This is a genomic window from Ruegeria intermedia (genome assembly GCF_900129345.1).
Classification (GTDB): Bacteria; Pseudomonadota; Alphaproteobacteria; order Rhodobacterales; family Rhodobacteraceae; genus Ruegeria; species Ruegeria intermedia.
Window position 1 is genome coordinate 1 of sequence record NZ_FQVK01000018.1, and the last position, 56,793, is coordinate 56,793.

A 56,793-nucleotide genomic window follows, 5' to 3' on the forward strand; every position below is an offset into this window, starting at 1 on the left:
CAGATGTCGATCGTGTCGTTCATCCGGTTCAGGCAGCGCAGGAACGTGGACTTGCCGCAGCCCGACGGCCCGATGAAGGCCGTGACCGTCTTGTCGAGGATATCCAACGAGACATCCTTGATCGCCTGGGTTTCGCCATAGAAGACCTGGACGCCCTGCGCCTTCATCTTGACGGCATCGATGGCGACACCCGGTTCGATCTTGCTCATGTCGTTCATCATTGTGATTCCTCTGCGCTTACCAGCTGCGCTCGAATTTGTTGCGAAGATAGATCGCGATGGCGTTCATCGTGACCAGGAAGCCCAGCAGCACCAGGATCGCGGCCGAGGTCCGGCTGACGAAGCCGCGCTCGGGGCTGTCGGCCCAGATGAAGATCTGGGTGGGCAGGGCGGTGGCGCTGTCGAACGGGCCGTCCGGGGCCGAGGTGATGAACGCATTCATCCCGATCAGCAGCAGCGGGGCCGTTTCCCCCAGGGCCTGCGCCAGTCCGATGATCGTACCGGTCAGGATGCCGGGCATGGCCAGTGGCAGCACATGGCCGAACACCACCTGATGCTTGGATGCACCGATGCCCAGGGCCGCCTCGCGGATCGACGGCGGCACCGCCTTGAGCGCCGCGCGGGTGGCGATGATGATCGTGGGCATGGTCATCAGCGCCAGCGTCATGCCGCCCACGAAGGGGGCCGAGCGCGGCAGGCCGAACCAGCCGATGAACACCGCCAGTGCCAGCAGGCCGAACACGACCGACGGGACCGCGGCCAGGTTGTTGATGTTGACCTCGATGAAGTCGCTGATCTTGTTCTTGGGCGCGAATTCCTCAAGGTAGATCGCCGCGCCGATGCCCAGCGGGAAGGAAATCGCGAAACACACGAACAGCGCCCAGAACGACCCGATCAGCGCGCCCTTCAGGCCCGCCAGTTCGGGGAACCGGCTGTCGGCATTGGTGATCAGGCCGGTGTTCAGCGGCTTGCTGATTACGCCTTGCGCCTTCAGCTGATCGAACCAGGCGATCTCGCGATCCTTCAGGCGGCGGTTCTGTTCGGGCGTGTCGCGGTCGATGGTGCCCTTGTTCAGCTGATCATACGGATCCGATACCGGCACCGTCAGCGTGATGGTCTGCCCGATCAGAGAAGGGTCGGCCACCACCCTGTCGCGCAGTTGAAACTGCGCACCGTTGGACAGGATACCCGCCAAAGCCTTGCGGGTGGCCCGGTCGCTGGTGTCCGCCTCGGGCAGCAATTCGGACAACGAGGCTTGCAGCACGTCCTTGAAGCCACCGCGCGGAAGTTTCTCGGGCTTGATTTCCTCGGGGTCCACATAGACCTCGAGCGTGATCTTGGTCTGGGTGAATGCCTGATACCCCGACGATACCAGCGAAGCCACCAGGATGAACAGCATCAGAAAGGCAAAGCCGATGGCGCCCAGGCCAAGGCCCTGCAGCAGCTTCTGCTTGCGGTTGCGGCGAGCCAGGCTGGCGCGCACGGCGTCGGCGGTGTTGCCCTGAGGGGGCGTCTTTTCGGGTCCTGCGGTCAGGTCAGCCATGATATTTGGCCTCAGTCATAGGCTTCGCGGTACTTGCGCACGATGCGCAGCGCGAAGACGTTGATGATCAGGGTGACGACGAACAGCATCATGCCCAGGGCAAAGGCCGCCAGCGTCTTGGGGTTGTCGAACGAGGTGTCGCCGATCAGAAGCGTGACGATCTGCACGGTCACCGTGGTCACGCTGTCCAGCGGGTTGATGGTCAGCGAGGCGATCAGGCCGGCGGCCATCACCACGATCATGGTTTCCCCGATCGCGCGGCTGACGGCCAGCAGGATGCCACCGACGATGCCGGGAATGGCGGCGGGGAACAACACGTTCAGAACCGTCTCGGCCCGTGTCGCCCCCAGCGCCAGCGCCCCGTCGCGCAACGAGCGCGGAACCGCCGACAGGGCGTCATCGGTGAAGGACGAGATGAACGGGATCAGCATGATGCCCATCACGCTGCCTGCGGCCAGCGCCGTGTTGGGCGACACCGGAATGCCCAGCGAGGCGCCGAAACTGCGCATCGCCGGGGCCACCACCAGGATCGCAAAGAAGCCGTAGACCACGGTTGGCACGCCGGCCAGGATCTCCAGAACCGGCTTGGCCACCGCCCGCAGGCGGTCGGGTGCGAATTCGTTCAGGTAGATGGCCGACAACAGGCCCACCGGAACCGCCAGGAACAGAGCGACCACGGTGATGACGATGGTGCCGAGGATGACCGGAAGCCAGCCGAAGGCACCTTCGGCGGCGATCTGGTCCTCGCGCAGGGGAATCTGGGGTTCCCAGTTGAGGCCGAAGAAGAACTCGGTGATCGGCACCATCTGGAAAAAGCGGATGGATTCGAACAACAGCGAGGCGATGATGCCGATGGTGGTAAAGATCGCCACGGTCGAGCAGAAGATCATCAGGCCCGACACGATGCGCTCGACCCCGTGGCGGGCGCGGAACGCGGCGCCGACGCGCGAGCGGGCAAGGGCCACGATGGTCAGCGACAGGATCACCACGATCGCCAGCAGCACCCAGCCCGAGATCCGTTGCAACTGCAGGTACCGCTGCGCCGCATCCAGTTTCCACTGTTCGGGCTCGCCGAAGATCTGTCCGCGTGCGATCGATTTGATTTCGGCCAGTATCAGTTGACGGCTGCCTGCGTCCAAATCGTCAAGGCTGCCGGCAGGCAGGCCCGACATGACCACATGATCGATCACCGGACCCTGCAGAACCAGCCACAGCAGGATCAGCACCAGTACAGGCACCAGTGTGGACAGAAAGGAAAACAGCCCGTGGTAACCGGGCAGAGAGTGCAGACGCGCCCCATCCGCGCGCAGACCGGCCGCAGCCCGCCGGTTCAGCAAATATCCAAGGATACTGACGCCCAACAGCGCCGCAAACACGAAAGTCGTCATCTGCCCCCCAGGCAAAAAAATGGGCTGCCCGGTTTCGCGCCCGGACAGCCCCGTGAATTGCAAGTCTTACGACTTGGGTTCCATGTTCTGGCCGTTCAGGATTGCGTCCTGCAGCTCTTCACGGCGTTCGTCGGACAGGGCGACCAGGCCACGTTCGGCCAGATAGCCGTCAGCGGCCAGCGCGTCATCCGACATGTATTCTTCCAGGAACTCGTCCAGGTTCGGGATCACGCCGCGATGCGCGTTCTTGACGTAGAAGAACAGCGGGCGGGACACCGGATAGGATTTGTCGGCGATGGTGTCGGCATTCGGCTCGACGCCTTCGATCTTGACCGGCTTCAGCTTGTCCAGGTTTTCGTACAGGAACGAGTAGCCGAAGATGCCCACGGCGTTCGGGTCCGCCTCGAGGCGCTGAACGATCAGGTTGTCATTCTCGCCCGCTTCGACGAAGGGTCCGTCGGTGCGCATGCGCGAGCAGTTTTCCTTGACCCATTTCTTGTCGAAATCACCGTTCTTGACGAAGTCCAGCTCTTTGCAGCCTTCGTGCATGGCCAGTTCGACGAACGCGTCGCGGGTACCCGAGGTCGGCGGCGGGCCATAGGCCAGGATTTCCACGGCCGGCAGGTCGGGGTTGATTTCGTTCCACATCTTGTAAGGGTTGTCCTTCCACTCGCCATCCACCGGCACCTGGGCGCCCAGGGCCATGTAGATCTCACCCAGGGTCAGGTCCCAGTCCTGATCATTGGCGCGCGAGATGGCGAGCGACAGGCCGTCGAACCCGATCAGGGCTTCCGAGATGTCGGTCACGCCGTTCTTTTGGCACAGTTCGTATTCCGAGGCCTTCATGGCGCGCGATGCGCCGGTGATGTCTGCGGTGTTTTCACCGATGCCTTCGCAGAAGATTTTCATGCCGCCGCCGGTGCCGGTCGATTCGACGATGGGCGAGGGCGCCCCGGTGTTGTTGGCGAACTGCTCGGCGACGGCCTGGGTGTACGGGAACACGGTCGACGATCCGACGATGCGGATGGCGTCGCGCGCCGAAGCAGCCGTGGCGGCGATCGCGGTGATTGCCAGAACCGAAGCGGTCAGTTTGATGGTGGTCATGGTCACTCCTGAAACTCAGCTTTGGCCGCCCCCTGCGGCCTTGGCGACTGCTCTAAGCGGGACGTGCGACGCTTATGTAACGGCAGTGTAACAGTTTCATGACAAAGCGCGCAGGGTTCGGTCTTTTTGCGGGATCTCCTGCGCCGAATCCTGCTGAAATTGGGATGAGGCGGCCCTGAAAACACCGGGCGGGCCGGGAACATCGCCCGATACACACAAGTGAATGGACACGGCGCCCCGATTCGAGGATCTTGGTGATCCAGTTTCGAATCATGCCCATGGCCGGGTGACAGGAGCGTTGATATGCTGACCAGACGACACTTTGTTGCCACATCGCTTGCCTTGTTCTCGCAACCGATTCTGGGGGCTGTGCCGGCCTCGGCCGCGACCGCGTCGCAATGGGCGGCATGGGATGCGCAGGTCACGCCGGCCAACTACGATCCGGCCACGTCGAACCCCTGGGGTCTGCATCCGCGGTTCCTGCCCCGCCGGGTTCAGACCAACCGGCCGCTGAAACCCGGCGACATCCACGTGGATGCGGTGGCGCGGTATCTGTATTTCATCGAAGAGGGCGGCACCGCCATGCGCTATGGCGTGGCCATCGCGCGCGGCGATCTGTACGAGCCCGGAACCTATACGATCAAACGCAAGGCCAAATGGCCGCGTTGGACTCCCACGGCCGACATGATCCGCCGTGACCCGCAGGATTATGCCCAGTTTGCCGACGGCATGCCGGGCGGGCCGAAAAATCCGCTCGGGGCGCGGGCGTTCTACCTGTACCAGGGCAACCGCGATACCTATCTGCGCATCCACGGCACGCCTTATCCCCGATCCATCGGTGGGCGCGCCAGCTCGGGCTGCGTGCGCATGGTGATGGCGCATATCATCGGTCTGTATGACCGGGTCCAGCCCGGCGCCACCGCGCATCTGTACCCGCCGGAACAGCCGATCACGGCGTCGGCCTGAACCGATCAGGCGCGGGCGCAGATCGGCCGTCCGTCCACGGTTCTGAGCGGCAGATAGGTCGTTTCGACCGGGCCGACGTGGCGATACCAGTAACACCCGTCCTCGGGCATGATTCGAACCGCGCTCAGGTCCTGGCCCGGGGCGGCAATCGCGATCACCCCTTCGGGCACCTTGGCCAGGTCGCGGGGCGCGGACGCGCCGGACATCGACGCGGTTTCCGTGCAGGCGCCAACCGACAGCAAAACCGCCGCAAATTTCAAGCCCGTTCTGGCCGTCATCGTGTACTTTCCTGTGCTGTTTCCCGGTTCGTTCGCGGCACAAGGTTGCATCCAGACGCGCGCAGTTCAATTCGCCTCGTGCAAACGGTGCGACAGCGTGGCTTTTCTGCGCAGGGCATTGCGACCAAATTCGGACTGACCACTCCAAGGTGGCGAAAGAAGCGCGAACCGCCAATGCATCGGCAATCGAACGAAACGAGCCGGTGAACAAACTGACGCTCTTGTTTGGCGGCGTTCAGATCGCAGGCGCTGATGGGCAAGCTTGCCTGTGGCCTCAAACCTGCCGCCTGCCACGGGGCTGGAAGGGCTGGCGCCGTCGCTGCTGCGCAAGACCCATGAGCCCTGTCACCACGGCCACGAGGCCCTTCAGCCGGCGGGCAGTGTGATCGACTGACTGGTTTTGATCCGGGCCGGTCCTGAGAGGAGTCCGAAACAACGGCAGAACGGATGGGTTTTTCGGCTGATTGCTTCTTGACCTTCCACCTGCTGGAACCCTTATGTAGCGGGTCAGCATCGACTCAATGGTGACGACATGACCCAGATTTCACACGCCCGCCTTCAGGTTCAGGGGATGAACTGCGCCTCGTGCGTCGGCCGCGTCGAACGTGCCCTGCAGGCCGTGCCCGGCGTCGAGGACGCCTCGGTCAACCTGGCCAGCGAAAGCGCCCAGGTCGATTTCCACGCGCCCGCTGACCTGACGACCATCCTCGGCGCGCTCGAGGCGGCCGGCTATCCCGCCGCGACCGAGGAGGTCACGCTGGACGTTCAGGGAATGAACTGCGCCTCATGCGTGGGCCGCGTGGAACGGGCGCTGTTGGCGGGGCAGGGGGTCGTGTCGGCCTCGGTCAACCTGGCCGCGGAAACGGCCACGGTCCGTTATGTGGCAGGCAGCACCACGCCCGAGGCCATCGCCGCGCTGGCCACGGCGGCAGGCTACGCCGCCACCCTCCGCGACGCGGCACGGCCCGAGCCCGAGGACCGCAAAGCCGAGGAAATCCGGCACCTGGCTCGGCGCACGAGCTTTGCCGCGATCCTGGCTTTGCCGGTCTTCGTTCTGGAAATGGGCGCGCATGTGGTTCCCGGAATGCACCATCTGATTGCCCAGACGATCGGCCTGCAGACCAGCCACCTGTTGCAATTCGTCCTGACCACGATCGTTCTTTTCGGGCCGGGGCTGCAATTCTATACCAAGGGCTTTCCGGCCCTGTTGCGGGGCGCGCCCGACATGAACTCTCTGGTCGCGCTGGGGACGGCGGCGGCCTATGGGTACTCGCTGGTGGCGACCTTTGCGCCCGGCCTGCTGCCGGCGGGCACCGCAAACGTCTATTACGAGGCGGCGGCGGTCATCGTGGTGCTGATCCTGCTGGGCCGCTTCCTCGAGGCGCGCGCCAAGGGCCGCACCGGCGAGGCGATCCGCAAACTGGTGGGGCTGCAGGCCAGGACCGCGCGGGTCGAGCGTGATGGCCGCGTGATCGAACTGCCCGTCGATCAGATCGTCGTGGGCGACATCGTGCATGTCCGCCCCGGCGAGAAGATCCCGGTGGATGGCGCGGTGCTGACCGGTCGGTCCTATGTGGATGAAAGCATGATCACCGGCGAACCGGTGCCGGTGGAAAAGGCCGAGGGCGCCGCCGTGGTCGGCGGCACCGTGAACGGGTCAGGGGCGCTGACCTTCCGGGCCGAAAAGGTCGGGGCCGACACGATGCTGGCGCAGATCATCCAGATGGTCGAACAGGCGCAGGGGGCCAAGCTGCCCATCCAGGGGCTGGTCGACCGGATCACCCTGTGGTTCGTTCCGGCGGTGATCTCGGTGGCCGTGGTGACGGTTCTGGTCTGGCTGCTGTTCGGACCGGATCCGGCGCTGAGCCTGGCGCTGGTGGCCGGGGTTTCGGTTCTGATCATCGCCTGTCCCTGCGCCATGGGTCTGGCCACGCCGACCTCGATCATGGTGGGCACCGGGCGCGCGGCCGAGATGGGCGTGCTTTTCCGCAAGGGTGACGCGCTGCAGATGCTTCAGGAAGCCACCGTCGTCGCGCTGGACAAGACCGGCACGCTGACCGAGGGCCGACCTGAACTGACCGACCTGATCGTCGCCGACGGCATGACCGAAGACACGGTGCTGCGCCTTGTCGCCGCGGTCGAGGCCACGTCGGAACACCCGATCGCAACCGCGATCACACGGGCCGCCGAGACCCGTGGGCTGACCCTGCCCAGTCCCGAAGGGTTTGACTCGATCACCGGCTACGGGGTGCAGGCGACGGTCGAAGGCCACCGGGTTCTGATCGGCGCCGACCGCCTGATGGCCCGCGAAGGGGTCGAGATCGGCGGGCTGGCAGAGCGCGGTGCCGAATTGGCCGCCGAGGGGAAAACCCCGCTCTATGCCGCGATCGACGGGCGTATCGCGGCGGTGATCGCCGTGACAGATCCGATCAAGCCCGGCACGCCCGCCGCGATCCGGGCCCTGCATGACCTGGGTTTGAAGGTCGCGATGATCACCGGTGACAACGCCGCCACGGCCCGGGTCATCGCCGCGCAACTGGGCATCGACCACGTGGTTGCCGAGGTGCTGCCCGAAGGCAAGGTGACCGCGCTCGAAAGTCTGCGCGAGGGCGGAGGCAAACTGGCCTTCGTGGGCGACGGCATCAACGACGCGCCCGCGCTGGCGGCGGCGGATGTGGGCATCGCCATCGGCACCGGCACCGATATCGCGATCGAGGCGGCCGACGTGGTGCTGATCTCCGGTGATCTGACCGGCGTGGTCAACGCGTTCGATATCAGCAAGCGCACCATGCGCAACATCCGGCAGAACCTGTTCTGGGCCTTCGGGTACAACACGCTGCTGATCCCGGTGGCTGCCGGGGTTCTGTACCCGTTCGGCGGGCCGCTGATGTCGCCGGTTCTGGCGGCGGGCGCGATGGCGCTGTCCAGCGTTTTCGTCTTGTCCAACGCCTTGCGGCTGCGTTGGGTGAAACCGGCCCGAACACTACGGGACGCACCCGAAGAAACCCACGCCCTGACGCTGAGCCCTGCCAACGCCGACTAGACAAGGAGGGAACCATGAATATCGGAGATGTCGCCGAACGCTCGGGCCTTCCGGCCAAAACCATTCGCTACTACGAAGACATCGGCTTTATCAAACCCCGACGCGGCGCCAACGGATACCGGCATTTCGACGAAAAAGAGCTGCACAAACTGGCGTTCATCGGCCGCGCCCGATCGCTGGGCTTTACCATCGAAGACTGCCGGACGCTTTTGGCGCTGTACGAAGACAAACATCGCGCCAGCGCCGATGTGAAGCGCATCGCCAAGCAGAACCTGAAGGAAATCGACGCGAAGATCGCCGATCTCAAGGCCATGCGCGCCACGCTGTCTCACCTGGTTGCGGAATGTGCCGGCGACGACCGCCCGGATTGTCCGATCTTGAATGACCTTGGGCGGGTGTGACGCCAGCAGCCTGCAACGTATCTTTCCCTTGGTTCAATTTTACCATAATCCTCATTATATGCGAATAACCCAGAGCTGCGGGATCGGACAAATTCTGGACAATTGTGAACGAGGGTTGTCGTCTGATGGGTTCTCTCTGAGGTTTCGTCGTGAATGACGCGGCGGAGGGTGTTTCGACAGGAACTATTGCTGAAGACTGGGGCCCGTTCTTTTTTGATCTGACGTTTCCAGTAGCCCAGCCGAAAGATATTCAGATGGAAGTTGCCCTTCAGCTTTCCCTTTTGCCGTGAACAGCGAGATTTTTCGCAGACTGGTCACGTTTGGCAGGAGAAGTCGTTTCCCTTGCGGCCAGTCAGGTCGAGCGGCCTGTGGATATCCCTTCCAATTTTTTGATGATCGCCGGTCGCGGCGGTATCGGGTACGTGTTTCCGAGCACTTGGGGTTCTCGCGGCCCAGGCGAACTGATCTGACAGAGTTTGAGATCTGGTTGGGGTCAGGCCCCATCGATTTCTGCACGCTGACATGATTCTCGGGTCGAAAAAACGAGCGGTGAACTTCTCTGATCATTTCTGACCGACAGATACGCAAATGGCGCGTCTGGAACCCGATTATCCAGAGTCCAACGGCAAGCCGCGCGTCGGTGACAGGTGCGTATTGAGCGGAATTTTCTTCATCAATCGCAATGTCTTGCGCTGATCGGATGCCCGGAAGGAATATGGTCCGTCGAAAACACTTTCTAACCGTTGGAAGCGACGGAGTGACAAAGAAGTTTTTGCTCGGAAAATGGAGAGCCTGGCTGCCGAGCATTCCGATCACACGGCGATCCTGATCGGCGCGATCTGTCTGAAAGCCCACCAAGCGGCATCAAGCCATGCAGTAGAAAGGGGGCGTGGACGCCTGACCGGGCGCACGAAGGGCGGCATGAATACCAAGACGCGGACACAGACGCCATTGGCCGTCCCATTGGTTCTTCTGACCGCCGGTCAGGTCAGCGACTACCCGGGCGCAAGGGCGCTTTCTGAGGAGCCTTCCTGCCGCGGACTGGCGGATTGCCGACCGGGGCTGCGTTGCCGATTGGTTCCGCGGCGCGTTGAAAGACAAGGGGATACGGCCCTGCATCCCAGGCGGACAGTCGCGTGACAAGCCGGTGCGCCACGACATGCGCACGTGCAGCCGACGCAACCGCACAGAGATCATGTTTGGACGGCTCAAGGATTGGCGGCGCGTTGCCACCCGTTACGACAGGTGCCAAAAAGTGTTCATGTCAGCCATCGCTCTGGCCGCGGCAGTCATCTTCTGGCCTTGGAATTTAAGGAGTCTGGCCCCTAGAGCGGCCCGGCCGGTGCCGCGTGCCGCCATTGCCGGGGCGTCTGCCCATAGGCGCGCCTGAACTCGCGGCTGAACTGGGACGCGCTTTGATAGCCCACGTCCCAGGCCGCCTCGGATACGGTTTTCCCTTCGGCGATCTTCATCGCGGCTTGGTTCAGCCGCATCGATTTGACGAACTGGATCGGCGACATGCGCGTCGCGTCCTTGAACCGGCGATGGAAGACGGCGCGGCTCATGCCCGCATGATCGGCCAGGTCGTCGACGGTGAGCGGTTCGTTCAGGCGGGCCGAGACGTAATCGATGGTGCGCGCGATGTCGTTGCCGACGCCGAAAGCCTGCCGGGCGGCGGCCGCGGCCTCGCCCCTCAGCACGGCATAGTACAGCTCGCGCAGGCGCCCGGCTCCCAGCACGGCGGCATCCACCGGGTCGTCGAGCAGGTCCAGAAGCCGCAACAGCGCCTGGGCAAAGCCCCTGTCCCAGGCCGCCAGGGTCAGGGCCGATGCGGCTTTGGCCTGCGGCCGCCCGAACCCACCAGTGGCGGTCTCGATCTCCAGCGCAAGTTCGCGCATCACCCGCGGCTCGAGCGAAATCATCACGCCCAGCAAAGGGTTTTCGGGCGACGCCTGCGGCGCGCCCGCCTGCACCGGCAGGGTCATCGGGCACAGCAGGTATTTCCCGCTGTCATAGACGTGGTGCTGCCCGTCCAGGATGGCCTCCTTGCCGCCGCTGACGATGGCCACGACGGTGGGTTGGTACACGGCGGGCACACAGGGCACGGGCTCGGTCACGCGGAAAAGCTGTACCCCCTTCAGCGCGGTTTCCTCAAGGCCCGCCTCGGGAAGGCGGCGCTCGATCAGGTGTTTGATCTGCTCCTTGCTCATGCCCTCTGGCTGACAGACGATTGTCATCATTGCAACAAGTCCGAGACGAATGGGCAAATATTCGAGACGATATCGCCTGTTTTCGTGCCTGACCCGGTTCTATCTGTGCCTTCAGGCAACGACACCCGGTTCCGGCAGGAGAGCGAGAACATGGCAGACACGACATTCGGGCCATAGGGCTGGACACCCCAGCGGTTGGGAGATCTGGCGGGCAAGACCTACGTCATCACTGGCGCAAACGCAGGCGCGGGTTTTCAGGCGGCCCGGACGCTTTTGCGGAAAAACGCCAGCGTGGTGATGCTGAACCGCTCGGCCGAGAAATCGCAGGCTGCGATCGCCGCGCTGAAGCACGAGTTCGGCCCCCGGGCGGACGTCAGGTTCATCCGCATGGACCTGTCGGTTCTGGCCAGCGTCCGCGCGGCTGCCGGCGCGGTGTTGCAGACCACGCCCCGCATCGACGCGCTGATCTGCAACGCCGCCATCGCCCAGGTGCCGACCCGCAAGCTGACCGTGGACGGGTTCGAGAGCCAGCTGGGCACCAACCATTTCGGCCATTTCCTGCTGGCCGGGCTGCTGTTCGAGCGGATCGAACAGAGCAAGGGCCGCATCGTCGTGGTGGCCAGCCTCGGCTACAACATGGGGCTGAGGACGATCAATTTCGACGACATCAACTGGGACAAGGGCTATGGCCCCAACACGGCCTATTCCCAGAGCAAGCTGGCGCAGATGATGTTCGCCTACGAGCTGCAGGACCGGCTGGCGGCGGCGGGGCGGACCGATGTGCAGGTCTATGTCTGCCATCCCGGCTCGTCTGCCACTTCGCTGATTTCGACGAGCGGCGGGTTGCTGACGCGGTTTCTGTGGTGGTTGATGACCAAGACGCCGCTTGTGCAATCCGCCGAACGGGGATCGTGGCCCGAAGTGATGTGCGCCACCGAGGACGGGCTGGACCAGCGCGCCCTTTACGGCCCTACCGGCCGCGCGCAATTCGTCGGCCCGGTGGGCAAGGGCACGCTGAACCCGCATGCCTGCGACAAGCCGGTGATGCAGCGGCTGTGGGACGTGTCGGAAAAGGCCGTGGGCTTTGAATGGAGTCTCTGACGCCCCGGCGGTCGGGCGTGCCGCTGGATCACGCCCTGCCCCAGCCTGCGCCCCCCGGGCCGCTACTGCTGGGCAGTTTCATCGTGGCCATCTGCAGGATCGGGTTGAGCACCGCCAATCCGGCCGTCATGGGGCTGGAGGTGATTGGACTTCTTGTCGTCGGCTGCGTCCTGTTTTCGGAAACGCTGAGCCTTCAGAAAATCGCCGGCATCGGGTTGGTCATGGCAGGGGTGCTGTCGCAGGTCGATCGGGTCTGACGCCCGTCGGCGTTGCGATAGGCAAAGCTTTGGGCCCATCGCAACCAAGGCGCGATCCATGACGGGAGGGGCTGGGACAATGTTGGGGATCGTCGGATTACAAATGAAATTCAGCCTTGGTCTGGCCGTGGCCGCCCTGTTGTCCGGGTATTCTATTCTGGCCGTGCTCTTGGTTCATATGCTGGCCGGAACTTGCCTTGTCCCGGTTGGCATGGGCGCTATCTGCCTGACCCGCGCGCTTGAGGCCACGCAAACGGATGAAGGCCGCGCCTATTCCGGCTGATCACCCCATTCGGAATCATCTGGGCTGGCGATCCTACGACCAGTTTGCCGGGTCGAGACGAAAAAACTTGCACAATTCCGCATAAAACGCCGGTTCGGCCTGTTTCAAGGCCTCGGGCCGCTCAAAGAACAGCTCGACCGTGACGGCAAAGAACTCTTCGTGCCCGGTGGCACCATAGGGGTCGATCACCGTGCGCCGGCCCGTCTCGACCGCATGAACATGCGCGTCGAAGGCCGCCAGAAAAACGCGCTCCCACTCGGCATAGCTTTGCCCTGTGGCCAGAACGGGCACGCCGTTGGTGCCGCCGGACAGGTCATCCAACTGATGGGCGAACTCGTGGAACACGACGTTGTGCCCGTCGTGATCGTTTGCCGCGCCCTGTCGACTGTGCGCCCAGGACAGGATCACCGGACCCCGATCCCAGCTTTCGCCGGTACGGATGATCTCCTGTTCTGTCACGACATAGCCGCTGTGCCGCTGTTGGCGGGACTTGAAGGCGTTGGGATAGATCAGGACCGTCGTCAGATTGTTGTACCATTGGTCCGAGTTGACGACCAGAAGGCAGGCCTGTGCGGCGATCGACAGACGCATCTCGTCCGTGACCTCCAGCCCGTCGCAACCGATGAAATCGACCTGGTTCAGGAACAGGTTGATCTTGCCCTCCAAAGTGGCGCGCAGCCCGGCAGGCAACCGCTCGAGGATCGGCACCGTCGCGTGGATGGTCCGCCGCTCCTCATCGCTCAGCGGTGTTTGCAGCAGCGCGGCCCTGGCCTTGGCCTTCGACCAGAAATACCACGCCACCAGACCGGCGATTGCCACCACAAGGGTCAAAAAAAGCACCATGTGGCGACGGTAGCTCTATTGCCGCACCTCGGAAAGCCGATTCATTCGGTCGAGGGCTGCGTGAAGTCCGCCAACCACGGCCGTTCGACATCCGTGCCCTGATACAGCGCGTGCAGCAGCAGATGGGCTGTCACCGGATCGGATGCCAGAGGATTCCGCTCGAGGCCGCCCTTCTTGACCGACGCATCAGCGCTGAAGACAACTTCATCCTCTTTGATGGTGGTCAACACGCGAAGCTGGGCCAGCGTTTCAGGATCGACCGCGGTCGGGTCGTCCGAGAGGATCACGAAATCGGCCAGTTTGCCCACTTCGATCGAGCCCTTCCGGTCTTCCTCGAAATGCTGCCATGCCGGCCAGATCGTCATCGCCTTGAGCGCCGTCATCACGTCGACGCGCTGATGCGGGCCCAGGATGTCGCCCGACCGGGTGCGCCGGGTGACCGTTGCGGCCAGTACCCGCATGCTGTCGGGAAACGCCACAGGCGCGTCATGGTGGGTGCCGAATATCATGCCGCGTTCGGTCACCCAGCCGGTGGGCGAGATGTTGTCGGCATTGACCGGCCCGACCGTGTGCTCGCGGTGCCAGTCGCCCCAGTAGAAGGTGTGCATCGGAAACAGCGACGGGAACACGCCCAATCGATTGAGGCTGGCCACCTGATCCTCGCGCAGGAACTGACCGTGCACCAGAACCGGCCGGTTGCCCGGATCGCCATGGGTCAACCGCGCCTCGTCGATGGCGGCGATCAACATATCCGTAGCCCCCTCGCCATTGGAATGGGTCAGGATCTGGTGGCCGTTCTCGAAACACCAGTTCACCGCATCCTGCAACTGTTCGCGCGTGATGGCGGCGTATCCGGCATAGCCGGGCGGGTAATCCCCGACCGGATCGTAATAGGGCCGATCCCGCAACGCGGTAAAACCCTGCGGCGAACCGTCGATTGTCAGCTTGCACCCGCCGACTCGCACCCGGTCGGCATAGGTGCGCGAGGCGTCCGATGCGATGAAATCGCGCGATTCCAGAACGTCGGGAAAGGCCACGACGTCGATCGGAAGGTCGCCGTCCGCGGCCACCCGGCGCAGGGCCTGAACCGCCGCGCCCGAGGAACGCCCCTCTTGCGCGGTGGTGTAGCCAAAGCGCGCCCACATCCGACTGCCGGCGCGCGCGAAAGTCTGCAACCCGTCTTCGCCGACAGCGCCAAGCAGGGGCACCAAGGCACCGAAGAATGCGTATTCCTCCAGCACGCCGTTTGGCTGGCCGGCCTCGTCCTTTCGGATCACGCCACCAGGTGGGTTCTCGGTTTCTGCGGTGATCCCGGCCAGCTCAAGCGCCTTGGAGTTGCCTACCCCCAAATGGCCCGATTGGTGGATGATCATGATCGGAACGTCGCGCGAGACCGCGTCCAGCTCGGTACGCGTGGGGTGGCGCAGTTCGGCCAGTTGCGCGTTGTCATAGCCAAAGCCGATGATCATCCCCATCGCTTCGACCGTGTCACCATTGGCATCGACCCACGCGGACAACGCCGCCTGCAGGCTGGCAATGTCGGTGACCTTGCCATCCGGCGGGGCCAGCAGGTTCGCCGACAAGGCTTGCAAACCGCCCATGACCACGTGGCCGTGGCTGTCGACAAAACCGGGCAGCATTGCGCGCCCGTCCAGATCAAAGATCGTCGTGTCGTCGCCCTGATGGCTGCGCATCTCGGCCAGTTCACCTACTGCGATGATCCGCCCATCCCTGACCGCGACCGCCTGTACCGTCGGTCGGGAGTCATCGATCGTCAGTATTGGACCACCGGTATAGATCGTATCCGCGACCTGTTGGGCCAAAGCCATGGTGCCGAGGGTCAGACCGGCAGCAACGTTCACGGCAGCCAGGGATGAAAGACGCATTCCGAACCTCCAGCAGCATATAGCAATGCGGTGGAGTCTAGCACGAAGTCCGCGTCTGGCCCGTACAATGTTGAATTGCTGATCCGACGTCGGCTTTCACTTGAGCGCGCGCGCCAGGAATTGCCGCGTGGCGTCTTGCCGAGGGTGGTCGAACAGCTGCTCGGGCGGGCCTTCCTCGACGATGCGGCCGTTCTGCAGGAAACACACCTTGTCGGCGGCCTGCCGGGCAAAGCCCATCTCGTGCGTAGCCATCACCATCGTCATGCCCTGCTGCTTGAGCATCAGCAGAACGTCCAGAACCTCGCCCACCAGTTGCGGGTCCAGGGCCGAAGTGATTTCGTCGAACAGCATCACCTCGGGCTGCATGGCCAGTGCGCGAACGATTGCGACGCGCTGCTGCTGTCCGCCCGACAGCTGGTCGGGATAGTTGAGCATCCGGTCGGCCAGCCCGAAACGTTCGAACATCTCCTCGATCTGGGGCAGCAATTCGGCGCGCGTGCGGCCGCGCACCCGGCGCGGCGCCAGCATCACGTTGTCCAGCGCCGTCATGTGCGGGAACAGGTTGAAGCTCTGGAACACGATGCCGATGCGCGCGCGCACCGATTGCGGATCCAGCCCCGGCACCGAGATGTCGACCCCGTCCAGCAGGATCTCGCCATCCTCGATCGGTTCGAGCAGGTTGATGCAGCGCAGAACGGTGGATTTGCCCGCCCCCGAGGCGCCGATCAGGCAGACCATCTGCCCCTCGTCCACGGTCAGGTCGATGCCGTCGCAGACGGTGCGGTCGCCAAAGCGTTTGACGACGTTGCGCAGGTTCAGTTTCGACATCAGCGCCGCTCCCTCATCTGCTTGGCCATAAGGTGGTCGGCATAACGCGTCGCCGGGATGGTCACGATCAGGAAGATGATCGCCGCGCCCACATAGGGCGTGAAATTGGCCAGCAGCGATTTGAACACGCCGGCCTGGCGGAAGATCTCGACCGGGCCGATGAAGCTGAGCAGCGACACGTCCTTTTGCAGCGCGATCAGCATGTTCATCTGCGAGGGCACGACGTTGCGGACGGCCTGCGGCAGCACCACGTCGCGCATCACCTGGCCTTCGGTCAGGCCCAGCGACAGGGCGGCGGCGCGCTGGCTGTGATGCACGCTGTCGATGCCCGAGCGGAAAATCTCGGCCACATAGGCCGAATAGGTCAGGATCAGCGCCAGCGACCCCCAGATATAAGGTGAGTTCCACGGCCGGGTCAGGCCCAGCCCGGGAATGCCGAAGCCGATCAGATAGACGGTCAGGATCACAGGCACGCCGCGGAAGATGTCGGTGAAAGCCGCGCCGAAGATGCGCAACGGGAACAGCGCGGGCGATTTGGTGTCGCGGGCCAGCGCGATCAGCAGCCCCAGCACAGCGATCGCCGGCGCCGACCAGGCAAAGATCATCACGTTGATCTTGAAGGCCTCGAGCAGCTTCGGGAAGGTCTTGACCAGAACCTCGCCGTTGAAAAAGCTCTGCTGGACCTTGGCCCAGCCCGGCGCCAGCGGCACCAGCACGATCAGCGCAACGACGACCAGAACGGTGCTGGTCGCGGCGATCCGGATCGACCGCCACCGCTGCTGCGTCTCAAAAAGTTCGCGGCGGGTCGGGCCCGCCGTTCTGTTTCGTGTCATGTCACTTGATCAGCGGAACGCCCGTCGTGTCCTGCAGCCATTTGGCTTCGATTTCGGCCAGCTTGCCGCTTTCGGTCAGCGCGGCGATGGCCGCATCCACGCAGGATTTCAGCGGGTTGCCCTCCTCCATCAACATGCCGAACTGGTCGGGGTTGTCGCCTTGATCGGCAGGGAACTGGCCGATCACCTTCGACCCTTCGATCATCACCGCGCTCAGGAACAGGGCGGTGGGCAGGTCGAACAGCGCGGCGTCGATCTGGTTGGCGGTCATGGCGGCGTTCACGTCGGCATTGTCGCCATAGAGCAGCGGTTCGGCATCCGGCTGGATCACGTTGGCCAGTTTCGGCACCGCGGTGGTCGACCCGACCGCGCCCCATTGCAGGCCCTTCAGCGCCTCGAGCGTGGGCGGGGTGTCAACGGCGTTTGCGCTGACCAGAACCGCCATCGGCGCGGTGTAGTAGGGGGCCGAAAAATCGACGACCTGATCGCGCTCGGGCGTGATCGAATATTGCTGGATGTTCACGTCGAAGTTCTTGGCGCCGGGCTGGATCGCCTCGTCAAAGGACGACCGGACCCAGACCACGTCATCCGCGGCAAAGCCCATCTCCTCGGCCACGGCATAGGCGACGGCGGCTTCAAAGCCCTGGCCGGATTCGGGCGCGTCATCCATCACCCACGGGTAATAGGCGGGGTTTCCGGTGGCCACGGTGAACTTGCCCTCGGTCAGGGTCTTGCCCGCGGCGCAATGCCCGTCCGCAAGGGCCGAAGTTGCGGTGAACGCAAGGGTGGCGGCCGCGATCGAAAGCATCTTGGACATGGATCTGGGTCTCCTGTTGGGAATGTCGGGCCCACGGTAGTGTTGCCCGCCGACCGTGTCCAGTTGGTCGCGGTCTATGCCAGACACCGCAAGAAGTTCAACCCGTCACGCGGGTGGAATATTGCGGTTCACCCGGAACAGGTTGCCTGGGTCATACCGGCCCTTGACCCCGGACAATTCGGGCGCGTTCGCGCCATGGGCCGATTACAACAAGGCGGCGTCGTCCGCAGGCTTGAATTTGACACGGGCACTTCGGATTGCATGCGGCGCCATCCGGTCATGCTGTGCGCCTGATCACGGGGGGGGCGTTGCATCAATCAAGCAACCGGAGATTGCCGTCGGAAATGTCTCGACACATGGTCCTTGACGGATCAGACTTTCCAGACGCTTCAATTCCCTGATCGGCAGAGACCAGCCATGCAGCACAGCGGGTATATTCAGTTTCGAATGACAGCGATTGGCTTTGCGCTGATCGTGTTGACAGCAATGATCGGTCCGATGGAGGCCCGCGCGCAGAACACTGCCGCGACGGGCATGACGGGCACCGCGCAGGTCCGGGACCTGCTGAACCGGCGATGCGTCGTCTGCCACAGCTGCTACGACGCGCCTTGCCAGCTGAAGCTGACCGCACCCGAAGGCGTGGCGCGTGGCGGGACCAAGCAGGTGGTCTATGACACCGACCGGCTGACCGATGCGCCGCCCACGCGGCTTGGCCTCGACGCCGGGACCGTGCCGGGCTGGCGCGCGCTGGGGTTCCACTCGGTCACCGCAGATCCGGGGCAGCTCAGCCTGCTGGAACGTTTTCTGGATCTGGGCCGCGCCGCGCCGCTGCCCGAGGGAGAGCCGGTTCCGCAGGAACTTGGCCTGTCGATCAACCGCGAACTGGTCTGTCCTTCGCCGCAGGAATTCGATGCGTTTCGGCGCAAACACCCCCTGGCCGGCATGCCCTACGCCGCTGCGCGTCTGTCGGATGCCGAATTCACCCTGCTGCGCGACTGGGCGCGGGCGGGCGCGCCCTTCGATCCGGCAGCCACGGATCTGCCTCCCTCGGTCAAGGCGCAGGTTGACAGGTGGGAGGCCTTTCTGAACGCCGACGATCCCCGCAGCCGGTTGACCAGCCGCTATCTGTTCGAACATCTGTTCCTGGCGCGCCTGCATTTCCCGGATGACGACCCGCGCCGGTTCTTTCAGATGGTGCGGTCCTCGACGCCGCCGGGGCAGCCAATCGCCGTCATCGCGTCGCGCCGGCCGTTCGACGACCCCGGCGCAAGGCCGTTCTACTATCGCCTGCAACGGGTGACCGAAACCATCGTGCACAAGGAACACCTGGTCTATCCGTTCGGCCCCCGGCGCATGGACCGGTATCGCGAGCTGTTTCTTGAGCCCGACTGGTCGCTGGAACAACTGCCGCCCTATGGCGACGCCGAGGGCGGCAACCCGTTCAGCACCTTCGCAGCGATCCCCGCCCGCAGCCGCTATGAGTTTTTGTTGGACGATGCGCTGTTCTTCGTGCGCAGCTTCATCCGGGGTCCGGTCTGTCACGGCCAGACCGCCGTCAATGTGATCGAAGACCGGTTCTGGGTCAGTTTCCTTGACCCCGATGCGGATCTGTCGGTGACCGATCCCAGCTATCTGGCCCGGGGCGCGGCCTATCTCGAACTGCCGGTCGCCAGGGCTGATGAGGGCGTGCTGGGCGATCTTCAGTCGCTCTATCACCGCAACCAGGTGGAATATCTGCAGTTTCGCGATGCGCGCTATCGCAACAGCCCGGCGCACCGGACGGGGTTCGGCTATGATGCGATCTGGGATGGAGGCGGGACGAACCCGCAGGCATTGATCACCGTGTTCCGGCATTTTGACAACGCCTCGGCCATGACCGGGTTTCACGGCGACATCCCTGAAACCGCCTGGGTGATCGACTTTCCGGTGTTCGAGCGGATCTATTACAACCTGGTCGCAGGCTATGACGTGTTCGGCCGGGTCGCGCATCAGCTGGCTACGCGTCTTTACATGGACGAGCTGCGGATGGAGAGCGAAGACAGTTTCCTGACCTTCATGCCCGCCGAAATCCGAACGCGGATGCATGATGGCTGGTATCAGGGGTTTCTGGCCGAGTTGCACACATATTGGCATCAGCGCCGTCTTGATGACGATTTTCCGACCGGGATTGCCTTTGGCACCGACAACCCCAAGGCCGAGTTTCTGCTGGCCCTGCTCAACCGTGGCGACGGGCTGTGGCCGGTCACCGACCCGATCAATCGCTGCGCGGGTCACGCCTGCACCAGCGACCCCAGCGCGGCGCTGCTGCGGCAGTTGTCCAGCCGAACCGGCCCGTGGGTCAGGTATCTGCCCGACCTGTCGGTCTTGCTGATCGAACATGGCCAAGACCGGACCGAGGTCTTTTCCCTGGTCCACGACAAAGCCCATTCGAACGTTGCGTTTCTGTTCCGCGAACACGCACGACGCCTGCCCCGGGACGACACGGTCACGGTGTTGCCCGGGCTTGTCGGAAGCTATCCCAATTTCTTCTTCCGCGTGTCCAGCGACGCGTTGCCCGACTTCGTGGCGGCCGTGAAGGCGATCCGATCGCAAAGCGACTATATGGATGTCATCGCCACCTACGGCATACGCCGGACAAGCCCCGACTTCTGGAGGCTCAGCGACCGCCTGCACGAGATGTTGGCACGACAGGCGCCGGTTCAGGCCGGCGTTCTGGACCTCAACCGCTACAAGGATCCGAAAGCGGGCGATCAGCCCTCATAGAAACCCGAAGGTGATCTGCGCCCGGCTTGCCCGTGGCCGAGCGCGGACCTATCTTGGTTGGGATGAAATCCTTTGCCGAAATCCGCCCGACCTACAGCCGGTCCGAGCGCGTCAGCGACGGGGTGGTGCATATTCTGGGCGTTGGCGCGGCCTTGGTCGCGGTGCCGATCCTGGTCGGCCGGACCGTGCAGGTCAGCCCCGAGCCCGCCGCGGCCTGGGGCGCGCTGATCTATGGCGTGACGCTTGTCTTGATGCTGAGTTTTTCTGCGCTCTACAACATGAGCCGGCGCCCGGAATGGGCCGACGTCCTGCGGCGTCTCGATCACTCGGGGATCTACGTCAAGATCGCGGGAACCTATACGCCGTTCCTGCTGTTGTCCGGCGGGCAGGCGCCGGGCTTGCTGTTTGGTCTGTGGTCGTCGGCCACGCTGGGTTCGGCCCTCAAGATGATCGCTCCGCACAGGTTCCGGTGGTTCGGGCTGGTGCTTTACCTGATGATGGGATGGGCCATCGTGTGGGCGGGTCAGGGCGTTCTGGCCGAGCTGCCCTCGGCGGTCGTGATCCTGATGATCGCGGGTGGGCTGGTCTATACGGCGGGCGTTGCGTTCTATCTGCTGGACTGGATCCCATATCACAACACGATCTGGCACGTGTTCGTTCTGTCGGGCAGCGGCCTGTTCTTTGCTGCTGTCTGCATGCGGGTTCTGCCTGAGCCGGTCCTGGGCCTGTAGACGCCGCGCAATGCGCGTTCCAAGTGGGGTTTTCATTTCGCCGTCGGGTGTCTCGGGGCGAAGGGCAATCGGCCGCCTAACTGCGAACGGGGCTGACCGACCCGCCCTGCGCAATCGCCACAGGCCGCCGAAAACCTGTACCGCCGATCCGCAAGGGGCTTGAACCAAGGGGCCACGACAGTGTCATCTGATCCCCGCGAGGGGAGGGTCTGCATGAAGCCACGGCAAATCTTGGCCAGTCTGGTCTGTCTGGTCGCGTTGCTTGGCTGCGCACCCAAGGAGCGCGTATACGAAAAGACGGTGTCGACCTATCAGCCCGCCCGTGAAGACAGCAAACTGGGTCGCGTCGCGCGTCGGTTGGGCGACCCCGGCGATGGGCGCTCGGGCGTGCGACTTGTCAGCGACGGGGAACAGGCGCTGGTCTCTCGGTTGTTGATGGCGGCCGTCGCCGAACGCACGATCGACGCACAATACTACCTGCTGCATGACGACCCGACAGGGCATCTGTTCGCCGCCAGCCTTCTTCAGGCGGCGGATCGCGGGGTGCGCGTCCGGCTGTTGCTGGATGACATGGACACCGCGGGCTATGACGCGATGACCGCCGCGCTGGACCTGCACGAAAACATCGAAATCAGGCTGTTCAACCCGTTCTGGCGCGATCAAAGCCTGGTCGTGGCCGGTTTGACCGATTTCAAGCGGATCAATCGGCGGATGCACAACAAATCCATGACGGCCGACAATCTGTTTACCATCGTGGGCGGGCGGAACATCGGGGCAGAGTATTTCCTGGCGCGCGAGGACATGAACTATGCCGATCTCGATGTGCTGGCTGCGGGGCCGGTGGTGACCGAGGTTTCCAAAAGCTTCGATGCCTATTGGAACAGCCCGTTCGTGGTGCCCGCCCGTGCGGTTGTCGGGCCGCCGGACTTCAGCCTTGCCGCCGCCCGCGACCGGTTGCGCCAATTGGTCGAAGAGGCCAAGCGAACGCCCTATGGCGCCGCGCTGCGCCGATCGGCGCAGGAAAAATTTGCAGACGGGGCGCTTGCGCTGGATTGGGTGCCGGCCCGGCTCTATGCGGACCCGCCCGCCAAAGCCGCCGGGGCAGACACCGCAGATCCGATCCTTGCCGCGCAACTGCTGCCGTATTTCCAGACAGCGAAATCCGAGGTTACCATCGTTTCAGCCTATTTCGTGCCGCGCAACAGCGGTGTCCGGTGGCTGACCGAGCTCGAGCGCCGGGGCGTCGATGTCCGGGTCGTCACCAACTCGCTGGCATCGAACGACGTGCTTCCCGTCTATGCCCACTACGCCACGAAACGCAGACCGTTGCTGCGCGGCGGCGTCGACCTGTACGAGCTGCGACCGGACAACTATCAACAGCAGCGGCAGGGCATCAACTGGGCGCAGTCTCGGTCGGGGCTGCATTCCAAGGCCTTCGCGATTGATGACCGATACCTGTTCGTGGGGTCGTTCAACTGGGATCCGCGCTCGGTCAACATCAACACTGAAATGGGGATCCTGATCGACTCGCCCGCCCTGACCGAACAGGCCATCGGTGCGCTGGATGACGCGCTGCCGGCCTATACCTACCGCGTCACGCTGGGGCCAGCCGGTCAGCTGACCTGGCGGACCCGATCCGCCGACGGAACGGTGCTGGAATATGATGCCGAGCCAACGGGCAGCGCCTGGGATCATATTGTTGCAGGGTTCCTGAGCCTTCTGCCGATCGGGTCGCAGCTGTGATCAGGGACCACGCCCGATCGTGGCATAAAAGATAGGGGACTATGCGCCGGCGTCGAGTCGTCAGGCACTGACCCGCGCCAGAAACCGCTGCAAACGCGGGTCCTGCGGCGCATCGAAGATCTGTGCCGGAGGGCCCTGTTCCACGATCCGACCGCCCTCCATGAAGATCACCCGGTCGGCGATTTCGCGGGCAAAACGCATCTCATGCGTGACGATCAACATGGTCTGGCCTTGCGCAGCGACCGAGCGCATGAGGTCGAGCACCTCGCCGACCCATTCCGGATCCAGCGCCGAGGTCGGCTCGTCAAACAGCATCAACTGCGCCCCGATCGCCATGGCGCGGCCGATCCCCACGCGTTGCTGCTGTCCGCCCGACAGGCTGGCCGGATAGCTGTCGGCCTTGTCCGCCAGACCGATTTCCTTCAGGATGCGACGGGCCTGCGCCTCGGCCTCGGCGCGGGGGCGTTTCTGCACTGTGATTAGCGCCTCCATGATGTTTTCCTGCGCGGTGCGATGTGCAAAAAGGCCGTAATTCTGGAACACGAAGGCGGTCGCGCGCCGCAGCGCCAGAATATCGGCGCGGCTGGCCCTCGTTGCATCGACCGAAATGTCTCCGACCGTGATGCGCCCCGCGTCGGGCCTGTCCAGAAAGTTGATGCAGCGCAGCAACGTGGATTTCCCGGTGCCCGAGGGGCCGATGACGACGACGCGCTCGCCCTTTGCGATCTCGAGATCGATGGCGTTCAGGACGGCGGTGCCGCCAAACCGTTTGGTCAGTCCTTCGATGCGGATCATCGTGCATATGCCTTGTTCAGTCGGATTTCGAGGGCCTTCTGCGCCTGGCTCAGACCTTCGACCATGATCCAGTAGATGACGGCGACCACCAGGAAGGCCTCGAAATACAGGAAGCTGCCCGCTGCCTCTTTCTGGGCCGCGCCCATCATCTCGGTCACGCCGAGGGTGAAGGCCAGCGAGGTGCCCTTGATCATGTCGATGAAGTAGTTGACCAGCGTCGGAGCCGCCACGCGGGCCGCCTGCGGCAGGATCACCCGCCGCATCATCTGGCCTTGGGTCATGCCGATGGACTGGGCTGCTTCCCACTGGCTGCGATCGACGCCGATGATCGCCGCGCGGATGGTTTCGGCCATGTAGGCGGCAAAATGCAGCGTCAGCCCCATGATCGCGGCGGTCACCCCGTCAATCGCGGTCAGGAACGACAGAACTTGCGGCAAACCGTAATAGAACAGGAACAGTTGCACCAGCAGCGGCGTGCCGCGGAAGAAGCTGATGAACAGCAGCACCAGTTGATCCAGAATCGGCACGCGAAAGACACGTTCCACCGCCAGCGCCACCGCAAGGACCAGCGCCAGCACCATGGCGGCGGAAGCCATCGCCAGCGTCAGCGGCACATAGCCCAAGATGACGGGGACCAGCCCCAGCATGTATTCAAGGTCCAATCCCCGCATGGCTTCAGTTCGCCGTGATGTCGGTACCGAACCACTTGACCGAGATGTCGGCCAGGGTGCCGTCCTGCTTCAGCTCGGTCAGCGCCGCATCGACCCGGTCGCGCAAAGCGCGGCCTTCGGCGTCATCGCGGAACGGCAGGGCGTTTCGGATTTCCGAGAAGGGCGCGCCGGCCAGTTCCAGCGGCAGCGGGCTTTCGGCGATCAGCTGGGCCGAGGACACGCGGTCCATCACGAAGGCATCGACACGGCCCAAGGCGGTGTCCTGCGCGATGTTGGCCTCGTAGGTCTTGATCTCGATCTCGTCGGAATACGGCAACTCTCTCAGAAGCTGCTCGAAATTCGAGCCGAGGTTGACGGCGACGGTGTGGCCTTTCAGATCCTCGACCCCCTTGATGGTGTCGTTGCCCTTGCGTACGACCACCTGCGCGCCGTCGATCACATAGGGCTGGCTGAAGGCAAACCGGGCCTCGCGTTCGGGGGTGATGGTGATCTGGTTGGCGATCGTGTCGATCCGGCCTGCGTCCAGCGCGCCGATCAGGCCCGAGAACGACATGGTCTCGAACGCGATGTCCAACCCCGCCTTTTCGCCAACGGCGTTCATCACGTCGACCTCGAAACCCTGAAGCACGTCCTGCTTCACGAAGGTAAAGGGGAAATACCCGCCCGACATGCCCACGCGCAGGGTTTCGGCGGTTGCGGCAGTGCCCAGGCCCAAGGCCAGAACGGTTGCTAGGATACGGTTCATTTTCGGCAAACCTCTGTTGTGCGTAGGCCGCGGAAGTTGGGTATCGGCAAGGCCAAGTCAACCAGGTGCAAAAAGAAAAGACCCGCTGTTCGGGACCACGGGCCGGGGCGAAACCAGGTCCACTCTTTCCGCAGTTTTTCGAACGGGCGTTCAGCGAACCGACCGCCTCGAAGGAGAGCGTCCCATTCCGGCGCTTCGCGGGACGGATGGGTTGGTTTTTGACCAACCAAAATTTTGCAGCCAAGTCGAAATAACACTTAGTCCGCAAAGTAGAAATGTCCCTGTTGCCGCGGAACGGCGGTGCAGCCGGACCGAGGGGCAAACATCGGGAACCCTGGCCGGCCGCACGCTTATCTTTCGCTGCTTTCGCCAGGCTGACGTTGTGCACCCTGTATTCCCGGCAACACCCAAATATGCACGCTGGGTCCAGTCGGGCCAGATACGTCGACGCCGTTTCGCAAGATTGGCCGGCCGGGTCGATCTGAACCTGCCGCGCGATGAGGGGTTTTGCATAGGCGATGCCGCGCAAAAGCCACGGCACGAAGATGTTCAACGGGTTCTTTTTCAGGATCTGAACGATGGCCTCGACGAAAAAAGATCGACCCTGACGGGCGTTCCATCCAGGTCGACGAAGATTCTCGCGGGCTTGCCACCCATCAACGGGGTCTTCCTTCGATCCGGGCATCCTTGAAAGCGAACCTTGCCGCCCTGCCCGCCTGACAGGGCCATCGCACACGGTCTCAAAGCTTCACCAGGCGGCCACCGGACACCTCGATTCCTTTCTTTGCAAAGACGTTGCGCGTGTCGAATATCATCGCAGCCTCGCGCGCGACCAGCGCATAGTCGGGCGCGCTGTGGTCGGTAATCACCGCCACGGCGCCATATCGGTTCAGGTTTTCCGCCGTCAGAGGTACCGATTCCCGCCCGGCCAACTGCGGGTATTCGCCCACTTCCGACAGCCTGGGGAAGAACGGGTCATGGTAATCGACCCGCGCGCCCAGCTTCTCCAGCTCTTGCAGCAGCACCAGCGCGGGGCTGCGGCGGGTGTCCTCGACATCGCGCTTGTAGGCGATGCCCATCAGCAGGATGCGTTGGCCGGTCAGAGGTTGGTCGGGGTCTGCGTCGTCCGGCGCCAGCCGTTCGGCCATCCGGCGGGCCAACGCGCCTGGCACGGCATCGTTGCTGGACCGGGCCAGGTTGATGATCGGCGTGTCGGCGCCGGCATCGGCCGCGCGCCAGGCCAGATAGGCCGGCGAGACCGGGATGCAGGCGCCTCCGATTCCCGGGCCGGGATAGAAAGGCATGAACCCGAAGGGCTTGGTGGCGGCGGCGTCTATCACCTCCCACACATCCACGCCCATGGCGTCCAATGCGGTCTTGAGTTCATTCACAAGCGCGATGTTCACCGTCCGAAAGCTGTTTTCCACCAGCTTGACCGCCTCGGCGGTGGCGGTCGAACTGACGGGAACCGCGCGTGTGACGATGGTGCGATAGAACTCCTCGATCAGTCGCAGTGACAGCGGATCGTCGGCGCCGACGACCTTGGGAATATTCTGGGTGTCGAACTTGTCGTTGCCGGGGTCTTCGCGTTCGGGCGAGAAGCCCAGGAAGAAATCGACCCCCGCGCGCAGGCCGCGCGCTTCCAGCAGCGGCTGCACCAGCGTCGTGGTGGCGCCCGGCCAGACGCTGCTTTCCAATACCACCAGCTGTCCGGGCCGCAGATGCTGTGCGACGGTCTCGGCGGCGGCTGCGACAAAACGCATGTCTGGGTCCTGGCTGTCGGTCAGCGGCGTGGGCACGCAGATCAGGATGATGTCGGCCTCGGCCAGCGCGGCCGCGTCCTGCGTTGCCCGGAACCGTCCGCTGTCCACCGCGCGGGCGATTCGGTCCGGTGCCAGGTACGAGAGCACCTGCGCGCCCTGGTTGATCCGCGCGACCCGCTGCGGATTCAGGTCGAGTCCGGTGGTGTCAAAGCCCTTGTCATGGGCGGTCAGCGCCAGCGGCAGGCCGACATAGCCCAGCCCGACCACGGCAACCCGCGCGTCGCGCGCCGCAATGCGCTGTCTGAGGGCCTGGTGATGTGAGGTTTCGAGATTCATGATGTAACCTGATCATACAAACTGGAACCGAAATCAATGTTGGTGAAGAAATACTTTTCGAGCCGGGGCAGGTCGAGGATGTCATCCCCCGATCACGCAACGTCCGAACGGGCCGAGATTTCGGCTCCGCTGGTTTCGATTTCGTATTGGCCGCTGCGGCGTCCGATGCCGTCAGGTCGGGATGGCTGATGCTGTGGGCGCCGCACTTGTCGCCCTGCTCGGCCAGCGCCCGCACCTGTTCGGCAAAGACACGCGGCGCGATCGATCCGGCCTGAAACGTTGGTGCAAGCGACGCGCCATCCACCATGGCAAGGGCGTGGTGGGCGTGGCTCAGCCGACGGGTTTCGCTGCGCCGGACCGGAACCGTGACCGGCTGGGCCTGCTGATCCAGCCGCTTGGCGAACTCATGCCCAGGGGCCTCGTCGGACATGCTCCACCATTTCTGGCCCGGGTCGCAGGGCAGCTGTCGTTCGCCGCCTGCGTCGCGGGCCGTCATGCCGCCGACGTGGATTTCCTGTTGCTGAATCGCGCTGACTCCGGTGTTGAACAGAGACTGCGCACCCCTTGCGCGAGCAAAAGAACCGCCCCGCCGGATGCGCCCATGGCGGGGGCGCAGCAGCGGATCGTCGCCCAACGGGGTCTTCACGTCCTGCTGCGCTTTGGGTTCGGTCGCGGGCCGGAACCGGTGCGAGCCGTAGTCGCAGATCACGCCCTCGACCGGAACGAGGCCGAGTTGCCGCGCGCCACCGAGGTCCGTTCGACAACAATCACGCGCACCTTGCCCGCCGTCTTGGCCGGACCTGCGCCCCAATTCCGCCTGCCGAAAACAGAGCCAGCTGCCAGGTCGGTTCGGCTGCAACCACCGCTGGGGCGCTGACGCCAAAGGGCGCGACGAACCCGACCGGTGCTCGATGCCGTCGCGGTCTTGCAGCGCCGCCCACCAGGATTCGGCGCGGACTTCCGCAAAAGCCAGTCTCTGACATTCGACCCGTCGCCATAGATCGGCAAGGGCCTGCCCGCCCGCGCATTCGGGATCACCATCGGACTCGGCTTTTGGAGGAAGTGAAACGGCCCGTAGTTGTTTGAGCAATTCGTCGGCACCACGGGCAACCCGCAGGTTTCGTGCCAGGCGCGCACCGGGTGACCGCTGGGTGCCTTGCTGGCCGAAAAGGGCGAGCGCGGATCATGGGGCGTCCGTTCGGTGAACTGCCCGCGGCACCAAGCGAGCCATGGAGCTCGTCGGTCGAGATATGGTGAAACCGGAACCCTTCCGGCTGACCTTGCCCATCCCAATAGGCCCCGGTGACCTGGGCCCCGTTGCCCAGGCGGCTGCGCAGGTCAACGCGTCCAGGTTGACGACCTCAGCCTCGCAAGGCAGATGCGCCGAAGACCACCGTACTCGAACTGCGAACACCGAGATCTGATGGCGCACAGCGTCCTTTGGGGATGCGGGCGCGTCGCTGTGGTCGACCACAACGCGAACGATGAAATCTGGACCGTCGATTCGCATGTCCGCCAGCCCCGGGGCGACACGATGCGCGAGCATTCGATGAACCATCACTGTTTCTTCAGCATGAAGGCCAAGCTGTCGGCACAGCTGTTCGGGGAAGACCCCTGGGCCTATCGGTTTCCAGCACTGGTATTCGGGGTTGGCACCGTGGTTGCGATCTGGTGGCTGGTCCGCGGGGTCGAAAATACCCGCGTGGCGCATAATTCGGCCCTGCTTGTGGCGCTGTCCCATCACCAGGTCCGGTTTTCACAGAAAGCCCGCGGATACACCGAGCGTGCGTTCTGGAGCGTTCTGGGTCTCATCCTGTCCCTGCGCGGAGTGCGCCGTCCGACATACGGCACCTGGATCGTCTTTGGCCTGACCGTCGCAGCCGCCGTGTTCACGCATCTGACGGGCGCATTCTTTTTCGTGGCGCTCGGGCTGGTATGGCTGGTGTCTCTGGCCACCGGGATCAACCGGGATGCGCTGACCCGTGCCCGGGTTCTGCGCCCGCTGTTCGGGGTTGCGGTCGCACTTGCGCTGACTATCCTGGCCTATCTGCCGATCTTTCAAAGCCACTTCCGGGCCGACTGGGGCACCATCGACACGGCCGCGGATCATGGCGCCACGATGTCCCAGCCCGGTTCGGTGACGTCGGTCGTTCTGTTCCCGAACCGGGTGTTCCGCGCCGTTCCGCAACTGAATCGGGACACCCAAGCCCGCTTGGAACTGGTCAGAGAGTTTCCCGAAACCTCGGGAGACGGCGCCGTTCTGGTCTTTCGACGCCCATGGCCTGACAGTGCGGTCCACGACACCTGCGCCAGGGCCGGATTATGCGCGATCAGAAATCCAGACCCAGATCGACCGTGCGATAGGAATGGGTCAGCGCCCCGGACGAGATATAATCGACCCCGGTGGCCGCGATCTCGGCCACCGTGTCCACGGTGACATTGCCCGACGCCTCGGTCACCAGACGTCCGCCCACCATCGCCACGGCCTCGGCCAGCATGTCCGGGGTCATGTTGTCCAGCAGCACGACATCGGCGCCGCCGGTTTCCAGAACCTCGGCCAGCTGGTCCAGCCGGTCCACTTCGATTTCGACCTTCATCATGTGCGAAGCGCGCGCCTTGACCGCTTCCAACACCGCACGCACCCCGCCGGCGGCGGCGATGTGGTTGTCCTTGATCAGGATCGCATCCGACAGCGAATGGCGGTGGTTGAACCCGCCGCCATGCAGCACGGCCAGTTTCTCGACGATGCGCAGGCCCGGCGTGGTCTTGCGGGTGCAGGTGATGCGCGCTCTGGTCCTGGCGGTCTGCGCCACCAGTTCGGCCGTCAGCGTCGCCACCCCGGTCAGACGACCGGCAAAGTTCAGCGCCACGCGTTCACCCGACAGGATCGAGGCCGCGCTGCCGGCGATCTCCATCAGGGTCTGGCCCTTGGTGCAACGGTCCCCGTCGGCCACCAGCGGCGTGATCTTCAACGTCGGATCCACCAGCCGGAACGCCAGGGCCGCCACTTGCATGCCCGACACAACCGCATCCTCGCGCGCGTTCAGCCGCGCGGCATAGGTCACGTCCGACGGGATCACGGTGCGGGTGGTGATGTCGCCGCAGGTGCCCAGATCTTCGGTCAGCGCGGCGCGGACCATCGGTTCGAGGATCAGGTCGGGGACGGTGGCATAATGCATGTTGCGGTTTCCCTGAAGATTTTCGACCGCAGCGCCACGGCCTCGTCCAATATCAGATCAGACCGCCGCCCCGGCCCTTCGGCCGTATCCGGACAATCCGACCGATAGTGCGCGCCGCGGCTTTCGGTGCGCATCAGCGCCGCCGCCGCGATCAGCGTGGCGGTCGCGGTCATGTTTCGGAACAGGCGCGACCGGCCGTGCAGCGACTCCAGCACGGCGATCCGGCCCAAGGCGCGGCGCAAGCCGTCCGCGTCACGGACCACCCCCACGCCATCGGTCATGACCTGGCGCAGTTCGGCCACGGCTTGGGGGTCGGGTTCGGTGCCGCCCGATGGCAGGCGCAGCCGCACCTCGGGCGCGTCGGTCACCGTAAGCGTGCCGGCGATGTCACGGGCGCAGGCGCGGGCGAAGACCAGCGCCTCGAGCAGACCGTTCGACGCCAGCCGGTTCGCCCCGTGCAACCCGGTCGAGGCCGCCTCGCCACAGGCCCAGAGCCCGGCCAGCGAACTGCGGCCGTTCAGGTCGGTGGCCACGCCGCCCATGTGGTAATGCGCCGCCGCGGTCACCGGTATCGGTTGGGTCACAGGGTCGACACCGTTGCGCAGGCAGGCCTCGGTCACCGCCGGAAACTGACTGCGGATCGCCGCGCCGATCGCCGCGCGGGTATCCAGCGCGGGGCGGTTGCCGGCCTTGGTTTCCAGATAGACGGCGCGCGCCACGACATCGCGCGGGGCCAGCTCGGCATCGGGGTGGACGCCTTGCATGAACCGTTCGCCGTGGCGGTTGATCAGTATAGCGCCCTCGCCACGCAAAGCCTCGGTGGCCAGAGGCATCGGATCCTCGCCTACGTCGATCGCGGTTGGGTGAAACTGAATGAACTCGGCATCGGCGATCCGGGCCCCGGCCCGCGCGGCCATCCCGATCCCCTGCCCGCGGATCCGCGCCGGGTTGGTGGTGCGGGCAAAAAGCCCCGCCGACCCGCCCGTGGCCAGCACATGCGCCGCTCCGCGCAGCAGCACCGGTTCGGTCCCCGGCGCATCGGTCGGCGCCAGATATACGCCCGAGACCTTGGCCCCGTCGCTTTCCAGCCCCACCGCCAGCGCCCCTTCGATCACCTGGACCGAAGCACGCCGCCGCAGCTCGGCGGTCAGAGCGCGCATGATCTCGGCACCGGCCTGATCGCCCTTGACGCGCACCACGCGGGCCACCGAATGGGCGGCCTCCTGCGATTGGATGAACCCGCCTTCGGCGTCCCGGTCGAACCCGGTGCCCAGATCGGACAGGTCCAGAATGTGATCCCTGGCCGCGCGGGTGACGAACTCGGCCACCTCCTGCAGGACGGACCCCGCGCCTGCGCGCATCGTGTCGCGGGCATGGGCTTCGGGGCTGTCGGACGGGTCCATCGCCGCCGCCACCCCGCCCTGCGCCCAGGCCGAACTGGCACCCGAGCCCAGCGGCTCGGGCGAGATCATCACCACCGGGTGCGGGTCGAGCTTGAGCGCGGTATAGACCGCGGCCAGACCGCCGCCGATGATGACCACCCGAGGGGTCGAGACCGTCTGCATCGCCCCGATCAAATTCCCAGCTTGCGCGACAGGTCGATCATCCGCTGCACCGAAAGGCGCGCTTTTTCGGCCACGTCGGGGTCAACCTCGACCTGGCCGGTCATGGTGTCCAGCGCATACAGAACCTTTTCCAGCGTGATCTTCTTCATGTAGGGGCACATGTTGCAGGGCCCGACGAAATCGACCTGCGGCAGCGCGTCGGCGATGTTCGACGCCATCGAACACTCGGTGATCAGCATCGCCTTTTCGGGCTGTTCGTCGGTGACATATTTGATGATGCCGCTGGTAGACCCTGAGAAATCGGCCTCGGCCACCACGTCGGGCGGGCATTCGGGATGCGCGATCAGGCGGGTGCCCGGGTTCCATTCGCGGAACTCGCGCAGGTCCTGCGCCGTATATTGTTCGTGCACGATGCACGAGCCTTCCCACCAGACCACGTTCTTCTGCGGCACGTCGCGGGCCACGTTCTGCGCCAGATACTGGTCAGGCGTCATGATGACCGTGTCGCTGTCCATCGCCGCGACGATCTGCGCCGCGTTCGACGAGGTGCAGCAGATGTCGGATGCCGCTTTCACCTCGGCCGTGGTGTTCACATAGGACACGACCGGCGCGCCGGGATAGCGGCGGCGCATTTCGGCAATGCCTTCGGCGGTGATCGACTCGGCCAGCGAACAGCCGGCCTCCATGTCTGGCATCAGAACCGTCTTTTCGGGGCTGAGGATCTTCGAGGTCTCGGCCATAAAATGTACGCCGCATTGCACGATCACGTCCGCCTCGACCTCGGTCGCCCTGATGGCCAGTTGCAGGCTGTCGCCGACGAAATCGGAAACGCCGTGATAGATCTCGGGCGTCATGTAATTGTGGCCCAGGATCACCGCGTTGCGTTCGGCTTTCAGATCGTTGATCGCCTTGACATAGGGCGCGTAGATCGCCCAGTCCGCCGGAGAGACGACACGCGACATGCGGTCGTAGATGTCGCTCATGCTGGCGGCCAGCTCGGGCGAGGGGGTCAGGTCGTATTTCTCGGCAAGATGCGCGCGCTGCGCGGGATGGTCGAACACTTGGTCTGATTTCCGCCTGGTGAGTTCCTGTGCCTGTTCATATGGGGATTCCGTCCCGTTGGCCACAACCTGCCAACGGAAAATATGCCGCATCACCACGCGTTATGCGGTGCGCGGCTGTGGAACTCCGGGCAGATGCCGGGTCAGAGCTCGGCCTGGCACCACACGCAGTCATGATCCGACAGCGGCTTGCCCCCGGCCGTCAGGGATGGCAGCAGCCCTCGGTCCCGGCATGTCAGCCCCCTGCCCGCGAACCAATCCAGCTTCATCACCCGGTCCGGGTGCGGCGTGATCAGGCTGGGGCGTGTGGTGTGACCTTCGGCGGTAAACGCCCAGCTGTATCCGCGGGCCTCGGCCATGGAAAACAGCGTTTCCCGGCGCCAGTCGAAATCGGGCGGCAGGTGGTTGCCGGTGTTCAGGTCTCCGCCGATCAGCACCGGCATGTCCGGCGCAAACGCCTCGACCGCATCCAGCAGTTTTTCGAACTGCGCGTGCCGGTGCGCGGCGGCGGCGTTGCTTTCCAGATGCGTCGACACCACGCAGAGCGGCCCGGCCGTTGTCGGAACTTCGGCCAGGATCGCCATCCGCCCGCCCAGCCGCGGCTGATCGGGGTCGGCCGCGCCGCTGTCGGCGGCGAACCAGTGGCCGTGATCGTCCAGCCGCAGCAGCGCGGTCCGTCTGAAGGGCACCGCCGACAGGATCGCATTGCCGTGCCAGCCCAGCGTGTTGAAATCATCCCTGCAAAAGGCGCGTTCGGTCGGGCCACCAAGGTCCAGCTCGTGGAACTCGACGCCAAAGACATAGGCCATGTTCAGATGCGCGGCCATCTCCTCGGTCGTGTGGCGCTGTGCGGTGCGGGCCATGCCGTGATCGACCTCGGACAGCAGCACGATATCCGGCGCGACCGGCGCCAGATGCGCGGCGGTCTCAGCCGGGAAAAGACAACGCTCGACGTTCCAGGCCGCGACCGTCAGAACCGGGTCAAGCATGGCCCGCGTCGCCTGCCCACCCAGTTGCAGCGCGTTCATGGCAGGGGTTTCCGCCATCAGGGCACGATGCGCTTCGGCGGTGCGCGGCGCGGACAGAATGCGCGCGCGCGCGGCCTCGGAGACGGGAGGCAGAGCCGCGACGGTCTGGGTGATCACAGGGCTTTTCCGGTTTCCGGGTGGAACAGGGTGATGGCGTCGGACTTCAGCGCGATCCGGGTCTCGCCCGGTGCGGCCTCGACATCCTTGCCGACATGGATGGTGAACTCCTGATCGGCCAGCCGCCCGTGCAGCAGCCGATGCGCGCCCAGTTCCTCGATGATGTCGACATGGAAGGAAATCGAGCCTTCGGCGCCCAACACCACGTCCTCGGGGCGAATGCCCAGGGTCACCGCGCCAGACCCTTCGGCCGCGGCCAGCACCGTGTCGCCGTTGATCATCACGCGGCCGCCGTCCAGCCGTGCGCTGATCAGGTTCATCGGCGGCGCTCCCATGAAGCTGGCCACGAAGGTCGAGGCCGGGCGGTGATAGATCTCGGCCGGTGTGCCGATCTGTTCGATCCGGCCCGCGTTCATCACGATGATGCGGTCGGCCATGGTCATCGCCTCGACCTGGTCATGAGTGACGTAGATCGAGGTCACGCCCAGACGCCGCTGCAGCGCCTTGATCTCGATCCGCATCTGGTTGCGCAACTTGGCGTCCAGGTTCGACAGCGGCTCGTCGAACAGGAACAGCGCCGGATCGCGGACGATGGCCCGCCCCATGGCGACCCGCTGGCGCTGGCCGCCCGACAGCTGCGAGGGCTTGCGGTCGAGGTACTCGTTCAGGTTCAGCATGGCGGCGGCCTCGGCCACCTTCCGCTCGATCACGTCCTTGGGTGTCTTGCGGTTCTTCAGACCATAGGCGATGTTCTTGCGCACGCTCATGTGCGGGTACAGCGCATAGTTCTGGAACACCATGGCGATGTCGCGATCGGCCGGATCGACGTCATTCATGACGCGGCCATTGATCGTCAGTTCGCCTTCGGTGATCTCTTCCAGCCCGGCCACCATGCGCAGCAATGTGGACTTGCCGCAGCCTGACGGGCCGACCAGCACCACGAACTCGCCATCGCCGATGTCGAAACTGGACGGGGTCAGCGCCTCGGCGCCGTTGGGATAGACTTTTCGGATGTTCTTCAGGGATACCTGAGCCATTTGTTTTTCTGCCTTACTTGTCGGATTCCGTCAGGCCCTTGACGAACCAGCTTTGGAAGAAGATGACGACCATGACTGGGGGGATGATGGCGATGATCGCCAGCAGGTTGGCCCGGCCGTATTCGGGAATGCGGTTGCCTTCCAGCACCTGCGTGATCTGCTTGATCCCGCGCACCAGGGTGAACATGTCCTCTTCGGTGGTGATCATGGTGGGCCACAGATACTGGTTCCAGCCATAGACGAACATGATGATGAACATCGCCGCGATCATGGTGCGCGACAGAGGCACCAGGATGTCGATGAAAAACTTCACCGGACCGGCGCCGTCGATGCGCGCGGCCTCGACCAGTTCTTCGGGGACCGAGCGGAAGAACTGCCGGAAAAAGAACGTGGCCGTGGCCGAGGCGATCAGCGGGATGATGAGGCCCTGATAGGTGTTCAGCATCCCCAGCTTCTGCACCACCTCGTACGAGGGCAGAATGCGCACCTCGAGCGGCAGCAGCAGCGTGGTGAAGATCACCCAGAAGGCCAGCGTGGCGAACCGCATCCGGAAATAGACGATCGCATAGGCGGCCATCATCCCGATGAGGATCTTGCCCAGGGCAAAGCCGATGCCCAGGATGAACGAGTTCTTGAGCATGTTCAGGCCGGTATTCTGCCCCGAAAAGCCCGAGGCCTGAAACATCGCCTTGTCGAAATTCTCGGGCAGTTGGTGCCCGATCGTCAGGCTGGGGCCGGTCTTGATCACCTCGACATCCGGAACCGTGGTCATCTGCAGGACCATCAGCAGCGGCAGCATCATGAACAGCGAGCCCACGATCAGAACCGCGTGATCGCCGATGGCGCCCCAGCGGATGCGGCGCTTGCGTGGCGGCGTGTGCGAGGCGGCGTGGTCGATCACACCTGCATTTGCTTCGGTCATCGTCTGCCCTCCTCAGGTATAGTGAATGCGGCGTTCGACCAGCCGGAACTGGAACACCGTCAGCGCCAGAACCAGCACCATCAGAACAACCGACTGTGCCGAGCTGCCGCCCAGGTCGTTGCCGCGGAACCCGTCCACATAGACCTTGTAGACCAGCGTCATCGGGTTGTTGCCCGGCTCGCCCTTGACCATGGTGTCGATCACGCCGAACGTGTCGAACAGCGAATAGGTGATGTTGGTGATCAGCAGGAAGAACCCGGTCGGCGCCAGCAGCGGAAAGGTCACGTCCCAGAACCGTCCCGAGGCCGAACGGTTGTCGATCAGCGCGGCTTCGCGCACCGATTTCGGGATCGATTGCAGCCCGGACAGGAAAAAGATGAAATTCACCGGCACCTGTTTCCAGACGGACACGATCACCATCGCGGTGGCGGTGTCGTTGAAATTGACGCCCAGTTTGAAATCCCACCCGATCGAACGCGCCAGTTCGGTCAGCGGCCCCCAGCTCTGGTGGAACATGATCAGACCGATGAAGCCCGCAACGGGCGGCGCCACGGCATAGACCCACATCAACAGCGTGCGATAGGTCTTGGCCCCGCGCAGCACGTTGTCGGCCTTGACCGCCAGCAGCAGCGCGATGGACAGTGACAGAAAGGTGACCAGAACGGTGAAGATCACCGTGAACCAGGCGATGCTGAGGTATTCGCCGTTGCCTGCAAGGTCCTTGTAATTGTCCAGCCCGACGAAGGTCGATCCGAATCCGAACGGATCCTGCAGGAAGAACGACGACTGCACCGCATGCGCGGCGGGCCAATAGAAAAAGACCGCGATGATCACAAGCTGCGGCATCAGCAGCAGGATCGGCAGCCAGCGGGCGGTAAAACCAGCGCGTTTCATGAATTCTCCGGATAACGGAGGGCGGCCGCAAGACCTGCGGCCGCCCGTTTTGCGTCAGTGGGTCAGTTCTGGGTCTTCGCGAACCGCTCCAACAGGGCGTTGGCTTCGGTTTCGATGTTGTTGAACGCGTCCTCGACCGAGGTCTCGCCGGTCAGGATGCGGCCGTATTCACGGTTCATCACGTCGCGGATCTGGACGTAGAAGCCCATGCGGTAACCCTTGGTATGCTTGCCGGCCGGCAGCGACAGCTGCTTGATGCCCACCTCGGCCGCGGGGGCGCGGTCATAGTGACCATCGGCCTTGGCCATTTCATAGGCGGCGGTGGTGATCGGAACGTAACCGGTCTCGCGGTGCCACATGTATTGGGTTTCCGGCTTGGTCAGGAACTCAAAGAACGCGGCGGTGGCCTTGTTTTCCTCGTCGCTCTTGCCGGCCATCGCGAAGAGGGCCGCGCCGCCGATGAAGGTCTGCTTGGGCTCTTTCGTCACGCTTTCCCAATAGGGCAGGAAGGTGGCCGAGAATTCAAACGGCAGGTCCTTCTTGGACAGACCGCCGAACGAACCGGACGACCCCAGCCAGATGGCGACCTTGCCTTCTTCGAACGGGGTCTGGTTGTCGCTCCAGCCGGTGCCGTACCACTCGAAGAAGCCCTTGTCCTTCCAGTCCTTGACGGCGGTGAAATGGGCCTTCATCGCGTCGTTGTTGACCAGGATCTTGGTGCCTTCGGCGCCTTCATAGCCGTTGTCGTTGGTGGCGAACGGCAGGTCGTGACGCGAATGGAAGTTCTCGGTGAAGATCCACGGCAGGTGCGATTGCGACAGGCCGATGTAACCGGCCTCTTTCAGCGCCGGGGCGGTTACGGTCTGGAACTCTTCCCAGGTTTTCGGCGGGGTCACGCCGGCTTTTTCCAGCGCATCCACGTTGTAATACATGATGGGCGAGGACGAGTTGAACGGCATGCCGATCATCTTGCCGTCGCTGTCGGCATAGAAATAGCGCACGCCCGAGATGTAGTCCTCGATGTTGAATTCCACGCCGTTGTCCTGCAGCAGGTCCTGCACCGGCACGGTCGCGCCCTTGGCTCCGATCACGGTGGCGGCGCCTGCGTCGAACACCTGCAGGATGTTAGGCTGTTCACCGGCGCGGAAGGCGGCGATGCCTGCGGTCAGGGTTTCCTCGTAGGTGCCCTTGAAGACCGGAGTGATCTTGTAGTCGTCCTGCGAAGCGTTGAAGTCCTCGGCAATCTGGTTGACGGTATCGCCAAGGGCGCCGCCCATGGCATGCCACCATGTGATTTCAACCTCGGCCATGGCGGCGCTGGCCACCATCGCGATCGCGGCGGCCGACGCGCCCAACTTGAATTTCTGCATGTGAATCCTCCGGTTCGTGTTTGGCCCTTTCGGGCGGGCAAAGCCCATGAAACTGTGCGGGCGCAAGGCCCAAAGAACGCGCGCACATGGTTTGCATTTTTTTCTGGCCAATATGCACACGTGTTCACTAGCTTCTAAGCATGACACTTTGGTGAAAGAATCGATTCAGTTCAACAAATTCCTGCATTCTGGCATCTGGTACCGATCAGGCATGACCGACACATCGAAAAAACCGCCCTCGCGGCCCCGCCGGGTCACCGCCAAGACCGTTGCCGATCTGGCCGGGGTTTCGCGGTCGGCGGTGTCGCGCGCCTTCACGCCGGGCGCTTATGTCGAATCGGAGAAACGCAGGCGCATTCTGCAGATCGCCGCCGAAACCGGGTACCAACCCAACGCCCTGGCGGCGGGGCTTAAGGGCGGCCAGTCGAACCTGGTCGCGGTCTTTGTCGGCGACATGCGCAGCCCCTACGACGCCGCCTTCGTCGGGCAGCTGACGCGGCGACTGATCGGGATGCGGAAATGGCCGATCCTGGTCGATCAGGCGAACGGCCAACCCGAGGCCGCCTTGGATGACCTTCTGCGGTTTCCTCTGGATGCGCTGATCCTGCGCGGCGGCAGCATGTCACAGCAGATCGTCGAACGTTGCGCCCGGTTCAACGTGCCCACGATTTCGTCGGGACGGCCGGTCGAGGGGCCGGGTGTCGACACCGTGTGCTGCCGCAATGCCGATGGCCTGCGCCGGTTGACCGAGTTGCTGGTTCAGCGTGGCTGTCGCAGGTTCGGATTTCTCAATGGCCCGCGCGAGTTCTACTCGTCATCGCAGCGCCGCACGGGGGTGTTGCAGGCTCTGACCCAGGCCGGGCTGCCGCTGGTGGCCGAAGCCCGGGGCGACTATACGGTCGAGGGCGGGCACGCGGCTGCGCTTGAACTTCTGAACCGGCACCGCATCGATGCGTTGATCTGCGCCAATGACGCCATGGCGATCGGCGCGCTGGCGGCGGCAAGGGCAGTGTCGCTGGACGTGCCCGGCGACCTTGCCGTCACCGGATTTGACGACATCGACATGGCCGGTTGGCCGATCTTCAACCTGACCACGGTGCGCAACCCCATCGACCAGGCTGTCGATGCGATCATCCACCTTCTGGATCTGCGCCAGGCCGAGCCGAAGAAGGCCCCGGACCGCATCGACCTGGATCCGGTCATGATCGAGCGTGGCACGCATTGAGCCGCGGCGCACAGCCGGGCCTTCCAGGGTCAGGCCGGACCACCGTCGAATGGCCCGAGCTCAACGCCGCTCTCCTGCAGGGCCTGGCGCACCCGGGCGGCGATCTTCACGGCCGTCGGCGTGTCTCCGTGCAGGCAGATCGTGTCGATGCGGGTCGGGATATGCTTGCCGCTTTCAGTGATGATCGCCCCGGTCTTGACCATCTCGACCATGCGCGCGGCGGCCCGGTCGGGGTCGTGGATCACGGCGCCCGGCAGACTGCGGTCAACCAGCGTGGCGTCATCGTTGTAGGCGCGATCGGCAAAGATCTCGCAGGCCACCGGACAGCCCAGGTCGCGCGCGGCGCGCTGCTGGGCGGTTCCGGCCAGAACCATGATGATCAGATCCGGTGCCACCGACAACGCCGCCTCGTAGCAGGCCCGCGCCATCGCCTGATCTTCGGACGCCATGTTGGCCAGCGCGCCGTGCAACTTCAGATGACGCACCTGCCCGCCCGCCGCCCGCGCCATCGCCTGCGCCGCGCCGACCTGATAGCGGATCAGGTTCTGCAGTGACGGCAGGGGATAGTGCATCCGCTGACGCCCAAAGCCGTGCAGATCGGCAAAGCCGGGATGCGCGCCGATGCCCACGCCGTTTTCGACCGCCTGCGCCATCGTCGTGGCCATCACGTCCCAGTCGCCCGCATGAAACCCGCAGGCCACGTTGGCCGACGTCACGATCTTCAGCAGCGCCGCGTCATCGCCCATTTTCCAGGGGCCAAAGCTTTCGCCCATATCGGCGTTCAGATCGACTTGATGTGCCATGGCACAGGCTCCTTTTCTACAAAACGTCCTCTTCGCCGGCGATGGCGCCGCTGATCAGTTGATAGGATAGCAGGTCGGACAGGCTGCGCGGATCGCGGATCAGCGGGCGCAGCGCCCGGGGCAGCGCGGCGCGGGCCTGGGCGGCGGCGCGCTCGGCTGACACCGCCTCGTCCAGCGACACGAAGCGGAACTGCAGGTCGGCCCCGGCGGGGGCCTGCGCCACCTTGGGCAGGTCGCAGGGCAGAACGGTGCCGATGCGGGGATAGCCGCCGGTGGTCTGGCACTCGGCCAACAGCACGAAGGGCGTGCCGTCGCCGGTGACCTGGATGTCACCGGGCACGATGGATTCTGACAGCACGCTGCGCCCGCCCGAGACATGAAAGCCCGGTCCGTCGCTTTCCAGCCGCACGCCCATGCGGTTGGCGCGCGCGTCCCGGCGGAACGTAGTGGTTTGCAGCCGCTCCAGAACGTCGGCGGCGAACAGGTCGGTCTGGCAACTGGCCACGATGCGGATCTCCCCGCCCGAGAACCGGTCCTCGGGGTCGAAGGTCATGCCGGTTGCACCGCCCGCGTCCGGGCTGATCGCCAGCCGGTCCCCCGCCTTCAGCACGGCTCCGATCCCCGCCGTCAGATGCGCCGAACAGGCGCCAAGAACCAGATCGCCCTGCACCCCGCCACCGACGCTGAGATATCCATAGCTGCCGGCCACGGCCGGCCCGATGCTAAGCCGGGCGCCCGCAGGCAGCAGGTGCGAGGCGTTCCAGACCGCCGTCGTGCCATCGATCTGCGCCCGCATCCGCGCGCCAGTCAGGGCGATGCGCAGATCCTGATCGGCCTGGAATTCGCCGCCCATGCCAGCCATTTCCACGGCGGCAAGACTGTCAGCCTGCCCCAGCAACGCCGCGCCCTCGGCCAATGCAAGCCGGTCCACCGCACCGCCGCGCGACAGGCCCATGTCCAGATATCCGGGCCGCCCCATGTCCTGAACCGTCAGGCCGGGCCCGGCGCGCAAAATGGTCAGATGCGCGCTCATGCCAGCGTCTCGCAACTGGCGCCGCCGCGCGGATCGCTGCGCATCCGCGCCAGCGTTTCCGGATCAATGGGCGTGAACTGCACCTCATCCCCGGGGCGCAAAAGGAAGGGTTCGGGCATATCGGGCTGGAACAAACGGATGGCAGTCTGGCCCACATGCTGCCATCCGGTCGGCGTGGTGACCGAGAACAGCACGAGCTGCCGCAGCGCCACCACCAGCGCGCCTTCGGGTACGCGCGGGGTCAATTCCTTTTGCCTTGGGATGTCCCAGGCGGGCGGCAGTTCACCCAGATAAGGCTGGCCGGGGGCAAAGCCGATGGTCTGTACCCGCACCCGCGCCTGGGACAGCGACCGGATCGCCTCGGCCTCGGACAAGCCCGCCGCCTGCGCCGCCTGCCCCAACTGCGGTGCCAGATCCGTGCCAAAGACGGTGGGCACCCGCCAGAACCTGCGCCCGCCGGGCAGGTCGGCCGCGTACCAGTCGTGCTGGTCCAGCAGCGCCTGCACCTGCCGGTGCAACGCGGCATGCGACAGGCGCAGCGGATCGAACCGGACGAAGGCCGACACTAGCGAGGACGAGGTTTCCTCGACCCCCGCCCAGCCCTTCGACTCGAGCGCGGCGCGAAAGGCCAGCGCGGCCCGGTTGGCCGGTTCGCTGAGTGCGGCGGCAAAGCTGATCAACAGCCCGTCCACCCCGGCGGTTCGTATGATCGGAAAATCCTGCATCGCCCCCGTCACATCTGGTTCGGCAGATAGGTCACGATGCCGGGGAACACCACGATGATCACCAGCGCCACGATCATCAGGAAGAAGAACGGCAGCGCCGCATGCGCCACCCGCAGGATGTCGCGCCCGGTCAGCGATTGCAGCACGAACAGGTTGAAACCCACGGGCGGGGTGATCTGCGACATCTCGACCACGATCACCAGGAAGATGCCGAACCACAGCGGGTCGATCCCCGCCTGCATCACCATCGGCATGATCACCGAAGCCGTCAGCACCACGACCGAGATCCCGTCCAGAAAGCACCCCATGATCACGAAGAACACGGTCAGTGCCGCCAGCAGCGTGAAGGTGGACAGGCCCAGCGACCCGATCCATTCTGCCAACACGCGCGGAATGCCGGTGAAGCCCATCGCCACGGTCAGGAACGAGGCCCCTGCAAGAATGAAGGCAATCATGCACGAGGTCACCGTGGCCCCCATCAGCCCGTCGACGAAGCTGGCCCGGGTCAACGTACCCTCGCGCCAGGACAGCAGCAGCGCCAGCACCACGCCCACGGCGGCCGCATCGGTGGGCGAGGCGATCCCGGCATAGATCGAGCCGATCACACCGACGATCAGCAGGATCACCGGCACAAGTCGGCGCGAGCGACGCAGTTTTTCTGCGAAACTCGCCCGGATGTCCTCGGTGGGCAGGCTCGCGCGGTTGAGCAGCGCCCAGATCGCGACATAGCCCACGAACAGCCCCACCAACAGCAGCCCCGGCAGCACCCCGGCGACGAACAGGCGAGCGATGGATTGCTCGGTTGCCACGCCATAAACGATCAGGATGATCGACGGCGGGATCAGCAGGCCCAGCGTGGCCGAGCCGGCCAGCGTGCCGATGATCATCTTTTCGGGGTAGCCCCGGCGCGAGAGTTCCGGGATCGACAGCTTGCCGATCGTGGCCGCCGTGGCCGCCGACGACCCCGACACTGCCGCAAAGATCCCGCAGGCAAAGACGTTCACATGCAGCAATTGCCCCGGCAGCCGGTTCATCCAGGGCGACAGGCCGGTGAACATGTCCTCGGACAGGCGCGAGCGGAACAGGATCTCGCCCATCCAGATGAACAGCGGCAGCGCCGCCAACGCCCAGGAATTGCTGTGCCCCCACAAGGTGGTCGCCATGACCAGCCCCAGCGGCGCATCGGAGAACAGCGCCATCGCCGCAATCCCGACGCCCAGCAGCGAAAACGCCACCCACAGGCCTGACCCCAGAAAGGCGAACAGCAGAACAAGAAGAATGATGGAAAGCGTGGCAATCGACATCTGCTGGCCCTATTCGCTCAGAAGGTTTTCGCCCTTGCCGTCCCAGCTGGGCGCGTGGCCCGCCAGCAGACCGACCAGTTCGTCGACAAGGGCAAGAGTCAGGATGGCCAGCCCCAGCAGGACCGGCATCTGCACGATCCACAACGGCACCGAGACCATGCCCGGGCTGCGGTCGCCATATTCCAGCGACTCCAGAACCAGCAGGCCCAGATACCAGGTGGCGTAGGCGCTCATGGCCAGGGCAACCGTCACCACGCAGATCTCGGTCAGGCGGCGCGGCCCCTTGGGCATTCGCCCGATCAGCAGCGTCACCCGGATATGCCCGCCGGCGCGCAGCGCATAGGCCAGCGCCAGAAAGCTGGATGCGGCCAGAAAGAACCCGGTGAAATCGGCATAGGACGGGATGGTCAGGCCCACGCCCTGCCCGGTCAGCGCGGCCCAGATCTTGTCGGCCAGGTTCAACCCGACCTGCGCAAAGACCAGCACGACGATGGCCAGAATGAACAGCGCCGCCAATCCGCCGGCCGCACGATAGATGAAATCAAGACTGCGGCGCAGCATCGCCATCCCCTCCCCTTGTTGTCGAACCCGGCCGGACGTGTCGCGCCCGGCCGGGCCGGATCGTTTACTGTTGATAGGCCTGCAGCAACGCGGCGCCGTCTTCGCCGGCCTTGGCCTTCCAGTTTTCAAGCATCTGCGCGCCGATTTCACGCAGGCCAGCCATCAGTTCTTCGGATGGCTGCACCACGGTGATGCCGTTTTCCTGCAGAACCGCGGTCTGCTTGGCGGTCTCGGCCTGGCTCATCTCCCAGCCGCGAGCCTCGGCGGCGGCGGCGGCCTCCAACACGGCGGCCTGGGTCGCGTCATCCAGACGGCGGAAGGCGCGCTTGTTCACCACGACGACGTTTTTCGGAATCCAGGCCTGGATGTCGGTGTAGTGGGTCAGGAAGTCCCACGCCTTCGAGTTCACCCCGGTCGAGGGCGAGGTGATCATCGCTTCGACCCGGCCGGTACTGAAGGCCTGCGGAATGTCCGGCACCTCGACCTGCGTGGGCGCAGCACCCGCCAGGTTGGCGAATTCTTCCAGCGTGGCGTTGTAGGTGCGGAACTTCAGGCCCGCCAAGTCATCCACGCTGTTGATTTCCTTGGTCGTGTACAGGCCCTGCGGCGGCCACGGCACGGCGTACAGCACCATCATGCCTTGCCCGTCCAGCAGACCGTTGATCACGTCTTTCTGTGCCGCCCACAGCTTTTGGGCGTCGTCATAGTTGGTGGCCAGGAAGGGCAGCGAATCCGCGCCGAAAGCCGGGTTGTCATTGGCCAGCAGCGACAGGAAAAACTCTCCGATCGGCACCTGGCCGCTGCGCACGGCTTTGCTGATCTCGGGGTGCTTGAACAGAGATCCGGCGGAATGGATCTTGATTTCAAGCGCCCCGTCGGTGGCCGCGGCCACGTCCTTGGCGAATTCGTGGATGTTGACGGTGTGGAAAGTGGCATCCGGATAGGGCGTCGGCATGTCCCAGGTCTCGGCCTGCACCTGCATGGCCAACCCGGCCAGCGCGGCCACCGCGCCACCGGCAATCTGCATCAGTTTCATTTTGGCTCTCCCTGCTTGAATACTGGCGCAGAGGCTGACTCAACGTTTGCGATTTGTCAACGTTTTGTTATTATCCTGTCGGAAACGCTTCCGAATCCGAATCCCAAAGCGTTGAAAACATGCGCCATTCATGCCAAAACGTTGATAATTCCCCAGCGTTTTGCAGATCAAAAGGCCCGAAAATATCCGATTCTCAGCCCGACAACCGCCGCATCGTATCATCCCGCCACCTGGCCGAGGGCGAGGGCTGGGAATTGTCCGAGCTCGAATTCGGCCTGATCATCGTCTACAATGCCTTTTCCCGCTGGATGACGCGCTGCATGGCGGCGGCCGGGCAGGCCGACCTCAGCCCGCTTGACATTCTGATCCTGCACAACGTCAACCACCGCGGCCGCGACAAGCGCCTGACCGACATCTGCTTTCTTCTCAACATCGAGGACAGCCACACCGTGAATTATGCCCTGCGCAAACTGCTCAAGGCCGGGCTGCTGACGTCGGAAAAACGCGGCAAGGAAGTATTCTACCGCACCTCGCCCGAGGGCGTGGCCCTGTGCGACGCCTATCGCAAGGTGCGCCAGCAATGTCTGCTGGAAGGCCTGCCCGCCACCGACCTGTCCGGCGACGATCTGCGCGAGCTGGCCCGCAACCTGCGCGCGCTGTCCGGCCACTACGATCAGGCGAGCCGCGCCGCGGCCTCGCTCTGACGGTCCGCCCTATTCCGCCGCTTGCACCCGGTTCGGTTTGGTCAGTGTTTTCCACGCGTCGTACTGCGACAGGAACACCTGCCCGTTCAGCTCGTCGAGGAAGTGGGACTGTTTGAGCCGGTCCATGACCGGGCCCTTGACCTCGCTCAGATGCAGCCCGACGCCCATATCGCGCAGGCGGTGATTGATCGCCTCGAGGCTTTCGAGCGCCGAGAAGTCGACCTCGTTCACCGCCGAGAACATCAGCACCACGTTGCGGATCTTGCAGCCCTCGGTCACGCGCGACTGGATCAGATCCTCGAGGAAGCGGGCGTTCACGAAGTACAGGCTTTCATCCACCCGCAGCGTGACCAGCGTGGGGTCGGTTTCAACCTTGTGGCGCAGGATGTTGCGGAAATGCTGGGTGCCCGGCACCAGTCCCACCTCGGCCACATGCGGGCGCGAAGTCTTGTACAGATGCAGCAGGATCGAGAGCGCCACACCGCTGGCCACGCCGGTCTCGACCCCGGCCAGCAGGGTCAGCAGAATGGTGGCGGCGACGGCGGCAAAATCGGCCCGCGAATAGCCCCAGGTCTTTTTCAGGATCGACAGGTCCACCAGGCTGAGCACCGCCACGATGATCGTCGCGGCCAGCGTCGCCTTGGGCAGGAAATAGACCAGCGGGGTCAGGAACAGCGCGGCAATCGCCAGCCCGCCGGCGGTATAGATGCCGGCCGCCGGGGTCTCGGCGCCCGCGTCGAAGTTGACGACCGAGCGCGAGAAGCCGCCGGTGACCGGAAAGCCCCCGGTGAACGCGGCGCCCAGATTGGCCGCGCCCAGGCCGATCAGTTCCTGATCGGGATCGACGCGCTGACGTTTCTTGGCCGCCAGCGTCTGCGCGACCGAGATGCTTTCGACGAAGCCGATGATCGAGATCAGGATGGCGGGCACCAGCAGCGCGCCGACCAGGTCCGAGGACAGCCCCGGCAGGGTCAGCGGCGGCAGGCTTTGGGGCACCTCGCCCACGATCTTGACGCCGCGCGCGTCCAGCCCGAAGGCCCAGACCGACAGGGTGGTCACCACCACCGCCGCCACCGGCCCGGCCTTGGTCAGCACATCCGCCAGCAGCGGTGGCACGCCCATGCGCCGCAGCGCGGGTTTGAGGTTTTTGCGCACCCAGAACAGGAACGCCGTGGCCAACACGCCGATGATCAGCGTGATCCAGTTGGTCTGGCCGAGATTCTCGACAATCGAACCCAACATTTGCGGCAAGGTGTGCCCATGCGCGCTGACCCCCAGGATGTGTTTCAGCTGGCTGGTGGCGATCAGGATGCCCGAGGCGGTGATGAAGCCCGCGATCACCGGATGAGACAGGAAGTTGGCCAGAAAGCCCAGCCGGAACACGCCCAGCAACATCAGGAATCCGCCCGACAGAAAGGCCAGCGTCAGCGCCGCCACCGCATATCCGGCGGTGCCCTGTTCGGCCACCTGCCCCACGGCACTTGCCGTCAGCAGCGACACCACCGCCACCGGCCCCACCGCCAGCGCCCGGCTGGTTCCGAAGACCGCATAGAGTATGATCGGCACGATCGAGGCATAGATCCCCGCCTCGGGCGGCAGCCCCGCCAGCAGCGCATAGGCCAGCGATTGCGGGATCAGCATGATCGTCACGATCACCGCCGCAATCATGTCATTGGACAGCGCCGCCCGGTCGTACCGGCGGCCCCAGTCAAGAATGGGAAGGTAGCGATAAAGGCTCTGCATGGGGTCTCGTCCTGGAAAGGCGACGGTCAGAGCGAGGAGGCTCTGACCGCCAGGTCATGGCCTGATAACCGCAGCGTCAGGCCAGAACTTGCGCCGGTTTCACCGGCGTCGGTTTCGAGGGGGTCAGGTTGTTTATTCGGCCGCCACCTTCAGCGGCTCGGGCTTGGCCATCCATTCCTTGCCCTTCAGCATCGCCGACCAGTAGATCGGCGGCAGCAGCTTTTCCTTCAGGAACCAGGCCGCGCGGCTGGGCCTGGTCCCGTCGATCAGGAATTTCGGGAAGCTGGGCTTCATCACCCCGCCATAGCCGAACTCGGCCAGAACGATCTTGCCGCGTTCCACCGTCAGCGGGCACGAGCCGTAACCGTCATAGGCCGCCACCGGGGCGCGGCCCTCGATATCGGCCACGATGTTGTCGGCCACCACCGGCGCCTGCTTGCGCGCGGCGGCCGCGGTTTTCGCGTTCGGCGCGTTCATCACGTCGCCCAGCGACCAGATGTTGTCAAAGCTCTTGTGCCGCAGCGTCGCCTGATCCACATCGACCCAGCCCGCCGCATCCGCCAGCGGCGACACCCGGATGAAGTCCGGTGCCACCTGCGGCGGGCAGACATGCATCATGTCGAACTCGACAGTCACCTGCTCGGGCTCGGCATCGGGCTTGGCCACCTTGAACGTGGCGGTCTTCGCCGCCCCGTCCACCGCCACAAGATTGTGGAAGAAGTTCAGCGTGGCGTCGTATTTCCTGACATACTCCATCAGCGCCGGGACATAGTCCTTGACCCCGAACAGCACCCCGCCCGCGTTCATGAACTGGATGTCGATATCCTTCAGAACCCCGCGCCGGACCCACGCGTCACCCGACAGATACATCGCCTTCTGCGGCGCGCCGGCACATTTGATCGGCATCGGCGGCTGCGTGAACAGCGCCCGGCCCGCCTTCAGCCCCTCGACCAACTGCCAAGTGTAGGGCGCCAGGTCATAGCGATAGTTCGAAGTCACCCCGTTGCGGCCCAGCGTTTCCTCCAGCCCCTCGACCGCGCTCCAGTCCAGCTTGAGCCCCGGAGACACTACCAGACGGTCGTATTTGACCACCCGGCAACCATCCAGAATGACGGCGTTGTTCTGCGGCTCGAACGCGGCCACGGCGGCCTTGATCCACTTGACCCCGCGCGGGATCAGCGACCCCATCGTCTTGGCCGTCTGTTCGGGCGTGAACACGCCGCCGCCCACAAGGGTCCAGCCGGGTTGATAATAGTGCACGTCCGACGGATCGATGATGGCGATCGACAGGTCGGACTTGCGCGCATGCAGGCTGGCGGCGGTGGCGATGCCCCCGGCCCCGCCGCCCACGATCACCACGTCAAAGGACGCATCGCCGGTATCGGTCGGGGTCTTGCCACCATTGGCGATGCGGCGGGCGACGCCGCTCATGTCATACCCGGCGGCCTTGGTCGCGGCCAGGATCTCGGGCACGGGCCGACCCTGCGCGGCCTCGTGCAGCGACCACAGCGTGGCCGAGCGCGTGCCCGTCCGGCAATAGGCCAGGATCGGACCGGGCAGTTCGGTCAGGGCCTGTCCGAAGGCGCGGGCATCTTCGTCGCGGACCAGGCCGGATTGGACCGGAACATAGCGCGACTCGATACCCAGTCTTTCTGCGGCGGCCTCGATTTCCTCGAATGTGGGCTGGTCAGCCCCTTCACCGTCGGGCCGGTTGCAGATGATGGCCCGGATCCCCGCCGCCTTGATGGCGGCAAGGTCGTCCGGTGTGATCTGCGGCGACACCGACAACTGATCTGAGATTTTCCTGATTTCCATCGTCGCCTCCCGCGATCAGAGCTTGTTCACCGGAACCTTCAACATCTGGTTGCCGTCCTGGTCGGTCGGGATGTCGCCCGCCCGGATGTTGACCTGGATCGACGGGATGATCAGCGTCGGCATCGCCAGCGTCGCGTCACGCTCGGTGCGCATCTTGATGAACTCGTCCCGCGTCTTGCCGCCGCCCACATGGATGTTGTGCGCCTTCTCCTCGGCCACCGTGGTTTCCCAGCGGATGTCCCGCCCGTTCGGGCCATAGTCGTGGCACATGAACAGCCGCGTCTCGTCCGGCAGGCTCAGCACCTTCTGGATCGAGTCATACAGAGTGCCCGCATCCCCGCCCGGAAAATCGGCCCGGGCCGAGCCGCCATCGGGCATGAACAGCGTATCCCCCACAAAGGCCGCATCACCCACCACATGCACCATGCAGGCCGGCGTATGGCCCGGCGTGTGCATGGCAAAGGCGGTCATGTTGCCGATCTTGTAGGTCATGCCGTCGGTGAACAGCGCATCGAACTGGCTGCCGTCGCGCTGGAACTCGGTGCCTTCGTTGAAGATCTTGCCAAAGACCTCCTGCACGATCTTGATGTTCTCGCCGATGCCGATCTTGCCGCCCAGCTTCTGCTGGATGTAGGGCGCCGCCGACAGGTGGTCGGCATGGGCATGCGTCTCGATGATCCATTCCAGCTTCAGCCCCTGCCTTTCGATCTCGGCGATCAGCAGATCTGCATGCTCGAAGGTGATCCGGCCGGCGGCATAGTCGATGTCCATCACGCTGTCGATGATTGCGCAGGCGTTCGACGTGGGGTCCTTGACGATATAGCTGATCGTCGCCGTCGCCTCGTCATAGAACCCCTGAACCTCGGGCTTGACGCTCAGATCGACCGGATAGTCGGAAATCGGTGTCGCGATCGCATCCGCCATCCGCTGGTTGTGGGTGTCGATTGAATTCTGATCGTTCATGATTTTGTCTCCTCTTGGGCGCTCAGGCCTTGGCCGAGCGCGAATACAACGGTTTGTCCTGCAGGATCCGGGCCAGGGCCAGGCCCACGGCGACGGCGCCCAGGAACAGCACCACCTCCCACCGTCCGGCACCCAGGGCCGGAATGGCCGCGCCGGGGCAGAACCCGGCGATGCCCCATCCGATGCCGAACAGAGCCGATCCGCCGATCAGCTTGCCGTCGATGACGGTCGAGGTCGGAATCTGGAACCGCGCGGCAAACAGGGGCGCCTTCCGACGCCAGACCAGTCGGTAGCCGATGAAGGTCACCACAAGCGCACCGCCCATCACGAAGGCCAGGCTGGGATCCCAGGTGCCGGCAATGTCAAAGAAGTTCAGGACCTTGGCCGGGTTCATCATGCCCGAGATGGCAATCCCCACGCCGAAGACGAGGCCGGTCAGGAAGGTATGGAACAGTTTCATCGGCTTACCCTCCGATCACATGGCGGATGACGAAGACGGTAATGGCGGCGGTTGCCATGAAGGTCGGGACCGCCACCAGCGACCGCACCGACAGGCGCGACAGGCCGCAAACACCGTGGCCCGACGTGCACCCGGACCCGAGGCTGGCCCCAAGCCCGACGATGACACCGCCGACGGCAATCATCAGCGGGCTGACCGGAACGTCGATCGCCGGCATCGTACCGGTGACCGCGAAGATCAGCGCCGGCGCCACGACCATGCCCGCCACCAGAGCCAGACGCCATGAGATTTCCGAGGCATTCTCGGGGAAAACCAGCCCCGACATGATCCCGGTCGCTCCCATGATGCGGCCCAGCCCCAGCATCAGCAGAACCGCCCCCAGGCCGATCAGCAAACCGCCCCCGAAAGAAGCGAAAGGTGTGAAAACAGTCTCCATGTCAGGTCCTCTTGCAGGTTTTGATGCCCAAGACACCATAAAGCGGGCAGATCCGCAGCGCCGAAGTGACCAGCATCACCACGCCGACGATCACGGCGCCCCATTTCCCGAGCCCACCGTCGAAAAACGGCAATTCGCTGGCAAATGCCAAGTACAACAGAACCAGTCCCAGCGCGGCGCGCAGGATGCGGTCCAAAGTTCCCACATTTGTGGTCATGATGCCCTCCACATTCCAAGTCTGGAATGACATATAGGGCCGGTTCCCGGGCTCTTCAGTGACAATGTCACGAAAGCCAAAGGATTTCAGGATAAAATCAGCCGCTTTGCGCCAGCGCCTGCAAGGCCGCCTTGTCGGCAAGAGTGACCCGCCCGCGCGACTGGGTGATCAACTCGCGCTTCTGAAAATCGTTCAGGACGCGCGAGATCACTTCACGGGCGGTGCCAAGTTCGTCGGCCAGTTGCTGGTGGGTCACCTGTATCTCGGACGCCGCGCCCGCCAGCGCCAGCAACCGTTTCGCCAACCGCACATCGATGCGTCCGAAGGCGACATCGTCGACCACCCGCAAAAGATCGATCAACCGGCGCGAATAGGCCTCGAAGACAAAGCCGCGGAACGCGTCTTCTTCGGCCGCCAGCCGATCGAACTCGGCCTTCGGCAGAACAACGGCCGTGACGTCCGTTTCCGCGATCCCCTGGGCATTGTATGCCTCCTCGGCCAGCATGCAGGCAGTGGTCAGAACGCAGCTGTCGCCGGCCTCGACCCGATACAGAACGATCTCGCGCCCCGCACCCGACCGCTGGGATACCCGAATTCGCCCGTCGTACAGGAACAGCAGGCTTTCGGGCACGTTGTCCGGGCCAAACACCTGCGCACCCTTCGGAAACCGCACCATGCGCGCCGCCTTGCGCAGCCGGTCGCGGACCCGGTCCGGCAAGCGGCGGGTTCCATTGAACCGGTCGGTCCAGTCCGGCTGCCTCATGTCGGCGTTCGCATTATCAGACCGATGCTCCTATCCATCGCCAGGCCCCACCAGCCACAATGTTGCTGCCCCAACTTGGGGGCCGCATCCGCGAAGGTCAAGCAATCGCCGCCGGGGGCGCTGCGCTTACAGCGCCGCGCGGAACAGTTGGGTCAGGTTGTCCTCGGTCAATTCGATCGGGTTGCCACCACACGAGGGGTCAATGATCGCACCCTTGACCAGCTCCGGGATCGCATCCCCGGTCACGCCCAGATCGGACAGCGTGCGCGGGATGCCCAGCGAGTCGTTGAATTCCTGCACGAAGGCCCGGAACCCGTCGAACCCGCCGGAAATGCCCAGGTAAGCCGCGGCCGCGTCGAACCGGTCGGCAATCGCAGGGGCATTGAACTCCAGAACCGCGGGCATGCAGACCGCGTTGGTGGTGCCGTGATGGGTGTTGAACACCGCACCGATCGGGTGGCTCATGGCGTGAATCGCGCCCAGTCCCTTCTGGAAAGCCGTCGCACCCATGGCAGCCGCGCTCATCATCTGGGCACGCGCCTCGATGTCGGTGCCGTCCGCATAGGCGCGCGGCAAGTACTCCTTGACCAGCCGCATCCCCTCCAGCGCGATGCCCTGGCTCATCGGATGGTAATGGGGGCTGGAATAGGCCTCGACGCAATGCGCAAAGGCATCCAGGCCGGTCCCGGCGGTGATGAATTTCGGCATGCCCACGGTCAGTTCAGGGTCGCAGATCACCACGGTCGGCAGCACCTTGGGGTGGAAGATGATCTTCTTGGCATGGGTTTCCGAGTTGGTGATGACGCTGGCGCGGCCGACTTCCGAGCCGGTGCCGGCCGTCGTCGGCACGGCGATGATCGGCGCGATCGCTTCGGCATCCGCACGGGTCCACCAATCGCCGATGTCCTCGAAATCCCAGACCGGCCGCGTCTGACCGGCCATGAAAGCGACCATCTTGCCCAGATCCAGCCCCGATCCACCGCCAAACGCGATCACACCGTCATGTTCACCCGCCTTGTAGGCGACGACGCCAGCTTCGAGGTTCTTTTCGTTCGGGTTCGGGTCGACCTCGCTGAACAGGCCGCGGCCCAGCCCGGCGGCCTCGAGAATGTCCAGCGTCGCGGCGGTGATCGGCAGATCGGCCAGGCCGCGGTCGGTGACCAGAAGCGGGCGTTTGATCCCCGCCGCCGCGCAGGCCGCGGGCAGTTCCTTGATGCGGCCCGCGCCGAATTTGATCGTGGTCGGATAGGACCAGTTTCCAACAAGACTCATGTCAGCTTTCCTTGTGTCTAAGGCCTGCCCCGGCGAGGGGGGCGGTCCGGGGCAGGCAAATCGTCCTCAGCCCGTCACCTTCTTCAGGTGGTAGGATTTGGGACGTGTCAGGTTGTGATATCCGATGATCGACAGGCCGCCGCCGCGGCCGGTATTCTTGCACCCGGTCCAGCACAGGCCCGGGTCAAGGTAATCGGCCCGGTTCATGAACACGGTTCCAGTCTCGATCCGATCACCGACGCGTTCGGCCCGCGCCACGTCGCGCGTCCACAGCGAGGCGGTCAGGCCGAATTCGCTGTCATTCATCAAGGCAATGGCCTCGTCATCCGAGGACACCTTCATGATCCCCACGACCGGGCCAAAGCTTTCGTCGCGCATCACCCGCATGTCGTGTGTGACGTTGGTCAGGATCTGCGGCGTCAGATAGGCGCCGCCGTCATCCTCGGCAAAGGTCTCGATATGCGCCACGGCACCGGCGGCCACGGCCTCGGCGATCTGCGCGCGCACCTCGTCGGCAAAGCGCACGTTGGCCATCGGCCCCAGCGTCGTTTCCGGGTCCAGCGGGTTGCCCAGCTTGTAGCCCCTGACGATCTCGACCGCCTTGGCGACGAAGTCGTCATACAGGCTTTCATGCACATAGATCCGCTCGATCCCGCAGCAGCACTGGCCCGAGTTGAACATGGCCCCGTCGATCAGCGTCTCGACCGCCGCATCCAGATCGGCATCCTCCATGACATAGCCGGGGTCCTTGCCCCCCAACTCGGTGCTGACGGGGGTAAAGGTTCCGGCCACTGCCCGTTCCATCGCCTGCCCTCCGGCGACCGAGCCGGTGAAATTCACGAAATCGAACGCCTTGCCGGCAATCAGATCGTTGGTCACGTCATGGCTCAGAAACAGGTTCTGGAACACGTTCTCCGGCACGCCAGCCGAGTGGAAGGCCCGCGCCATCCGTTCGCCCACCAACAAGGTCTGCGTGGCATGTTTCAGCACAACCGTATTGCCCGCGATCAAGGCGGGCGCCACCGTGTTGATCGCCGTCATGTACGGATAGTTCCAGGGGGCCACGACGAACACCACCCCATGCGGCACGCGCTTGATGTAGCGCTTGAACGTCTCGTCCTCGCCCACGGCGATATCAGCCAGCGCATCGCGCGCAATGCCCGCCATATAGGTCGCGCGTTCGTTGAAACCGCCGAACTCGCCACCATAGCGCACCGGCCGGCCCATCATCTGCGCCAGTTCCGGTACGATCTCGTCATTCATCGCCCCCACGGCGGCAACGCCGGCCGTCACCAGATCGATCCGCTCCCGCAATGGCCGCGCCGCCCAATCCGCCTGCGCTGCCCGCGCCCGACCCGCTGCGGCGAACGCCGCGTCCCGATCCAGCGCAGTCCGCTCGGCAAACACCGATCCGTCGATCGGCGAGATACATTTCAACACCTGACCCATTGGTCACTCCATCCTCAAGCAAAGCAGGCCCGCTGCTTCATCTGGCCAAAAATATCTCGGGGAGCGTGAGGGGCTGGCCCCTCACATCCGCCCTCTACGCCCGCTCGAACCCGCGGGCAATCTCCCAATCGGTCACCACACGCTCGAATTCCTCGATCTCGACCTCGGCGGCGCGCACATAGTGGTCCACCACATCATCGCCCATGGCCGCCCGCAGCATGGACGACCCGTGCAACGCATCCCGCGCCGCGCGCAGATTGCCCGGAATCATGCCGGTATCCCCCTGATAGACATCACCCTTGGTGGGCGGCTGCAGCTCCAGCCCCTCCTCGATACCCGCGATTCCGGCGGCCAGCATTCCGGCGATGGCCAGATAGGGGTTCACGTCCGAGCCCGGAATCCGGCATTCCACCCGCACGGCCTTGGTGCCATCCCCACACAGCCGGAACCCCGCGGTGCGGTTGTCCACCGACCAGATGATCCGCGTCGGCGCGAATGTGCCCTTCATGAACCGCTTGTAGCTGTTGATGTAGGGCGCCATGAAACAGGTATAGTCGGCGGCGTATTTCAGCAGGCCCGCCATGTAGCTCTTCATCAGATCCGACATGCCCAGCGGATCGGCCGGATCGTAGAAGGCCGGCTGCCCGTCCGCCCACAGAGACTGATGCACATGCGAAGAACTCCCGACCCGGTCGTGATGCCATTTCGGCAGGAAGGTCGCCGCATGGCCGTGCTGCCAAGCAATCTCTTTCACGGCGTTCTTGGCGATCGAGTGATACTCGGCCGTCTGCATCGCCGGGGCGTATTTTATGTTCAGCTCTTCCTGCCCGGCCTCGGCCTCGCCCTTTGAGTTTTCCACCGGAATGCCCGCGTTCCACAGATGGTTGCGGATCGGGCGCATCACATGCTCTTCCTTGGTGGTCTGCAGAATATGATAGTCCTCATTGTAGCCCGAGATCGGTTCCAGATCGCGGAACCCCTCCTTGCGGATCTGATCGAAGCTCTTTTCGAACAGGAAAAACTCCAGCTCGGTCGCGCACATTGCCTCATAGCCCATGGCCTTCAGGCGATTGACCTGCTTCTTCAGAATGGCGCGCGGAGAATGCGGGACCTCCTCATGCGTGTGGTGATCCAGCACGTCGCACATCACCATCACCGTGCCTTCCAGCCACGGAACCGGGCGCAGGGTGCTGAGGTCGGGCTTCATGACATAGTCGCCATAGCCGCGCTCCCAGCTGGTCGAGGCATAGCCGTCCGGCGTCGCCATCTCGAGATCGGTGGCCAGCAGGTAGTTGCAGCAATGGGTCTCGCGCCAGGCGCCGGCCACGAAATGACCCGCATAAAAGCGCTTGCCCATCAACCGGCCCTGCATGTCCACCATGCAGACCAGCACGGTATCCACATCGCCTTCATCGACCTGGACCTTCAGATCCGCCAAAATCGCATCAATGCCCATCGTTCTCATTCCTTGTCACTTCCAAGACCCCGACCCCGTCTCACACTGGCGCACGTGCCCTTGCGGTCACCCGCCAAAACCCCCCGGCGCACGACACAACCCGCGCGCCGGGGTAACAGACTTAGCTGTAGCGATACGGACGCCCGGCCTTCTGCATGTCGGCGTTGTAGCGCTTGATGATCTCGACGACCTTGGCCTTGGTCTCGGACTCGGCTGCGATCTCATCCCAGAAGGCAACGGCGGCCGCTTCGACCTGGGCCCATTCCTCGTCGGGGATGGTGGTCAGCTTGAGCTTGTCGCCATGCACGCGCAGCGATGCCTCGCCGCC

At 64.3% G+C, this 56,793-nt stretch carries 55 protein-coding genes and 3 pseudogenes (1 of these 58 only partly in view); 16 read left to right on the top strand and 42 right to left on the bottom strand.

Translation table 11 applies throughout. The annotated features are described in order from the left end of the window. The 4 genes from F3H26_RS13050 to F3H26_RS13065 all read right to left on the bottom strand — a co-directional run. Positions 1-218 (bottom strand): ATP-binding cassette domain-containing protein (locus F3H26_RS13050; protein WP_149776477.1); only part of this gene is annotated, 218 nt, incomplete at its 3' end. Between the two features lie 19 nt (positions 219-237). After that, a complete protein-coding gene (gene pstA / locus F3H26_RS13055) occupies positions 238-1,542 on the bottom strand; it encodes a phosphate ABC transporter permease PstA (RefSeq protein WP_149776478.1) in 1,305 nt (434 codons plus the stop codon). Between the two features lie 11 nt (positions 1,543-1,553). Beyond that, positions 1,554-2,930, bottom strand: a complete 1,377-nt coding sequence (gene pstC, locus F3H26_RS13060; protein WP_223162499.1) for a phosphate ABC transporter permease subunit PstC — start codon at positions 2,928-2,930, stop codon at positions 1,554-1,556. Positions 2,931-2,996: 66 nt separating this feature from the next. After that, positions 2,997-4,034: a substrate-binding domain-containing protein gene (locus tag F3H26_RS13065; protein ID WP_149776480.1), complete on the bottom strand. Its 1,038-nt coding sequence runs from the start codon at positions 4,032-4,034 to the stop codon at positions 2,997-2,999. Positions 4,035-4,337: 303 nt separating this feature from the next. On the opposite strand from F3H26_RS13065, the gene F3H26_RS13070 reads away from it, so the two are divergent. Further along, positions 4,338-5,000 (top strand): L,D-transpeptidase, encoded by a 663-nt coding sequence (locus F3H26_RS13070; RefSeq protein ID WP_149776481.1) that lies wholly within the window; start codon positions 4,338-4,340, stop codon positions 4,998-5,000. 5 nt (positions 5,001-5,005) lie between these two features. Here F3H26_RS13070 and F3H26_RS13075 read toward each other — a convergent pair whose 3' ends face one another. Continuing rightward, positions 5,006-5,278: a hypothetical protein gene (locus F3H26_RS13075; protein ID WP_149776482.1), complete on the bottom strand. Its 273-nt coding sequence runs from the start codon at positions 5,276-5,278 to the stop codon at positions 5,006-5,008. Positions 5,279-5,540: 262 nt separating this feature from the next. Here F3H26_RS13075 and F3H26_RS19855 point away from each other — a divergent pair, with 262 nt between their 5' ends. The 5 genes and pseudogenes from F3H26_RS19855 to F3H26_RS13090 form a co-directional block, all read left to right on the top strand. Then, positions 5,541-5,672, top strand: a complete 132-nt coding sequence (locus F3H26_RS19855) for a hypothetical protein (protein WP_262504558.1) — start codon at positions 5,541-5,543, stop codon at positions 5,670-5,672. Positions 5,673-5,810: 138 nt separating this feature from the next. After that, the gene (locus tag F3H26_RS13080) at positions 5,811-8,321 is read left to right on the top strand and encodes a heavy metal translocating P-type ATPase (protein WP_149776483.1); all 2,511 of its coding nucleotides are present in this window, start codon (positions 5,811-5,813) and stop codon (positions 8,319-8,321) included. Positions 8,322-8,335: 14 nt separating this feature from the next. After that, a complete protein-coding gene (gene cueR, locus F3H26_RS13085; protein WP_149776484.1) occupies positions 8,336-8,722 on the top strand; it encodes a Cu(I)-responsive transcriptional regulator in 387 nt (128 codons plus the stop codon). 149 nt (positions 8,723-8,871) lie between these two features. Further along, the gene (locus F3H26_RS19485; protein WP_188127766.1) at positions 8,872-9,012 is read left to right on the top strand and encodes a hypothetical protein; all 141 of its coding nucleotides are present in this window, start codon (positions 8,872-8,874) and stop codon (positions 9,010-9,012) included. 298 nt (positions 9,013-9,310) lie between these two features. Continuing rightward, positions 9,311-10,022 (top strand): annotated as a pseudogene (locus F3H26_RS13090) (IS5 family transposase); the annotation flags it as partial. 25 nt (positions 10,023-10,047) lie between these two features. On the opposite strand, the gene F3H26_RS13095 reads toward F3H26_RS13090, so the two are convergent. Beyond that, positions 10,048-10,932, bottom strand: a complete 885-nt coding sequence (locus F3H26_RS13095; protein ID WP_149776541.1) for an AraC family transcriptional regulator — start codon at positions 10,930-10,932, stop codon at positions 10,048-10,050. A gap of 195 nt (positions 10,933-11,127) precedes the next feature. Here F3H26_RS13095 and F3H26_RS13100 point away from each other — a divergent pair, with 195 nt between their 5' ends. From F3H26_RS13100 to F3H26_RS13110, 3 genes are all read left to right on the top strand, one after another. After that, on the top strand, positions 11,128-12,033 hold the full coding sequence (locus F3H26_RS13100) for an SDR family oxidoreductase (RefSeq protein WP_223162500.1): 906 nt from the start codon (positions 11,128-11,130) through the stop codon (positions 12,031-12,033). Beyond that, positions 12,021-12,290 (top strand): DMT family transporter, encoded by a 270-nt coding sequence (locus F3H26_RS13105; protein WP_149776485.1) that lies wholly within the window; start codon positions 12,021-12,023, stop codon positions 12,288-12,290. Before F3H26_RS13100 ends, F3H26_RS13105 begins: the two co-directional genes overlap by 13 nt. A 103-nt stretch (positions 12,291-12,393) precedes the next feature. Then, a complete protein-coding gene (locus tag F3H26_RS13110; RefSeq protein WP_149776486.1) occupies positions 12,394-12,573 on the top strand; it encodes a hypothetical protein in 180 nt (59 codons plus the stop codon). 33 nt (positions 12,574-12,606) lie between these two features. On the opposite strand, the gene F3H26_RS13115 is transcribed toward F3H26_RS13110, so the two are convergent. From F3H26_RS13115 to F3H26_RS20020, 6 genes and pseudogenes are all read right to left on the bottom strand, one after another. Continuing rightward, positions 12,607-13,416: a M90 family metallopeptidase gene (locus F3H26_RS13115; RefSeq protein ID WP_149776487.1), complete on the bottom strand. Its 810-nt coding sequence runs from the start codon at positions 13,414-13,416 to the stop codon at positions 12,607-12,609. Between the two features lie 41 nt (positions 13,417-13,457). Then, a complete protein-coding gene (locus tag F3H26_RS13120) occupies positions 13,458-15,302 on the bottom strand; it encodes an amidohydrolase (RefSeq protein WP_149776488.1) in 1,845 nt (614 codons plus the stop codon). Positions 15,303-15,398: 96 nt separating this feature from the next. Continuing rightward, a complete protein-coding gene (locus F3H26_RS13125) occupies positions 15,399-16,130 on the bottom strand; it encodes an amino acid ABC transporter ATP-binding protein (protein ID WP_149776489.1) in 732 nt (243 codons plus the stop codon). Continuing rightward, positions 16,130-16,963, bottom strand: a complete 834-nt coding sequence (locus tag F3H26_RS13130; protein ID WP_149776490.1) for an amino acid ABC transporter permease — start codon at positions 16,961-16,963, stop codon at positions 16,130-16,132. The genes F3H26_RS13125 and F3H26_RS13130 overlap by 1 nt, the downstream gene beginning before the upstream one ends. A gap of 1 nt (position 16,964) precedes the next feature. After that, positions 16,965-17,780: an ABC transporter substrate-binding protein gene (locus F3H26_RS13135; protein WP_149776491.1), complete on the bottom strand. Its 816-nt coding sequence runs from the start codon at positions 17,778-17,780 to the stop codon at positions 16,965-16,967. Between the two features lie 105 nt (positions 17,781-17,885). Beyond that, positions 17,886-17,966, bottom strand: a pseudogene (locus F3H26_RS20020) (BBE domain-containing protein); the annotation flags it as partial. 261 nt (positions 17,967-18,227) lie between these two features. Here F3H26_RS20020 and F3H26_RS13145 point away from each other — a divergent pair. From F3H26_RS13145 to F3H26_RS13155, 3 genes are all read left to right on the top strand, one after another. Next, the gene (locus F3H26_RS13145; RefSeq protein ID WP_223162501.1) at positions 18,228-20,543 is read left to right on the top strand and encodes a fatty acid cis/trans isomerase; all 2,316 of its coding nucleotides are present in this window, start codon (positions 18,228-18,230) and stop codon (positions 20,541-20,543) included. A 62-nt stretch (positions 20,544-20,605) separates the two neighbouring features. Next, positions 20,606-21,274, top strand: coding sequence for a PAQR family membrane homeostasis protein TrhA (trhA, locus tag F3H26_RS13150; protein WP_188127767.1), 669 nt, complete (start codon positions 20,606-20,608; stop codon positions 21,272-21,274). Between the two features lie 213 nt (positions 21,275-21,487). Continuing rightward, a complete protein-coding gene (locus F3H26_RS13155; protein ID WP_149776493.1) occupies positions 21,488-23,017 on the top strand; it encodes a phospholipase D family protein in 1,530 nt (509 codons plus the stop codon). Positions 23,018-23,077: 60 nt separating this feature from the next. Here F3H26_RS13155 and F3H26_RS13160 read toward each other — a convergent pair whose 3' ends face one another. The 4 genes from F3H26_RS13160 to F3H26_RS13175 form a co-directional block, all read right to left on the bottom strand. Next, positions 23,078-23,812 carry an amino acid ABC transporter ATP-binding protein gene (locus F3H26_RS13160; protein ID WP_149776494.1) on the bottom strand — a complete coding sequence of 245 codons (735 nt, stop codon included), beginning with the start codon at positions 23,810-23,812 and terminating at the stop codon, positions 23,078-23,080. Next, positions 23,809-24,483 (bottom strand): amino acid ABC transporter permease, encoded by a 675-nt coding sequence (locus F3H26_RS13165; RefSeq protein WP_149776495.1) that lies wholly within the window; start codon positions 24,481-24,483, stop codon positions 23,809-23,811. The genes F3H26_RS13160 and F3H26_RS13165 overlap by 4 nt, the downstream gene beginning before the upstream one ends. A gap of 4 nt (positions 24,484-24,487) precedes the next feature. Beyond that, entirely contained in the window at positions 24,488-25,228 is a 741-nt protein-coding gene (locus F3H26_RS13170; protein WP_149776496.1) for an amino acid ABC transporter substrate-binding protein, read from the bottom strand. Positions 25,229-25,968: 740 nt separating this feature from the next. Continuing rightward, entirely contained in the window at positions 25,969-27,327 is a 1,359-nt protein-coding gene (locus F3H26_RS13175) for a nucleotide sugar dehydrogenase (protein ID WP_149776497.1), read from the bottom strand. A 181-nt stretch (positions 27,328-27,508) separates the two neighbouring features. On the opposite strand from F3H26_RS13175, the gene F3H26_RS19675 reads away from it, so the two are divergent. Then, positions 27,509-28,204: a hypothetical protein gene (locus F3H26_RS19675; protein ID WP_223162502.1), complete on the top strand. Its 696-nt coding sequence runs from the start codon at positions 27,509-27,511 to the stop codon at positions 28,202-28,204. Positions 28,205-28,293: 89 nt separating this feature from the next. Here F3H26_RS19675 and F3H26_RS19680 read toward each other — a convergent pair. Then, positions 28,294-28,625 (bottom strand): annotated as a pseudogene (locus tag F3H26_RS19680) (GDP-mannose 4,6-dehydratase); the annotation flags it as partial. Between the two features lie 125 nt (positions 28,626-28,750). Between F3H26_RS19680 and F3H26_RS13185 the strand changes: the two are divergent. Next, a complete protein-coding gene (locus F3H26_RS13185; RefSeq protein ID WP_188127768.1) occupies positions 28,751-29,764 on the top strand; it encodes a glycosyltransferase family 39 protein in 1,014 nt (337 codons plus the stop codon). Here F3H26_RS13185 and nadC read toward each other — a convergent pair. From nadC to F3H26_RS13225, 8 genes are all read right to left on the bottom strand, one after another. Further along, a complete protein-coding gene (gene nadC, locus F3H26_RS13190) occupies positions 29,658-30,506 on the bottom strand; it encodes a carboxylating nicotinate-nucleotide diphosphorylase (RefSeq protein WP_149776499.1) in 849 nt (282 codons plus the stop codon). The genes F3H26_RS13185 and nadC overlap by 107 nt on opposite strands. Then, entirely contained in the window at positions 30,479-32,071 is a 1,593-nt protein-coding gene (locus F3H26_RS13195) for an L-aspartate oxidase (protein WP_149776500.1), read from the bottom strand. The genes nadC and F3H26_RS13195 overlap by 28 nt, the downstream gene beginning before the upstream one ends. Positions 32,072-32,079: 8 nt before the next feature. Further along, a complete protein-coding gene (gene nadA / locus F3H26_RS13200; RefSeq protein ID WP_149776501.1) occupies positions 32,080-33,132 on the bottom strand; it encodes a quinolinate synthase NadA in 1,053 nt (350 codons plus the stop codon). A gap of 143 nt (positions 33,133-33,275) precedes the next feature. Then, a complete protein-coding gene (locus F3H26_RS13205) occupies positions 33,276-34,274 on the bottom strand; it encodes an endonuclease/exonuclease/phosphatase family protein (protein ID WP_149776544.1) in 999 nt (332 codons plus the stop codon). Further along, positions 34,274-35,314, bottom strand: a complete 1,041-nt coding sequence (locus tag F3H26_RS13210) for an ABC transporter ATP-binding protein (protein WP_149776502.1) — start codon at positions 35,312-35,314, stop codon at positions 34,274-34,276. Before F3H26_RS13210 ends, F3H26_RS13205 begins: the two co-directional genes overlap by 1 nt. 13 nt (positions 35,315-35,327) lie before the next feature. Then, on the bottom strand, positions 35,328-36,236 hold the full coding sequence (locus tag F3H26_RS13215) for an ABC transporter permease subunit (protein ID WP_149776503.1): 909 nt from the start codon (positions 36,234-36,236) through the stop codon (positions 35,328-35,330). Between the two features lie 12 nt (positions 36,237-36,248). Beyond that, on the bottom strand, positions 36,249-37,130 hold the full coding sequence (locus F3H26_RS13220) for an ABC transporter permease subunit (RefSeq protein ID WP_149776504.1): 882 nt from the start codon (positions 37,128-37,130) through the stop codon (positions 36,249-36,251). Positions 37,131-37,192: 62 nt separating this feature from the next. After that, positions 37,193-38,500 (bottom strand): extracellular solute-binding protein, encoded by a 1,308-nt coding sequence (locus tag F3H26_RS13225; protein WP_149776505.1) that lies wholly within the window; start codon positions 38,498-38,500, stop codon positions 37,193-37,195. A gap of 151 nt (positions 38,501-38,651) precedes the next feature. Here F3H26_RS13225 and F3H26_RS13230 point away from each other — a divergent pair, with 151 nt between their 5' ends. Further along, entirely contained in the window at positions 38,652-39,725 is a 1,074-nt protein-coding gene (locus F3H26_RS13230) for a LacI family DNA-binding transcriptional regulator (protein ID WP_223162503.1), read from the top strand. A gap of 29 nt (positions 39,726-39,754) precedes the next feature. Here F3H26_RS13230 and F3H26_RS13235 read toward each other — a convergent pair whose 3' ends face one another. The 6 genes from F3H26_RS13235 to F3H26_RS13260 form a co-directional block, all read right to left on the bottom strand. After that, positions 39,755-40,528, bottom strand: coding sequence for a LamB/YcsF family protein (locus F3H26_RS13235; RefSeq protein ID WP_149776506.1), 774 nt, complete (start codon positions 40,526-40,528; stop codon positions 39,755-39,757). A gap of 16 nt (positions 40,529-40,544) precedes the next feature. Continuing rightward, on the bottom strand, positions 40,545-41,561 hold the full coding sequence (locus tag F3H26_RS13240; RefSeq protein ID WP_149776507.1) for a 5-oxoprolinase subunit C family protein: 1,017 nt from the start codon (positions 41,559-41,561) through the stop codon (positions 40,545-40,547). Continuing rightward, positions 41,558-42,286 (bottom strand): 5-oxoprolinase subunit B family protein, encoded by a 729-nt coding sequence (locus F3H26_RS13245; protein ID WP_149776508.1) that lies wholly within the window; start codon positions 42,284-42,286, stop codon positions 41,558-41,560. Before F3H26_RS13245 ends, F3H26_RS13240 begins: the two co-directional genes overlap by 4 nt. An 8-nt stretch (positions 42,287-42,294) precedes the next feature. Beyond that, positions 42,295-43,590, bottom strand: a complete 1,296-nt coding sequence (locus F3H26_RS13250; protein WP_149776509.1) for a TRAP transporter large permease — start codon at positions 43,588-43,590, stop codon at positions 42,295-42,297. 9 nt (positions 43,591-43,599) lie between these two features. Next, positions 43,600-44,151: a TRAP transporter small permease gene (locus tag F3H26_RS13255; protein WP_316635609.1), complete on the bottom strand. Its 552-nt coding sequence runs from the start codon at positions 44,149-44,151 to the stop codon at positions 43,600-43,602. A gap of 64 nt (positions 44,152-44,215) precedes the next feature. Next, positions 44,216-45,187, bottom strand: coding sequence for a TRAP transporter substrate-binding protein (locus F3H26_RS13260; RefSeq protein WP_149776511.1), 972 nt, complete (start codon positions 45,185-45,187; stop codon positions 44,216-44,218). Positions 45,188-45,369: 182 nt separating this feature from the next. On the opposite strand from F3H26_RS13260, the gene F3H26_RS13265 reads away from it, so the two are divergent. Beyond that, positions 45,370-45,891, top strand: coding sequence for a winged helix DNA-binding protein (locus F3H26_RS13265; protein ID WP_005977298.1), 522 nt, complete (start codon positions 45,370-45,372; stop codon positions 45,889-45,891). Between the two features lie 9 nt (positions 45,892-45,900). On the opposite strand, the gene F3H26_RS13270 is transcribed toward F3H26_RS13265, so the two are convergent. The 11 genes from F3H26_RS13270 to F3H26_RS13320 all read right to left on the bottom strand — a co-directional run. Next, on the bottom strand, positions 45,901-47,634 hold the full coding sequence (locus F3H26_RS13270; RefSeq protein ID WP_149776513.1) for a SulP family inorganic anion transporter: 1,734 nt from the start codon (positions 47,632-47,634) through the stop codon (positions 45,901-45,903). A 132-nt stretch (positions 47,635-47,766) separates the two neighbouring features. Continuing rightward, positions 47,767-49,449 carry a TIGR01244 family sulfur transferase gene (locus F3H26_RS13275; RefSeq protein WP_149776514.1) on the bottom strand — a complete coding sequence of 561 codons (1,683 nt, stop codon included), beginning with the start codon at positions 49,447-49,449 and terminating at the stop codon, positions 47,767-47,769. Between the two features lie 15 nt (positions 49,450-49,464). Beyond that, the gene (locus F3H26_RS13280; protein ID WP_149776546.1) at positions 49,465-50,349 is read right to left on the bottom strand and encodes an MBL fold metallo-hydrolase; all 885 of its coding nucleotides are present in this window, start codon (positions 50,347-50,349) and stop codon (positions 49,465-49,467) included. An 85-nt stretch (positions 50,350-50,434) separates the two neighbouring features. After that, positions 50,435-50,872 carry a DUF6691 family protein gene (locus F3H26_RS13285; protein WP_149776515.1) on the bottom strand — a complete coding sequence of 146 codons (438 nt, stop codon included), beginning with the start codon at positions 50,870-50,872 and terminating at the stop codon, positions 50,435-50,437. A 4-nt stretch (positions 50,873-50,876) separates the two neighbouring features. After that, a complete protein-coding gene (locus tag F3H26_RS13290; protein ID WP_149776516.1) occupies positions 50,877-51,308 on the bottom strand; it encodes a YeeE/YedE family protein in 432 nt (143 codons plus the stop codon). Position 51,309: 1 nt separating this feature from the next. Continuing rightward, a complete protein-coding gene (locus F3H26_RS13295; RefSeq protein ID WP_149776517.1) occupies positions 51,310-51,525 on the bottom strand; it encodes a YgaP family membrane protein in 216 nt (71 codons plus the stop codon). Positions 51,526-51,622: 97 nt separating this feature from the next. Continuing rightward, positions 51,623-52,288: a Crp/Fnr family transcriptional regulator gene (locus F3H26_RS13300; RefSeq protein ID WP_149776518.1), complete on the bottom strand. Its 666-nt coding sequence runs from the start codon at positions 52,286-52,288 to the stop codon at positions 51,623-51,625. 126 nt (positions 52,289-52,414) lie between these two features. Beyond that, complete coding sequence (locus F3H26_RS13305; protein ID WP_149776519.1) at positions 52,415-53,560, bottom strand: iron-containing alcohol dehydrogenase; 1,146 nt, start codon at positions 53,558-53,560, stop codon at positions 52,415-52,417. Between the two features lie 66 nt (positions 53,561-53,626). Continuing rightward, entirely contained in the window at positions 53,627-55,009 is a 1,383-nt protein-coding gene (locus F3H26_RS13310; protein ID WP_149776520.1) for an aldehyde dehydrogenase family protein, read from the bottom strand. A gap of 94 nt (positions 55,010-55,103) precedes the next feature. Next, entirely contained in the window at positions 55,104-56,465 is a 1,362-nt protein-coding gene (locus tag F3H26_RS13315; RefSeq protein ID WP_188127769.1) for a glutamine synthetase family protein, read from the bottom strand. Between the two features lie 121 nt (positions 56,466-56,586). Continuing rightward, on the bottom strand, positions 56,587-56,793 hold the final stretch of the coding sequence (locus tag F3H26_RS13320) for a TRAP transporter substrate-binding protein (RefSeq protein ID WP_149776521.1). It continues 825 nt past the right edge of the window; the window shows 207 of its 1,032 coding nt (coding positions 826-1,032); the start codon falls outside the window, past its right edge; the stop codon is at positions 56,587-56,589.

Bases quoted from the DNA above. Each gene is read 5' to 3' on its own strand.
- F3H26_RS13295 (WP_149776517.1), bottom strand. From the start codon at position 51,525: ATGACCACAAATGTGGGAACTTTGGACCGCATCCTGCGCGCCGCGCTG.
- F3H26_RS13135 (WP_149776491.1), bottom strand. From the start codon at position 17,780: ATGTCCAAGATGCTTTCGATCGCGGCCGCCACCCTTGCGTTCACCGCA.
- F3H26_RS13120 (WP_149776488.1), bottom strand. From the start codon at position 15,302: ATGCGTCTTTCATCCCTGGCTGCCGTGAACGTTGCTGCCGGTCTGACC.
- F3H26_RS13315 (WP_188127769.1), bottom strand. From the start codon at position 56,465: ATGGGCATTGATGCGATTTTGGCGGATCTGAAGGTCCAGGTCGATGAA.
- F3H26_RS13195 (WP_149776500.1), bottom strand. From the start codon at position 32,071: ATGCAGACGGTCTCGACCCCTCGGGTGGTCATCATCGGCGGCGGTCTG.
- F3H26_RS13125 (WP_149776489.1), bottom strand. From the start codon at position 16,130: ATGTCGAAACTGAACCTGCGCAACGTCGTCAAACGCTTTGGCGACCGC.
- F3H26_RS13300 (WP_149776518.1), bottom strand. From the start codon at position 52,288: ATGAGGCAGCCGGACTGGACCGACCGGTTCAATGGAACCCGCCGCTTG.
- nadC (WP_149776499.1), bottom strand. From the start codon at position 30,506: ATGCATTATGCCACCGTCCCCGACCTGATCCTCGAACCGATGGTCCGC.
- F3H26_RS13250 (WP_149776509.1), bottom strand. From the start codon at position 43,590: ATGTCGATTGCCACGCTTTCCATCATTCTTCTTGTTCTGCTGTTCGCC.
- F3H26_RS13070 (WP_149776481.1), top strand. From the start codon at position 4,338: ATGCTGACCAGACGACACTTTGTTGCCACATCGCTTGCCTTGTTCTCG.
- F3H26_RS19675 (WP_223162502.1), top strand. From the start codon at position 27,509: ATGGCTGATGCTGTGGGCGCCGCACTTGTCGCCCTGCTCGGCCAGCGC.
- F3H26_RS13305 (WP_149776519.1), bottom strand. From the start codon at position 53,560: ATGAGTCTTGTTGGAAACTGGTCCTATCCGACCACGATCAAATTCGGC.
- trhA (WP_188127767.1), top strand. From the start codon at position 20,606: ATGAAATCCTTTGCCGAAATCCGCCCGACCTACAGCCGGTCCGAGCGC.
- F3H26_RS13270 (WP_149776513.1), bottom strand. From the start codon at position 47,634: ATGCAGAGCCTTTATCGCTACCTTCCCATTCTTGACTGGGGCCGCCGG.
- F3H26_RS13165 (WP_149776495.1), bottom strand. From the start codon at position 24,483: ATGCGGGGATTGGACCTTGAATACATGCTGGGGCTGGTCCCCGTCATC.
- cueR (WP_149776484.1), top strand. From the start codon at position 8,336: ATGAATATCGGAGATGTCGCCGAACGCTCGGGCCTTCCGGCCAAAACC.
- F3H26_RS13310 (WP_149776520.1), bottom strand. From the start codon at position 55,009: ATGGGTCAGGTGTTGAAATGTATCTCGCCGATCGACGGATCGGTGTTT.
- F3H26_RS13245 (WP_149776508.1), bottom strand. From the start codon at position 42,286: ATGCAGGATTTTCCGATCATACGAACCGCCGGGGTGGACGGGCTGTTG.
- F3H26_RS13225 (WP_149776505.1), bottom strand. From the start codon at position 38,500: ATGCAGAAATTCAAGTTGGGCGCGTCGGCCGCCGCGATCGCGATGGTG.
- F3H26_RS13260 (WP_149776511.1), bottom strand. From the start codon at position 45,187: ATGAAACTGATGCAGATTGCCGGTGGCGCGGTGGCCGCGCTGGCCGGG.
- F3H26_RS13255 (WP_316635609.1), bottom strand. From the start codon at position 44,151: ATGCTGCGCCGCAGTCTTGATTTCATCTATCGTGCGGCCGGCGGATTG.
- F3H26_RS13235 (WP_149776506.1), bottom strand. From the start codon at position 40,528: ATGGCACATCAAGTCGATCTGAACGCCGATATGGGCGAAAGCTTTGGC.
- F3H26_RS13290 (WP_149776516.1), bottom strand. From the start codon at position 51,308: ATGGAGACTGTTTTCACACCTTTCGCTTCTTTCGGGGGCGGTTTGCTG.
- pstA (WP_149776478.1), bottom strand. From the start codon at position 1,542: ATGGCTGACCTGACCGCAGGACCCGAAAAGACGCCCCCTCAGGGCAAC.
- F3H26_RS13175 (WP_149776497.1), bottom strand. From the start codon at position 27,327: ATGAATCTCGAAACCTCACATCACCAGGCCCTCAGACAGCGCATTGCG.
- F3H26_RS13115 (WP_149776487.1), bottom strand. From the start codon at position 13,416: ATGGTGCTTTTTTTGACCCTTGTGGTGGCAATCGCCGGTCTGGTGGCG.
- F3H26_RS13110 (WP_149776486.1), top strand. From the start codon at position 12,394: ATGAAATTCAGCCTTGGTCTGGCCGTGGCCGCCCTGTTGTCCGGGTAT.
- F3H26_RS13220 (WP_149776504.1), bottom strand. From the start codon at position 37,130: ATGAAACGCGCTGGTTTTACCGCCCGCTGGCTGCCGATCCTGCTGCTG.
- F3H26_RS13210 (WP_149776502.1), bottom strand. From the start codon at position 35,314: ATGGCTCAGGTATCCCTGAAGAACATCCGAAAAGTCTATCCCAACGGC.
- F3H26_RS13160 (WP_149776494.1), bottom strand. From the start codon at position 23,812: ATGATCCGCATCGAAGGACTGACCAAACGGTTTGGCGGCACCGCCGTC.
- F3H26_RS13105 (WP_149776485.1), top strand. From the start codon at position 12,021: ATGGAGTCTCTGACGCCCCGGCGGTCGGGCGTGCCGCTGGATCACGCC.
- F3H26_RS13215 (WP_149776503.1), bottom strand. From the start codon at position 36,236: ATGACCGAAGCAAATGCAGGTGTGATCGACCACGCCGCCTCGCACACG.
- F3H26_RS13155 (WP_149776493.1), top strand. From the start codon at position 21,488: ATGAAGCCACGGCAAATCTTGGCCAGTCTGGTCTGTCTGGTCGCGTTG.
- F3H26_RS13285 (WP_149776515.1), bottom strand. From the start codon at position 50,872: ATGAAACTGTTCCATACCTTCCTGACCGGCCTCGTCTTCGGCGTGGGG.
- F3H26_RS13075 (WP_149776482.1), bottom strand. From the start codon at position 5,278: ATGACGGCCAGAACGGGCTTGAAATTTGCGGCGGTTTTGCTGTCGGTT.
- F3H26_RS13065 (WP_149776480.1), bottom strand. From the start codon at position 4,034: ATGACCACCATCAAACTGACCGCTTCGGTTCTGGCAATCACCGCGATC.
- F3H26_RS13170 (WP_149776496.1), bottom strand. From the start codon at position 25,228: ATGAACCGTATCCTAGCAACCGTTCTGGCCTTGGGCCTGGGCACTGCC.
- pstC (WP_223162499.1), bottom strand. From the start codon at position 2,930: ATGACGACTTTCGTGTTTGCGGCGCTGTTGGGCGTCAGTATCCTTGGA.
- F3H26_RS13095 (WP_149776541.1), bottom strand. From the start codon at position 10,932: ATGAGCAAGGAGCAGATCAAACACCTGATCGAGCGCCGCCTTCCCGAG.
- F3H26_RS13145 (WP_223162501.1), top strand. From the start codon at position 18,228: ATGACAGCGATTGGCTTTGCGCTGATCGTGTTGACAGCAATGATCGGT.
- F3H26_RS13240 (WP_149776507.1), bottom strand. From the start codon at position 41,561: ATGAGCGCGCATCTGACCATTTTGCGCGCCGGGCCCGGCCTGACGGTT.
- F3H26_RS13275 (WP_149776514.1), bottom strand. From the start codon at position 49,449: ATGGAAATCAGGAAAATCTCAGATCAGTTGTCGGTGTCGCCGCAGATC.
- F3H26_RS13130 (WP_149776490.1), bottom strand. From the start codon at position 16,963: ATGACACGAAACAGAACGGCGGGCCCGACCCGCCGCGAACTTTTTGAG.
- F3H26_RS13185 (WP_188127768.1), top strand. From the start codon at position 28,751: ATGGCGCACAGCGTCCTTTGGGGATGCGGGCGCGTCGCTGTGGTCGAC.
- F3H26_RS13080 (WP_149776483.1), top strand. From the start codon at position 5,811: ATGACCCAGATTTCACACGCCCGCCTTCAGGTTCAGGGGATGAACTGC.